52 protein-coding genes, 3 pseudogenes and 1 riboswitch (1 of these 56 only partly in view) are annotated in these 57,671 nt (G+C 42.9%); of the genes and pseudogenes, 21 read left to right on the forward strand and 34 right to left on the reverse strand.

The window, feature by feature from the left end; all coding sequences use genetic code 11:
* A protein-coding gene (locus NX845_RS14220) for a sensor histidine kinase (protein WP_260256960.1) crosses the window boundary here: on the reverse strand, positions 1-571 show its beginning. Its footprint begins 1,037 nt before the window's first position; the window shows 571 of its 1,608 coding nt (coding positions 1-571); the start codon lies at positions 569-571; the stop codon falls past the left edge of the window.
* Between the two features lie 661 nt (positions 572-1,232).
* On the opposite strand from NX845_RS14220, the gene NX845_RS14225 reads away from it, so the two are divergent.
* From NX845_RS14225 to NX845_RS14250, 6 genes are all read left to right on the forward strand, one after another.
* Entirely contained in the window at positions 1,233-1,460 is a 228-nt protein-coding gene (locus NX845_RS14225) for a hypothetical protein (protein ID WP_004733582.1), read from the forward strand.
* A gap of 215 nt (positions 1,461-1,675) precedes the next feature.
* The gene (locus tag NX845_RS14230; protein ID WP_054542149.1) at positions 1,676-3,133 is read left to right on the forward strand and encodes a TolC family protein; all 1,458 of its coding nucleotides are present in this window, start codon (positions 1,676-1,678) and stop codon (positions 3,131-3,133) included.
* Positions 3,134-3,136: 3 nt separating this feature from the next.
* Positions 3,137-4,111, forward strand: a complete 975-nt coding sequence (locus NX845_RS14235; protein ID WP_054547676.1) for an HlyD family secretion protein — start codon at positions 3,137-3,139, stop codon at positions 4,109-4,111.
* A 7-nt stretch (positions 4,112-4,118) separates the two neighbouring features.
* Positions 4,119-5,504 carry an ABC transporter permease gene (locus tag NX845_RS14240; RefSeq protein WP_065682194.1) on the forward strand — a complete coding sequence of 462 codons (1,386 nt, stop codon included), beginning with the start codon at positions 4,119-4,121 and terminating at the stop codon, positions 5,502-5,504.
* Positions 5,501-6,655, forward strand: a complete 1,155-nt coding sequence (locus tag NX845_RS14245; RefSeq protein WP_260256937.1) for an ABC transporter permease — start codon at positions 5,501-5,503, stop codon at positions 6,653-6,655. The genes NX845_RS14240 and NX845_RS14245 overlap by 4 nt, the downstream gene beginning before the upstream one ends.
* A gap of 555 nt (positions 6,656-7,210) precedes the next feature.
* Positions 7,211-8,752: a sodium:alanine symporter family protein gene (locus NX845_RS14250; protein WP_004733576.1), complete on the forward strand. Its 1,542-nt coding sequence runs from the start codon at positions 7,211-7,213 to the stop codon at positions 8,750-8,752.
* Positions 8,753-8,895: 143 nt separating this feature from the next.
* Here NX845_RS14250 and NX845_RS14255 read toward each other — a convergent pair whose 3' ends face one another.
* The 3 genes from NX845_RS14255 to NX845_RS14265 form a co-directional block, all read right to left on the reverse strand.
* Positions 8,896-9,129 carry a hypothetical protein gene (locus tag NX845_RS14255; RefSeq protein WP_102448226.1) on the reverse strand — a complete coding sequence of 78 codons (234 nt, stop codon included), beginning with the start codon at positions 9,127-9,129 and terminating at the stop codon, positions 8,896-8,898.
* Positions 9,130-9,452: 323 nt separating this feature from the next.
* On the reverse strand, positions 9,453-10,187 hold the full coding sequence (locus tag NX845_RS14260) for a chromosome partitioning protein ParA (RefSeq protein ID WP_065682197.1): 735 nt from the start codon (positions 10,185-10,187) through the stop codon (positions 9,453-9,455).
* Between the two features lie 179 nt (positions 10,188-10,366).
* Positions 10,367-10,525, reverse strand: coding sequence for a hypothetical protein (locus tag NX845_RS14265; protein WP_004733573.1), 159 nt, complete (start codon positions 10,523-10,525; stop codon positions 10,367-10,369).
* A 301-nt stretch (positions 10,526-10,826) separates the two neighbouring features.
* Positions 10,827-10,961: riboswitch (glycine riboswitch) on the forward strand.
* Between the two features lie 128 nt (positions 10,962-11,089).
* Here NX845_RS14265 and NX845_RS14270 point away from each other — a divergent pair.
* From NX845_RS14270 to NX845_RS14285, 4 genes are all read left to right on the forward strand, one after another.
* Entirely contained in the window at positions 11,090-12,460 is a 1,371-nt protein-coding gene (locus NX845_RS14270; RefSeq protein ID WP_065682198.1) for a sodium:alanine symporter family protein, read from the forward strand.
* A 376-nt stretch (positions 12,461-12,836) separates the two neighbouring features.
* A complete protein-coding gene (locus NX845_RS14275) occupies positions 12,837-13,679 on the forward strand; it encodes a winged helix-turn-helix domain-containing protein (protein ID WP_065682199.1) in 843 nt (280 codons plus the stop codon).
* On the forward strand, positions 13,676-14,137 hold the full coding sequence (locus NX845_RS14280; protein ID WP_004733570.1) for a hypothetical protein: 462 nt from the start codon (positions 13,676-13,678) through the stop codon (positions 14,135-14,137). Before NX845_RS14275 ends, NX845_RS14280 begins: the two co-directional genes overlap by 4 nt.
* Before the next feature lie 556 nt (positions 14,138-14,693).
* On the forward strand, positions 14,694-16,169 hold the full coding sequence (locus NX845_RS14285) for an aerolysin family beta-barrel pore-forming toxin (protein WP_065682200.1): 1,476 nt from the start codon (positions 14,694-14,696) through the stop codon (positions 16,167-16,169).
* 177 nt (positions 16,170-16,346) lie between these two features.
* Here NX845_RS14285 and NX845_RS14290 read toward each other — a convergent pair whose 3' ends face one another.
* Positions 16,347-16,982, reverse strand: a complete 636-nt coding sequence (locus NX845_RS14290) for a LysE family translocator (RefSeq protein WP_017077131.1) — start codon at positions 16,980-16,982, stop codon at positions 16,347-16,349.
* Between the two features lie 297 nt (positions 16,983-17,279).
* Here NX845_RS14290 and NX845_RS14295 point away from each other — a divergent pair, with 297 nt between their 5' ends.
* Entirely contained in the window at positions 17,280-18,752 is a 1,473-nt protein-coding gene (locus NX845_RS14295; protein WP_260256938.1) for a carboxypeptidase M32, read from the forward strand.
* Between the two features lie 102 nt (positions 18,753-18,854).
* On the opposite strand, the gene NX845_RS14300 is transcribed toward NX845_RS14295, so the two are convergent.
* Positions 18,855-19,859 carry a metal-dependent hydrolase gene (locus NX845_RS14300; RefSeq protein ID WP_260256939.1) on the reverse strand — a complete coding sequence of 335 codons (1,005 nt, stop codon included), beginning with the start codon at positions 19,857-19,859 and terminating at the stop codon, positions 18,855-18,857.
* A gap of 226 nt (positions 19,860-20,085) precedes the next feature.
* A complete protein-coding gene (locus NX845_RS14305) occupies positions 20,086-20,895 on the reverse strand; it encodes a sulfite exporter TauE/SafE family protein (RefSeq protein ID WP_054542162.1) in 810 nt (269 codons plus the stop codon).
* Positions 20,896-21,238: 343 nt separating this feature from the next.
* Between NX845_RS14305 and NX845_RS14310 the strand changes: the two genes are divergently transcribed.
* A complete protein-coding gene (locus NX845_RS14310) occupies positions 21,239-22,216 on the forward strand; it encodes a DUF1852 domain-containing protein (protein WP_029222390.1) in 978 nt (325 codons plus the stop codon).
* A gap of 45 nt (positions 22,217-22,261) precedes the next feature.
* Entirely contained in the window at positions 22,262-23,290 is a 1,029-nt protein-coding gene (locus NX845_RS14315) for a methionine synthase (protein WP_065682203.1), read from the forward strand.
* A 127-nt stretch (positions 23,291-23,417) separates the two neighbouring features.
* Here NX845_RS14315 and NX845_RS14320 read toward each other — a convergent pair whose 3' ends face one another.
* Entirely contained in the window at positions 23,418-23,855 is a 438-nt protein-coding gene (locus tag NX845_RS14320; protein WP_017072718.1) for a MarR family winged helix-turn-helix transcriptional regulator, read from the reverse strand.
* Positions 23,856-23,939: 84 nt separating this feature from the next.
* Between NX845_RS14320 and NX845_RS14325 the strand changes: the two genes are divergently transcribed.
* Positions 23,940-24,386, forward strand: coding sequence for a hypothetical protein (locus NX845_RS14325; RefSeq protein ID WP_065682204.1), 447 nt, complete (start codon positions 23,940-23,942; stop codon positions 24,384-24,386).
* 43 nt (positions 24,387-24,429) lie between these two features.
* On the opposite strand, the gene NX845_RS14330 is transcribed toward NX845_RS14325, so the two are convergent.
* The 14 genes and pseudogenes from NX845_RS14330 to NX845_RS14395 form a co-directional block, all read right to left on the reverse strand.
* A complete protein-coding gene (locus NX845_RS14330; protein WP_065682205.1) occupies positions 24,430-24,912 on the reverse strand; it encodes a tetratricopeptide repeat protein in 483 nt (160 codons plus the stop codon).
* A gap of 27 nt (positions 24,913-24,939) precedes the next feature.
* On the reverse strand, positions 24,940-25,491 hold the full coding sequence (gene cyaB, locus NX845_RS14335) for a class IV adenylate cyclase (RefSeq protein WP_065682206.1): 552 nt from the start codon (positions 25,489-25,491) through the stop codon (positions 24,940-24,942).
* Between the two features lie 89 nt (positions 25,492-25,580).
* On the reverse strand, positions 25,581-25,973 hold the full coding sequence (locus tag NX845_RS14340; protein ID WP_017087839.1) for a hypothetical protein: 393 nt from the start codon (positions 25,971-25,973) through the stop codon (positions 25,581-25,583).
* Positions 25,966-26,403: a GNAT family N-acetyltransferase gene (locus NX845_RS14345; RefSeq protein ID WP_065682207.1), complete on the reverse strand. Its 438-nt coding sequence runs from the start codon at positions 26,401-26,403 to the stop codon at positions 25,966-25,968. Before NX845_RS14345 ends, NX845_RS14340 begins: the two co-directional genes overlap by 8 nt.
* A gap of 85 nt (positions 26,404-26,488) precedes the next feature.
* Entirely contained in the window at positions 26,489-26,995 is a 507-nt protein-coding gene (locus tag NX845_RS14350) for a GNAT family N-acetyltransferase (protein ID WP_065682208.1), read from the reverse strand.
* 99 nt (positions 26,996-27,094) lie between these two features.
* Positions 27,095-27,660, reverse strand: a pseudogene (locus tag NX845_RS14355) (DJ-1/PfpI family protein).
* 106 nt (positions 27,661-27,766) lie between these two features.
* Positions 27,767-28,192, reverse strand: coding sequence for a hypothetical protein (locus tag NX845_RS14360; protein WP_065682209.1), 426 nt, complete (start codon positions 28,190-28,192; stop codon positions 27,767-27,769).
* Positions 28,193-28,378: 186 nt separating this feature from the next.
* Positions 28,379-28,786 carry a GFA family protein gene (locus NX845_RS14365; RefSeq protein WP_065682210.1) on the reverse strand — a complete coding sequence of 136 codons (408 nt, stop codon included), beginning with the start codon at positions 28,784-28,786 and terminating at the stop codon, positions 28,379-28,381.
* Between the two features lie 226 nt (positions 28,787-29,012).
* Entirely contained in the window at positions 29,013-29,876 is an 864-nt protein-coding gene (locus NX845_RS14370) for an MBL fold metallo-hydrolase (protein WP_102514624.1), read from the reverse strand.
* 428 nt (positions 29,877-30,304) lie between these two features.
* Positions 30,305-30,778 (reverse strand): response regulator, encoded by a 474-nt coding sequence (locus NX845_RS14375; protein ID WP_260256940.1) that lies wholly within the window; start codon positions 30,776-30,778, stop codon positions 30,305-30,307.
* Positions 30,765-32,120: an ATP-binding protein gene (locus NX845_RS14380; RefSeq protein ID WP_260256941.1), complete on the reverse strand. Its 1,356-nt coding sequence runs from the start codon at positions 32,118-32,120 to the stop codon at positions 30,765-30,767. The genes NX845_RS14375 and NX845_RS14380 overlap by 14 nt, the downstream gene beginning before the upstream one ends.
* A gap of 6 nt (positions 32,121-32,126) precedes the next feature.
* Positions 32,127-33,545 carry a DASS family sodium-coupled anion symporter gene (locus NX845_RS14385; RefSeq protein ID WP_004733551.1) on the reverse strand — a complete coding sequence of 473 codons (1,419 nt, stop codon included), beginning with the start codon at positions 33,543-33,545 and terminating at the stop codon, positions 32,127-32,129.
* Between the two features lie 413 nt (positions 33,546-33,958).
* Positions 33,959-34,849 carry a hypothetical protein gene (locus NX845_RS14390; RefSeq protein ID WP_260256942.1) on the reverse strand — a complete coding sequence of 297 codons (891 nt, stop codon included), beginning with the start codon at positions 34,847-34,849 and terminating at the stop codon, positions 33,959-33,961.
* A gap of 119 nt (positions 34,850-34,968) precedes the next feature.
* Positions 34,969-35,508, reverse strand: a complete 540-nt coding sequence (locus NX845_RS14395) for a hypothetical protein (RefSeq protein ID WP_260256943.1) — start codon at positions 35,506-35,508, stop codon at positions 34,969-34,971.
* A 100-nt stretch (positions 35,509-35,608) separates the two neighbouring features.
* Here NX845_RS14395 and NX845_RS14400 point away from each other — a divergent pair.
* Positions 35,609-35,776 (forward strand): annotated as a pseudogene (locus NX845_RS14400) (IS110 family transposase); the annotation flags it as partial.
* Between the two features lie 413 nt (positions 35,777-36,189).
* On the opposite strand, the gene NX845_RS14410 reads toward NX845_RS14400, so the two are convergent.
* From NX845_RS14410 to NX845_RS14420, 3 genes are read right to left on the reverse strand one after another with little or no spacing between them, the layout of a single operon-like run.
* Complete coding sequence (locus tag NX845_RS14410) at positions 36,190-36,594, reverse strand: hypothetical protein (RefSeq protein ID WP_260256944.1); 405 nt, start codon at positions 36,592-36,594, stop codon at positions 36,190-36,192.
* 39 nt (positions 36,595-36,633) lie between these two features.
* Positions 36,634-37,125, reverse strand: a complete 492-nt coding sequence (locus NX845_RS14415) for a hypothetical protein (protein WP_017081759.1) — start codon at positions 37,123-37,125, stop codon at positions 36,634-36,636.
* A complete protein-coding gene (locus NX845_RS14420) occupies positions 37,115-37,435 on the reverse strand; it encodes a hypothetical protein (RefSeq protein WP_017081758.1) in 321 nt (106 codons plus the stop codon). Before NX845_RS14420 ends, NX845_RS14415 begins: the two co-directional genes overlap by 11 nt.
* Positions 37,436-37,579: 144 nt before the next feature.
* Between NX845_RS14420 and NX845_RS14425 the strand changes: the two are divergent.
* Positions 37,580-38,778 (forward strand): annotated as a pseudogene (locus tag NX845_RS14425) (IS4 family transposase).
* Between the two features lie 103 nt (positions 38,779-38,881).
* Here the strand turns inward: NX845_RS14425 and NX845_RS14430 are convergent.
* Positions 38,882-39,832 carry an endonuclease domain-containing protein gene (locus tag NX845_RS14430; RefSeq protein WP_260256945.1) on the reverse strand — a complete coding sequence of 317 codons (951 nt, stop codon included), beginning with the start codon at positions 39,830-39,832 and terminating at the stop codon, positions 38,882-38,884.
* A 116-nt stretch (positions 39,833-39,948) separates the two neighbouring features.
* Positions 39,949-40,881, reverse strand: coding sequence for a hypothetical protein (locus tag NX845_RS14435; protein ID WP_260256947.1), 933 nt, complete (start codon positions 40,879-40,881; stop codon positions 39,949-39,951).
* Positions 40,882-41,505: 624 nt separating this feature from the next.
* Between NX845_RS14435 and NX845_RS14440 the strand changes: the two genes are divergently transcribed.
* Entirely contained in the window at positions 41,506-43,329 is a 1,824-nt protein-coding gene (locus NX845_RS14440; RefSeq protein ID WP_260256948.1) for a M4 family metallopeptidase, read from the forward strand.
* A 324-nt stretch (positions 43,330-43,653) separates the two neighbouring features.
* Positions 43,654-44,865, forward strand: a complete 1,212-nt coding sequence (locus NX845_RS14445; RefSeq protein WP_260256949.1) for a DUF3103 domain-containing protein — start codon at positions 43,654-43,656, stop codon at positions 44,863-44,865.
* A gap of 92 nt (positions 44,866-44,957) precedes the next feature.
* Here the strand turns inward: NX845_RS14445 and NX845_RS14450 are convergent, their stop codons facing one another.
* Together NX845_RS14450 and NX845_RS14455 are read right to left on the reverse strand one after the other, a co-directional pair.
* Complete coding sequence (locus NX845_RS14450; protein WP_009846539.1) at positions 44,958-45,275, reverse strand: Dabb family protein; 318 nt, start codon at positions 45,273-45,275, stop codon at positions 44,958-44,960.
* A 215-nt stretch (positions 45,276-45,490) separates the two neighbouring features.
* The gene (locus NX845_RS14455; protein WP_017081013.1) at positions 45,491-45,730 is read right to left on the reverse strand and encodes a hypothetical protein; all 240 of its coding nucleotides are present in this window, start codon (positions 45,728-45,730) and stop codon (positions 45,491-45,493) included.
* A 256-nt stretch (positions 45,731-45,986) separates the two neighbouring features.
* Here NX845_RS14455 and NX845_RS14460 point away from each other — a divergent pair, with 256 nt between their 5' ends.
* Positions 45,987-46,871, forward strand: coding sequence for a LysR family transcriptional regulator (locus tag NX845_RS14460; protein WP_260256950.1), 885 nt, complete (start codon positions 45,987-45,989; stop codon positions 46,869-46,871).
* A 182-nt stretch (positions 46,872-47,053) separates the two neighbouring features.
* Here the strand turns inward: NX845_RS14460 and tnaA are convergent, their stop codons facing one another.
* From tnaA to NX845_RS14475, 3 genes are all read right to left on the reverse strand, one after another.
* The gene (gene tnaA, locus NX845_RS14465) at positions 47,054-48,526 is read right to left on the reverse strand and encodes a tryptophanase (protein ID WP_260256951.1); all 1,473 of its coding nucleotides are present in this window, start codon (positions 48,524-48,526) and stop codon (positions 47,054-47,056) included.
* Between the two features lie 747 nt (positions 48,527-49,273).
* A complete protein-coding gene (locus NX845_RS14470; protein WP_260256952.1) occupies positions 49,274-50,962 on the reverse strand; it encodes a GTPase family protein in 1,689 nt (562 codons plus the stop codon).
* Entirely contained in the window at positions 50,949-52,061 is a 1,113-nt protein-coding gene (locus NX845_RS14475) for a YcjF family protein (protein WP_260256954.1), read from the reverse strand. The genes NX845_RS14470 and NX845_RS14475 overlap by 14 nt, the downstream gene beginning before the upstream one ends.
* A gap of 239 nt (positions 52,062-52,300) precedes the next feature.
* On the opposite strand from NX845_RS14475, the gene NX845_RS14480 reads away from it, so the two are divergent.
* On the forward strand, positions 52,301-52,828 hold the full coding sequence (locus NX845_RS14480; protein WP_243583492.1) for a peptide-methionine (S)-S-oxide reductase: 528 nt from the start codon (positions 52,301-52,303) through the stop codon (positions 52,826-52,828).
* Positions 52,829-53,002: 174 nt separating this feature from the next.
* Here the strand turns inward: NX845_RS14480 and NX845_RS14485 are convergent, their stop codons facing one another.
* Both NX845_RS14485 and NX845_RS14490 read right to left on the reverse strand, forming a co-directional pair.
* Entirely contained in the window at positions 53,003-54,619 is a 1,617-nt protein-coding gene (locus tag NX845_RS14485) for a polysaccharide lyase 6 family protein (RefSeq protein ID WP_260256955.1), read from the reverse strand.
* 85 nt (positions 54,620-54,704) lie between these two features.
* Complete coding sequence (locus tag NX845_RS14490) at positions 54,705-56,477, reverse strand: sodium:solute symporter family transporter (RefSeq protein ID WP_017077159.1); 1,773 nt, start codon at positions 56,475-56,477, stop codon at positions 54,705-54,707.
* Between the two features lie 509 nt (positions 56,478-56,986).
* Here NX845_RS14490 and NX845_RS14495 point away from each other — a divergent pair.
* Complete coding sequence (locus NX845_RS14495) at positions 56,987-57,595, forward strand: toxin-antitoxin system YwqK family antitoxin (RefSeq protein WP_004733536.1); 609 nt, start codon at positions 56,987-56,989, stop codon at positions 57,593-57,595.
* The last annotated feature ends 76 nt before the right edge of the window (positions 57,596-57,671 follow it).

Raw genomic sequence — 57,671 nt, forward strand, 5'->3', positions numbered from 1 at the left:
GACGAGACACATAACTTGAAATCAAAGCGTTGACCGCAACCACCAGCAACGCCATCACAATCAAAAAGGCTAAATAAGGTTCGATTCGGTCTTGTAACGAGTCCAACAAGTAGCCAACCGACACCACGCCAATGACAGTGCCTTGTAGGTCTTTAACCGCGGATTTACCACGGACAGAGAAGCCAAGTGATCCTTTGGCCGTCGACACATAAGATTCACCCAACACCAATGCTTTTTGGTTATCACCACCGCGCATTGGTTTACCAAGCCTGTCATCATAAGGGTGAATCAGGCGGATACCTTTATCATCTCCCACAACGATAAACGCCGCGCCAATGAGTTGGGTAAGGTTTCGAAATTTAACTTGAGTTTCTTCAGACAGAACGTAGGGAGCGCCATTAGGGCCCATCGTTCCATTTTCTTGAATAATGCTGGTGACAAGTGGCGATTCAGACAGAAATTCAGCAACACCTAACGCTTTCAAACCCATCTCTTGTTCTTGAGATTGTTTGATATAATAAAACCCAGCCGCTGAAAGTATCAAAAGTTCAACAAGACCAGTGACCGTCATGATAATCAGCAGCCTTTTACGGAAGCTGATACTACTCCATTTCATATTCCACCGTCCCTAGTGTTAGACGAGCAATGTTAACACCAAGTTAATTAGATGACCTTTCTACGTACGCGAATTTGTGACTGTTACTCAACTAAATAATTGAGCAGATTATTAATTGATAATCCTTTACGTTGTTCACCTCGATTAATCGTTCGCTTTTAGAACGGATTAGCTTAAAAATCAAAATAAACGAATAAATATTGAGCTAGATCACTAAGCTTTTAGGTGTTTTTTAGGTTGTTTAAAATAAATACAATTATAATAGTTGCATATGAAGAAGTTTATTGTTGCCAAGCCATAAGTCATGATTTTCAGACTCTGCTTTAAATCGAAATTTCGATTAACAAAAAGACAACAACTCTTCGCTCACTGGACGTATCTATAACGAAACGTTGCACGCTCGCCGCTAGGATTGTTGAACAAATAGGTATCAACCTAACCTCATTCATACATCTCTATTTACACTATAGGCCAGCATGACAACTCAGAGGTGCCTGATAAAGCAGCGCCCAATAATAAAACATTGATGAGCAGGAAGTATCGATCAGTGGCAACGTCCAATAGAAACAGGATTAAAAACATAACGTATAAACATTGTTGAAAAGGAAACCAGGCAATGAAACGCGATAATTTTGGAATTTGTCTTACTAAGACCATGCTGTTCAAACACTTGCAATCGACTTTTACTCACGTAAGAGCCTATGAGAAAGACGGTACCTCCCCTCTCGATCTCAAGGTATTGTTAGCGTTCCCGCAAATGTCGGGCAGAGATTTATTACAAACAATGCAAGGTTCAAGACAATTGGTGTGGCGCGCCGATCACCATTGTCCTGGCTTTAAATAAGCCGCTTCATTTTGTAAAAACGCTTCTATACTGAACTTAAAAAGCACGCTTATGCGTGCTTTTTAAGTTTCATTTATCTCTGATATCTTCATCACTCAATCCTATTTACACTTGGTTAACGAGTTATGAGACTTTCTCTAAGTGTGAGAGAATCTAATCAAGACAAATGACTATTGCCCTGTTAACATTAGAGTTAATACTCTAATTGGTATTTAATGCAGATGACCAAACCAAAATTTCGATACCTTGCGATCGCCAGTATGCTTCTCGGCACCATGACTTCGCCAGGCTATGCTGCCCCGCTCACTTTTTCTGAAGCGTGGCAAATATTACAAGAAAACAACAACTCACTTGCGGCTCAACAAGCCAACGTTGAACGTTATCAACACCTTCAGAACTCAACGAGTAGCCTCAACTTGCCTTCTATCACCTTAGGGGCTAACTACACGCACCTTGATAGTGACGTGACGATTAATGGTGAACAGTTTGCCGATAGCTTGAGTGGCGTACCGGCTGGTTTGTCTGGTATTGGAGCCATTGCCCCTGGACTGGTTTCATCTCTTGGAGGCATCACCTCAACCATCACCGAACAAGACATCTTTAGCTCTTCTATTCGCGCGGTTTGGCCTATCTTCACTGGTGGTCGAATTACCGCTGCGCAAAATGCAGCTGAAGGTAAAAGCGAAGAAGCGCAAAGCCAGCTGTTGATGGAAAGACAAGCTCGCTACGAAGACTTAAGTAAATATTACTTCTCGGTGATCTTAGCGGAAGACGTCGTGAAAACGCGTCAAGCCGTTGAAGCTGGCTTAACTCAGCATCGTGATTTCGCCATCAAGCTTGAACAACAAGGGCAAATCGCACGAGTAGAGCGCTTGCAAGCGGATGCTTCACTAGACAAAGCGGTTGTCGAGCGAACTAAAGCTCAAAACGATCTTAAGATTGCTCAATTAGCGCTGACTCAAATCCTTGGCCAGAGCCAAAGTGTAGAACCTTCAGAGCAACTGTTTATCAATAAGAACCTGCCTCATATGGATGTGTTCATTGACCAAACACTCATGACCTACCCCGGCCTTAAGATTCTTGATGCAAAAGAGAAACAAGCAAGCAGCTTAATTAAGGCTGAGAAAGGTAAATACTATCCAGAGGTATACCTTTACGGTGACTACAGCCTGTATGAAGATGACTCTCTCGCCAGTGAAATGAAACCTGATTGGTTAGTTGGCATTGGTGTGAATGTGCCGCTGCTTGATACTTCTGGCCGTTCAGACAAAGTAGCCGCCGCTCACAGTGCGGTATCACAGGTTCAATTCCTGAAGTCGCAAGCTAAGCAAGACTTAACCGTGTTGGTACAGAAGACTTACCTTGAAGCAAACCAAGCAATTGAAGAGGTTCAAGGCCTGAACTCAAGCTTGGCTTTGGCTCAAGAAAACCTATTACTCCGTAAAAAAGCCTTCACTCAAGGACTTTCGAACTCGCTAGAAGTGGTTGATGCAGAGCTCTACCTTGCGAGCATCAAAACCCAACAATCTGCTGCGCGATTCAAATACCTAATCTCTCTGAACAAGCTATTAGCGCTAACTAGCGAAATGAATGCTTACTCGAGTTACTTAACCTCTTCTGTTCCGTCTGACTTCGACTCAAAAACAGACACCGATAGCCAGTCAAAAGGATAATTCATGAAACCTATTAAGCCCCTTCTTCTATCTTTAGTTGGTATCGGCGTTATTGGCTGGGTCGGATACAGTTTCTACCAAGCTTACCAACCTCAGCCGGTTAAGCTTCAAGGTCAAATCGATGCGCAGCAATACAGTATCTCATCGAAAGTACCTGGCAGAATTGATGAAATATTCGTGCGTAAAGGCGATTCAGTTGAAAAAGGCGAATTGATCTTTTCTCTTCTTAGCCCTGAGATTGACGCGAAGCTAGAACAAGCAAAAGCAGGTCAAAAAGCGGCTGGCGCATTAGCAAAACAAGCAGAGAATGGTGCCCGTACTCAGCAAATCCAAGCCGCTAAAGACCAATGGTTGAAAGCAAAAGCGGCAGCCGATCTTATGGACAAAACCTACCAACGTGTAAACAACCTTTACAACGATGGTGTGGTTGCCGAGCAAAAACGCGATGAAGCCAAAACACAGTGGCAAGCGGCGAAGTACACCGAAAGTGCTGCGTTCCAAATGTATCAATTAGCACGAGAAGGCGCTCGTGACGAAACCAAAGTGGCAGCCGCTCAAAAAGCATTAATGGCGGCAGGCGCGGTGGCGGAAGTTGAAGCTTACGCAAAAGACACGCAGATCCACAGTTGGTTTAATGGCGAAGTGTCTCAGGTACTATTGAGCAGCGGTGAGCTCGCACCACAAGGTTTCCCTGTTGTGACTGTTATCGACACCAAGGATGCATGGGCAGTACTTAATGTGCGTGAAGATATGCTTAAGCATTTCGAGAAAGGCAGCCAGTTTGAAGCGTACCTACCGGCTCTGGATAAATCATTAACTTTCCAAGTGACTCACATCGCCGTAATGGGTGATTTCGCGACTTGGCGTTCAACAGACGCAGCACAAGGCTTCGACTTACGTACTTTTGAAGTAGAAGCGCACCCTGTCGATACGAGCGAAACACTGCGTATGGGCATGAGCCTTGTGGTTGAGCTTTAGGTGACGTATGTCTGCTAACTTTCGATCTACAGGCTCGCAATCTAAAAGCTCGCAATCTAAAAGCTCACAATCTAAAAGCTCACAATCTAAAAGCTCACAATCTAAAGGCTCGCAATCTACAGCCTCGCAATCAACTGAGCATCATAGAGCGAAGAATACCTTGCTTAGGCAGTGGGCGATTGTCCGCAAAGACAAATGGTTGTTGTCTTGCCTAACTTGGATACCTTTGCTTCTTGCTGCCAGTATTTGGCTGATTTTTTCGCAAGGGATCGCTCGTGACTTACCGGTTGCAGTTGTTGACTTGGAACACAGTCAAATTTCGCAGCAGTTCACACGCCTTGTTGATGCGTCACCAACGCTGCAAGTCACTCAGAAGTACAGCTCGGCGAGTGAAGCGGCGAAAGCGATGATTGAACGCGATATCTACGGTTATGTTGTGATACCAAGGCATTTTGACCGAGACCTTCTGCTCGGATTGAATCCGCAAGTGTCTGTGTTCTACAACAGCCAATTTATCTTGATAGGTAAGCTAGTGAATTCCGCGTTGTTGCAGGCTCAGGGGACTTTTAACGCGCAACTTGAGGTCGTTAAGCAGTTATCACACGGTGATACCACGGTGCAATCCGCATTAGGCCAAGCAGTAACAGTGCAAAGCCAGATCACGCCATTGTTCAACAAGAACACCAGTTATGCTCAGTTCTTGGTGTCTGCGGTTATTCCAGCGCTATGGCAGATCATGATTGTGGTGGGCACGATATTGGTTTTGACGGCGAACGTTAGAGCACGTGGTCTTCATGCTTGGTTATCCAACGCCCCTATGAAGTCACTAACATCAACATTAACGCCCTACCTTGTCTTGTTCTTGATGTTTGGTATCGCGTTTAGCTTTTGGTTCTATGTCCTCTTAGACTGGCCGTTTAACGGCAGTTTTGTGGCACTGACCGTCGCCCAACTGCTTACCGTCATCAGTTGTATCATCATGGGTTGCTTGTTTTTCTTCTTAACGCTTGATCCTGCAAGGGCGATGAGTTTCGCCGGCGCCTTCACAGCACCAAGCTTTGCGTTCATGGGCATTACCTTTCCAGTAACCGACATGAACACTGCAGCGCAAATCTGGAGAAGCTTATTGCCCGTGAGTCACTACATCGAAGTACAAACAGCACAATCAAGTTATGGCGCGAGCGCGGCACAGTCTTTGATCAGCCTTTCTTCTATGTTGTGGTACGCGGTTCCTGCTTTCGTGGTGATGTTGTTGATTAAGAAACACTTGGCGAAATCGAATCTGTCTGCACAAACGGATCTAACAGCCCAAGCTGCTCTATCTGCAAAAGCGACGCCTTCAACACAGCAAGAGAAATCTGAACAATCAGCACAACAAGGAGTAAAACGATGAGCTTTACTCAACTGCTCAAGCAAGAACTCTTAGCGGTATTGCGTAACCCTGTTGTACTTCTTACGGTATTTGGTGGTGTGGTCTTCTATTCATTCTTGTATCCATTGCCTTACGCGCACCAAGTTCCTCAACAGCTTAAAGCTTCGGTAGTAAACTTGGACAAGAGTCAAAGCAGCTACCAATTAGAACGAATGGTGGATGCCACTTCTCAAATCGAGTTGGTACGTCGAGACTCCAGCATCGCTGATGCAAAACAAGCCGTGCTTAACCAAGAGATCGGTGGGTTCCTCGTCATCCCAGAGAACTTCTATAAAGACTTACTGCTCGGTAAGAGCCCGACGCTTTCTTACGCTGGCGATGCTTCTTACTTCTTAGTGTACGGAACCATAGTTGAAGGGCTTGCCAAGGCAGGTGGCACGTTAGCTGCGCAAGTTAAGGTCAGTCACTTGTTAGTCGAAGGAGTGCCTTTAGAATCCGCAGCCAAAGGCTACAGCGCGTTTAGCTTGAACCTAAAACCAACGTTCAATAGCCGCATGGGATACATCGATTACGTAGTTCCAGCCGTCTTTGTGTTGATCTTGCAACAAACCTTAGCCATGGCTTCTGGTTTAGTTGGGGCAACCCAAAACGCTCAATCTACGTTTGGCTATTGGAGTAAGACCTCTCCAGCAAAACTGATGCTTGCTCGCTGTTGTACCTTGGTCGGCATTTATTACTTGTTGTCGATGTACTACTTCGGCGCGAGCTTTTCGATGTATGGAATAAATTTGCTCGCCTCAACGACACAAATTTTGACCTTACTGTTGCCCTTCTTATTGGCCAGTTGTTTGATCGGGATTTTTATTGGTGAGCTAGTGCCAAGAAGAGAGTTAGTCACGGTTGTGGTGTTAATCAGTTCAATGCCGCTGATTTTCTCTTCAGGTTTTATCTGGCCTGTTGAAATGATGCCTGAATGGTTAGTACTGCTGTCACAGTTATTCCCAAGCACACCAGCTATCCAAGGTTTCTTAGCGCTTAATCAGATGGGTGCATCTTGGCAAGAAGTGGCGTCTCAATGGACATTGCTGTGGGGACAAGTCGCTTTATGGGGTTCGTTATTAGCACTTAAGCTTTACCACAAGTCGAGTAAACGTACCACTGGCTCGGTTTAACTCTAGTCTCTAAACGCTAAACCTCATGTTCATCGTAAATCATTAAAAATGGCTCTGATAAAGGGCCTTTTTAATGCCCCCTAGCCTGATTCCATCTTCAGCTATCAATTGTTTAAACACTTCACAAGCACATATCGAATATTCAAATTCGCCGACTTCCCTGTGATCCCACACTATACTTCACCTTAGCCCGTCGCTATAACCGCTACTGCATATGCCTTTTGCAACCTAAAAAGCATCGACTTATTCCAAAACAATGACAAAACCCGAACAATTGTAAATTTATTGTAAAAATTTCTTTGAGGGTATTATTTTTATGTATAGGATTATCAGTAGGACTTGGTAAGCCGAATACCATAGTCTTATTGGTTCACATACCAAAAGGATATCCATACAAAGCAAGATCAGTACTTATATTTATTTCGTTTTTCGACCTAGCTACAGCCGTTTATGTTGCCGTCGAATGAAGTAGATAAAACACTGAAATGTAAAAAATCAAATAAAAAACAAACACAACAGCAGCAAACATAATTTAATAAAAAGACAGGGAAAACCATGAAAAACTTACGTGAATTATTTTTTGGGTTTATATTATTGTTTAGTTCCAGTGCATTTGCAGAAGAAGGATCATTTAGTCAAAGTATCAGTAACTTGAGCCAAAGTGTTGATGGTTTTTTCAATGACTACACAGGTTGGTTCGTTGGATTAATATTTAAAAGTGTTCCACTTGGTGAAGCAAACTTCCCAATCATTGTTGGCTGGCTATTGCTCGCCGCGATTATCTTTACTGTTTATTTTGGCTTTGTTCAATTTAAACGTGTTGGCATGGCCATAGACATTATCAAAGGAAAGTATACCGACCCTAACTCCAAAGAGGATGGCGAAGTTTCTCACTTTCAAGCGTTAACAACCGCGCTTTCTGGTACTGTCGGACTTGGTAATATTGCCGGGGTTGGTGCTGCACTTGCGATTGGTGGCCCTGGTGCGACATTCTGGATGATCTTGTGTGGTCTTCTGGGTATGGCGTCTAAATTTTGTGAGTGTACTTTAGGTGTAAAATACCGAACTATCTTACCTTCAGGTGTCGTTTCGGGTGGTCCAATGTACTACCTAAGCCAAGGTCTGAGCGAAAGAGGACTCGGTGGACTAGGTAAAGCCCTTGCAATTGGTTTTGCGTTAATGTGTATTTTGGGTGCGTTGGGCGGCGGTAACATGTTCCAAGCTAACCAAGCACATGCCATGTTAACTTACGCATTCGATGTACCAAGTGAATACGGTGTCATCACAGGGCTTGTACTCGCTACCTTAGTGTTTTCCGTTATCGTTGGCGGTATGCCTTCTATTGCGTCCGTAACAGAAAAAGTTGTTCCTTGGATGGCTGCTCTGTATATCGGTATGGCTCTGATTGTTATCGGTTCTAATCTTGATCAAGTTGGCCCTGCGTTCAGTGCAATCTTTACAGGTGCATTTACCGGTGAAGGTGTGGTTGGTGGATTCATTGGAGCCCTAATTCAAGGTCTAAAACGTGCAACATTCTCAAACGAAGCAGGTGTAGGTTCAGCAGCAATTGCTCACTCAGCAGTAAAAACAAAAGAACCAATCACTGAAGGTCTTGTATCACTACTAGAACCATTCGTTGATACGGTAATCATTTGTACAATGACGGCATTGGTCATCACTATCGCTGGCTTAAACGTAGGTCCATATGATGGAACAGGTTTAACGGGTGTAACGCTTACTGCTGCATCATTTACTGAAACGGCAGAAGTATTTAAATACACACTTGCTCTCGCGGTAATCATGTTTGCGTTCTCGACGATGATTTCTTGGTCGTACTACGGTCTTAAGGCTTGGACTTACCTATTTGGTGAAGGCAAAACAACGGAACTGATTTTTAAAGTGATGTTCTGTGTGTTTGTTGTTATTGGTGCGACGATTCAGTTTGGCGCGGTAATCGACTTCTCTGATGCGGCTATCTTTGCGATGTCTATCTTCAACATTCTTGGCCTGTACTTCCTAATGCCTGTTGTGAAGAAAGAACTGCAATCATTTGTTGCTCGTGTGAAATCAGGTGAAATCAAAACTTACGACAAATAACGTTTAGTGGAATGATGTTGATCTAATAACTAATTTAGGTCTCATAACGATACAGTTCTAATAAACGAGACTGTTCTAAAAATTTTTGTAAGACCCTTTGCTTGAGAAAGCGAGAACAGGACTGCAACTTATCCAAATCCCTACTAGCTTTGCTTGTGGGGATTTTTTATGCCTGAATGATTAGGCGAGTTGCTATCCTCAATGCCTTGCTCACTCTTTTCACTCTTTTCACTCTTTTCACTCTTTTCATCATCGTGTTCAACGTCGAAACGACGAACTAATTCTTCTACTTCGATCATATCTTTTTGCGCTAATGGCGAACAACAATCATCGAAACAATAAGCTATGGTGCAGTTCTCACAAAGATACTCTGGCATCACTTCATCCCTTGTCCTCAAAGCAGCCAAATGCGAGCTAGCATTCGACTGCGTGTTCATCCTGAACAACACTATTATGCAGCGACTCTGATCTGAAAATATGTATGCAAAGTCATTTAATAGACAACAAGTAACATATCATTATGGATATACGTAACTAGTCACAAATATCTAAGCAAACAATGAAAACACTCAAATAATCAATAATGAGAAAGCGCCGGATCTATGCTCCCGAGAGAACGCAAAACGCCCACATCACGTGTGTGATGTGGGCGTTTCAATATTTACCGTAAACTATCTTTGGGTTGATTAAAGCCTGTGGCTTATAGACCCATTTCTTCAGTGAGCGTTTTGATCTGCTTAAGATCCATGGTGTGGACTTCAATCATTTGTCTGATATCACTCAGACGAGAGTTGGCGTTATCCTGCTTCTCACACGCGTCAGATTTAGCATCCCATGATGTGCCATCTAAGAAAACGTCGCACGCTTTCTTTAGAGAACCAAGGTTCTGTTCAAGTTCATTTTTTTCTTTCTCAAGCTTTTCAAGTTCTTGAGAGATCTGTAATTCTTTTCGGAAAACTTCACGCGAACGCTCAAACAAGGTCGATTGCATGTCAGCCTGACGATTAAGTTTCTGGTTGTCTTGCTGAGTTTGCTCTAACGTTTGCTTCTGTTCGTTTAGCTGCTGCTCTAACGAGTAGTTCGCTTTCTCTAAAACCGAAGACTGCTTCGCTAGGTCTTGGAGCTCTTTTTGATGCTCTTCTGTTTGTTTTACTAGAGCGGCTTCTACTTTTGCATCGATCTCGGTATCGACTTTTGCCACCTTAGCTTCAACAGACGTCATCAATTCGGTTTTGCTGTCGCGCAGTTCTTGATAACGAGTTTCGAGTACCTGATAAGTAGACTCCCACTTGGAAGCCGTCACTGTAGAACCGATTAAGCCACCAAGAGCTAAACCTATAACCGCAGTAATGCCGATATAAAGCTGACTGCGCTTATCGCGTTCTTCAATAACAACCACTTCATCTTGTTCGCTTTGTCCAGATTGCTGGTTCACTAGCGGGTACTCCCAAAAATTTGTTTAACGTTACACGGTCACTGATACTGATACTGATACTGATACTGATACTGATACTGATACTGATACTGATACTTTAAGCTCAGCTAAACCTATTGCCCAAGCCAGAAGCACTTGAGCTTTGCTAACACGTTTATCCTATCTGCTCACAGACAGATTTAACGAGTTAACTCCGAAATCATCAGGCTGGCAGTATACAAAAGGAAGCTGCTAACGATAACAATCACTACCCATTTTTGCAGTTTTTCGTTTGTCCGGTAACGAAACAGCACAAATGCCAAAGCCAATAAAAAAACAATCGCTATTAATCGAGTCATAACTCCTCCTTGTTTCTCTATTTTATACCATTTAAATAAGCAAGTTACGTCAGAGACTCGTTGTTTGATCATTTAGTTGAACAACATTTGAGCAAACAGATATTTTGTAGCTGACATCACATTTTATATGATCTAGGATACGCCTACAGATTACCTAATTATTTAGGTAATTGTTCCGATGAAGACTGCAGGAGAGTGGCTTTTAACTAAATATTAACATTTAGTTAGATAAACCCGCCGAAGAAGTAAATCTTTCAGGCGCTTTGTGCTGGAGAAATCCAGAAAAGTGAGGACTGTCGTTGGAGGAACCTCTGGAGAGAACCGTACTACTTTTTTTGTAGCAAGCGGTCGCCGAAGGAGCAAGCTTAGTGCCCGTTACTTATCTATAAGTGATTCGCTAAGTGAAACTCTCAGGCAAAAGGACAGAGGAGTGGAAAGCAACAGCCTTAATTAACAAAAGAATTCTATCTAGAAATCCGTATGTATTAAGTAGTGCTATCGATCCCTGTGATCTGCACTGCCTTCCCTCTTCTCCTTAAATTTTTAATTTATTAAGGGGAAACTATGAACCATCTACAAGCTACACTTCAAACCATCAACCAATTCGTTTGGGGACCACCACTGCTTATTCTGCTAGTGGGTACAGGTATCTACTTTACTTTTCGCTTAGGCTTACTCCAGTTTAGATATCTCCCAACCGCACTAAAAATGGTGTTCAGCAAAGAGAAATCAGGTACGGGTGACGTATCGAGTTTCGCCGCTTTGTGTACAGCACTTTCCGCAACTATTGGTACAGGTAATATCGTAGGTGTAGCGACCGCAATCAAGATTGGTGGCCCTGGTGCCCTATTCTGGATGTGGCTTGCCGCTGTATTTGGTATGGCGACCAAATATGCAGAATGTCTACTTGCCGTTAAATACCGCAGAACCGATAGCAATGGCGAAATGGTTGGCGGCCCAATGTACTACCTGCAATACGGTGTCGGCTCACGAATCTTAGCGGTAATGTTCGCTGTCTTCGCGTTAGGTGTTGCCTGCTTCGGTATTGGTACCTTCCCACAAGTCAACGCTATCTTAGACGCAACTCAAATTTCATTCGGTGCTTCTCGTGAGATGTCTGCTGTCGTTCTTACGATATTGGTGGCAGTTGTAACCCTTGGTGGTATTCAATCTATCGCGAAGGTGGCAGGAAAAGTGGTTCCAACCATGGCAATTATGTACATCGTCGCGTGTTTGAGCGTGCTGGTTTCAAATGCCGACCAACTACTGAATGCCATTACCCTTGTGGTTACCTCTGCGTTTACCAACACCGCTGCAACCGGTGGTTTCTTTGGTGCAAGCATCATGCTTGCTATCCAATCAGGTATCGCTCGTGGTGTATTCTCGAACGAATCTGGTCTTGGTAGCGCGCCTATGGCAGCAGCCGCGGCTAAAACGGACTCGTGTGTGAAGCAAGGCCTTATCTCGATGACAGGTACCTTCTTTGACACTATCATCATCTGTACGATGACAGGCTTGGCGCTAATCTTAACGGGTGCTTGGCAAACCGACCTCTCTGGTGCAGCGATGACCACTCATGCATTCGCTGTGGGTTTAAACGCCGATACTTTAGGTCCAATGTTAGTTTCGATTGGCTTAATCTTCTTTGCGTTTACAACGATTTTAGGCTGGAACTACTACGGTGAGCGCTGTGTTGTTTTCTTACTAGGTACCAAAGCTGTACTGCCTTACAAAATCATCTTCATTGCGTTGGTTGCTTCTGGTGCATTCCTAAAGCTCGACATGATCTGGCTGATGGCAGATATCGTGAACGGCCTAATGGCTATTCCTAACCTAATCGGTCTTATCTTGTTACGCCACGTTGTCATCGAAGAAACAAAGCTATTCTTCAAACCTTTAACTTCTTCAAATGATTGTGAAGCCGTTAAAGCATAACTTGAATTGATTGAATACAAAGCCCGCAATAAATGCGGGCTTTTTTATTGATTCAACACTTAAAGTGACTACATTATTACTTGTCCTATATACCCACAAATATAATAAGATATTTATTCGGCGACTGTTCTAATTAAAATAATGCAAAGACTAATAAAAAGGCCACTAATAAAACCAACGCTTAATTAGATGTTACTTATATTTAACAGATTGTGTCTAAATAGCGTCATTTTTATCATAAACGAATAAGAAACATTTTGTTCCAACCACACAAAAAGACACCATAATAAAATATGTGACTTTAATTCACATATGAGTCAGTTTATAGTCATCTACACTCTTGAGAGAATTATAATAAAAATAAAATGTTGGCTATATGATCAGATTTGACCCAATTAAAAACCGTATTTATAACGACGAACGTTCTATTAAAATAGGATATCGTGAGACTCGCGTTTTAGAGTTATTACTTAAAAAATCGCCCGAAATTGTGCGTAAACAAGATATTATTAGTTTCGCATGGGGAAGCGAATTCATTGGTGATACGTCACTAGCGAAATGTATCAGCTTGCTTCGCCAAGGATTCGTTAAGCTCGGTATCAAAGAGACGCCAATCGTGACTGTGCCAAAGGTTGGTTACCGCCTTATCGATGGTTGTGTCTTGATCGAATCGCAACCACAAATTGGAGCCACTACACCTCTTACTCCAGTGAGCGACCACATATCACTAAGTCATACCAGTACACTAGGTAATCGCTGTTCACAAGGTCAAAGCAGTATTGCGCTCTCTCTTGCAAGTAGCCATGAATCTAAATCTAAACAGACAACACCTGTTTATCATCAAGTCGGCTCATACCGAAATAGACTGTGTTACTTCACTACTGGATGTTTGCTACTGGCATCCGCGTTATTGGCTTTTGCTAAAGTTAATGAGAGAAACCTCAGTGATATCAACCCTGTTAATCGACTCAACGAGCAGTGGATTGGTCAAGTACAAGTTTTCCAAGATCCTGAAATGGCGATGACTCCTGAGCTAGAAAGCATCCTCTATCAGTATCAATGTGATTGTGTGGCGTACGTTAGCGAAGAGCCCGGCTATTCAGAACTCTCCGTACTCAACAAAGCAACACGCCAGTCTGTCAATATCTTTTACACGTCAACACAATTGGATCAAGCCAGCACCGAGCTGGCGCTATTCTTAGAGAGAGGCCAACTATGATGCCATTCGTTGCACTCATTTCTGCATTCGCTTTATTAGTTGGTATATGGAATATCCCTTCGCCCCAACCAAAAGAAGAGCATCGCTATCAACATAGCGTGGTGGACTTCATAGTGGATGACAATGTATTACGTACCGATGGATTAACAAAAATAAGTAACAACGAAGTCCTGCATCTTATGTCAGTCCAGGACGACAACATGCCCAACCCGATTGTCCTGAGATTCAAAGGAAAAGCTAACCCTTCTCAATCATTTTTCTTTTCTATATCTGGCACCATCGACTTAGTCTCTGTACAGAAAATAAATAAAACAATGAATGACAGCCTATTGTCGCCTTATCTTTTAATCAACAATGACCCATTAACGGTAAAGATTGATATCTTAAGTTCAAATGATTTATTTGCCATAATAAAAACGTGTAATACAGGCCGAACACAACTTCTGGCTAAGCGATAATTAGGAACAGTTTGGCCACCAGCAACCGCTACTTTATTATCAAATGACGATCCTTGTCGATATTACACATAGAAAACGGATGGTTATTTTTATTCATCTATCAGTAATACAATGACGACTTAATCCTGACTTAAAGTGTTTCAATGTTAAAAAGGTCGCACATCAAGATATCCAATCTAGATTTAGACTCCTTATGGTTAAATAACCGCCTTAAAGTTACGAACATTGTGAATGGTTATATCTAGCTTTCTACTTAACCATTCACATCAAGCGTAACGAAATAACATCAAAGCGTTTTGACGTTTATGCCCAAATAATAACACTCTATTTTTCTAAAAACGGTTTGAGCCCCATCAAATAATTTCCTTTAAGTTGCATACACTTTCACCCTATAAACACATTCAACAATACAACCCGATGAATTTAAAGGGTAAATTAATTCAAGCCTTTTCAGTATCTATCTATTTATCAACATGAAAAAGTGAACTTGTCTTGTTAACTACACGGCACACAAAACATTATCAAAATAGAAAAATTACAAACGAGGGAATTGTTAATGATTAGTATAAACAGAAGTCTCTTAGCAACCGCAGTGTTGTCTGTTCTATCAACCGGTGTAAACGCAAAGGTGTACCCGGACCAAATAGTGTTTGACCAACTTGGTGAAGATGTATGTCGCTCTGGTTATCGTCCTTTAGACCGCTATGAAGCCGAAGAGCAGAAGAGTGCTTTGGTCGCTCGTATGGGCACTTGGCAGATTACTGGGTTAAAAGGAAACTGGGTAATCATGGGGCCGGGTTATCATGGCGAAATTAAACAATCAAATAGCGGGTCGACGTTCTGTTATCCGAACAATGACCAATCTGAAATACCAAATTACTCTGCTAAAGCCGTCACAGAAGGCAGCGAGATAGACGTTGAATATGACTTAGTGAACAACCGCAATGATTTTGTACGCCCTCTTAGCTATCTAGCTCACAACCTAGGTTATGCGTGGGTTGGCGGTAACAACAGTCAGTATGTTGGTGAGGACATGACGATTAAACGCTCAGGTGACTCTTGGGTAATACAAGGTAACAACAGTGGCTCTTGTGATGGTTATCGCTGTAACGAAAAGACTAAGATCACCGTCGACAACTTCACCTACACCGTTAATGACAATAACTTTTGGCACGGCGATGTAATCGAATCCGATCGTGAACTGGTTAAAACAGTTTACGCTACCGCGAGAAACAGAAGCGACATCGCGCAGCAAGTCGTTGTCGACCTAAAAGTCGATGAGTCTACAAATTGGTCGAAAACGAATAGCTATGGGTTCTCCGAAAGTGTTCAAACAGAGAATACATTTAAATGGCCTTTGGTTGGCGAGACTAAGCTTACGATTAAATTAGAAGCGAATCAGAGCTTCGCTGAAACCAATGGTAACTCTACGAGCGAGCAAGTCACACTACAAGCTCGTCCTATGGTTCCAGCGAATTCAGAGCTTCCGATTCGAGTTGAGCTATATCGTTCAACCATTTCTTATCCGTACCGATTCAACGCCGACATCAGTTACGATGTTGAATTTAACGGCTTCCTACGTTGGGGTGGTAACGCATGGCACACCCATCCAGACAACCGCCCGTACAAAGCTCACACCTTCACTATGGGCCGCAGCAGCAATGAATCAGCCGATATTCGTTACCAATGGGATCACAGATACATTCCAGGCGAAACGAAATGGTGGGACTGGGGCTGGGCGATCAAAGAAGCCGGTTTATCAAGCATGCAGTACGCGACTGGAGGAAGCTTACGCCCATTCCACTCCTACGTATCCGGTGATTTCAACGCTGAATCTCAATTTGCAGGCACCATTGAGATTGGCCAAGCAACACCAATTACTAACAGTTTACGCAGCAAAAGAAGTGTTGATTCAGTCAACGAAACCACTGAGCACATTGGCGATATCGAAGTTACCACCAACTTTAATGCAGATGAGTTGAGTGACTTAGGTTTTGAAGGTGCTGAGATGAACATTAGCGTTGTTGAATAACCAAGTCGCGACCATGATTCAGATGGTTATTAACTAATCTATGCGACCAAATGGCACACAACAAAAAGCCCACGGCAGTGTTTATATACAAACCTGACGTGGGCTTTCTTCTTTTTAATTCAATTGTGTAGAGCCTTTAGGACGACTCTCAATAACCTATACCCAAAACGGTTCAGGTTATACTGGCTCTTCCATCAGAAGCTTAACACCCAGCCCCACCAGCACCATCCCCGTCACACCTTCCATCCATTTCATGAAACTCGCGTTCTTGAGCAAGTTTTTAGCTGAGTTAAGTGCCCCAGCCAAGCCGCATTGCCACACCATCGCAATCATAAAGTGGACCGAAGCCATCAACATAGATTGTAATAAAGGCGAACCTTCAGGGTTTACAAATTGAGGTAAAAAGGCCAAATAGAAAACCGCTGTTTTGGGGTTAAGAACGTTAGACAAGAAGCCTTCACGCAAAGAACGCTTTGCACTGTATGCTTGCTGAGCTTGTTCACCAACCTTTAAACCGCCACCGTTTTTCATCAACGCTCGCAAACTGCTTAAGCCAAGCCAGATGAGGTAAACTGCACCTACCATCTTAACGGCTTGAAAGAGTTCAGCAGACTGGGCAAGAATTGCAGAAATACCCACAGCAGAGAAAAAGGCGTGTACATAAAGGCCGCTACAAATACCAAAGCTCGTCATAACACCGTCAGATAAACCCGAGCGGCTCGTGTTGCGAATCACCAAAGCTGTATCTAAGCCCGGCGTTAGCGTTAAAATAGTGATGGCAATTAGAAATGCCTCAAAGTTCAAAATATCCATATTATTGTCATTGTTGTTCAGCGATCTATCATCAATACCGTGTATCTGAACAATTCGCAAGCAACAATTGCCGTCGGCTATACAAGTCACTGATTTTGTGCACAATGGAACAGTTTGATTTGTTAAGAAATAGTAAATTCTAGGCATCGTACTGCCTCATGCTTTTATCGCTATATCTTCAACTCCGAAGGTCAGCGTCTTTTAAAAGTGAGCCATAATCAAAGTACATGAGAGATGAACCTTAACGCTGACGCTGTCCTAAGGATCATTTAAAGAAACCAAATTAAGAGTAGTCAAATGAGCGCATTCAAAAAACTAGTCGAGCACTCTCAAAAATGTTCACGCTTTCAACATCTAGCCTCTATTTGTGGTTGGGACCAAGCTTCAATGATGCCTGCCGGTGGTAACCAAGCGCGTAGTGAAGCGATGGCCGAGCTTTCGGTTCATATTCACGGGTTGATGACGCAACCACAACTTGGAGATTGGATTACAGACGCTGAAAACGAAGCGCTGAGCAACGAACAACAATCATCTCTGCGTGAAATTAAACGCCAATGGCAACAAGCTAACCTACTTCCAGAAAAATTGGTGGAAGCGAAATCTCTAGCAGGTTCAAAGTGTGAACATGCATGGCGTAGCCAACGTGGTAACAACGACTGGGTTGGATTCGAAAAGAACTGGCGTGAAGTGGTTGAACTGTCTCGTGAAGAAGCGCAGATCCGCGCCGATGCGGCGAACCTAACACCTTATGATGCCATGCTTGATATCTATGAACCAGGCACCAGCTCTGCTTCACTTGATGTCTTGTTTGCAGACGTTAAAACTTGGCTTCCAGGCTTGATTGATGAAGTGATCGAAAAGCAGTCGAGCGAGCAATTTAATGCGCCATCTGGCATCTATTCGACCGAGAAACAGAAAGCACTTGGTTTAGAAGTCATGAAGCTGCTTCAGTTCGATTTTGAACACGGCCGATTGGATGAAAGTGTTCACCCATTCTGTGGCGGCGTGCCTTCAGACGTGCGTATCACAACCCGATACGACGAAGCGGAGTTCGTTCAAAGCTTAATGGGTATAGTGCATGAAACAGGGCACGCGCGTTATGAGCAAGGCTTACCAAAACATCTAGCAGGTCAACCGGCGGGCGAAGCTCGTTCGATGGGTATCCATGAGTCTCAATCTTTGTTCTTCGAGATGCAAGTTGGCCGCAGCGACCCGTTCATCGGGCACTTAGCAAACTTAGCTGGTCAGCAATTCTCAGGCTCAGAATTTGAGAAAGAGAACTTCCAGAAGATCTACACGCGCGTGAAGAAAGACTTCATCCGTGTCGACGCCGATGAGCTGACCTACCCTGCACACGTTATCTTGCGCTACGAAATTGAACGTGACTTGATCAACGGTAAGATCAAACACACCGATGTGCCAGAACTATGGAATACTAAGATGCAGTCATACCTTGGATTAAGCACTCAAGGTAATTTCACTAACGGCTGTATGCAGGATATTCACTGGACGGACGGCGCATTCGGTTACTTCCCATCTTACACACTAGGGGCGATGTACGCGGCTCAGTTCATGGCTTCAATGAAGAAAACAGTGGATGTGAACGCTGTGATTGAAAGTGGCGACCTATCACCTATCTTCACTTGGTTAGAATCGAATATTTGGAGTAAAGGCAGCCTGCTTAACACCGATGACTTGGTGAAAGGCGCAACCGGTGAAACCTTGAATGCGCAATACTTCAAAGACCACCTAAGAAGCCGTTACCTTTAATGTTTTATTAAAGAGTTTTCGAACAAAGAAAACTAGGTAATAGACGAATAAAAAAGGCTGAGCAGATTATCTGACTCAGCCTTTTTACTGTTTAAAACTAGCTCATTTATCGCCAGTAAGCATATCGAAGAAGATCTGTCTCGACTCAGGTGTGTTGTCTCTATGAGTTTCATATCTTACATGCGTGTTTGCATCAACTGCTTTTGATAGCTTGATGCTCCAAAGTGCTTTCATTTGATTCGGTACAATTGAATATCGGACATCGATAATACGCAGCTCGTCTGTTGGGTCCTGAGCAATATAACCATTTGAAAACCAGCGGAAGCGCTCAATGTCTTTGGCTTGTTGAGAGTCAGGGTCAAGCCAAGGTAAATCCCTGCCAACGTTCAGCTTAACGATCGACTCTCCGGGATACGTGCTTACCGATGAACCAACCCGCACTGCGTCTACATGATAATGAGCCTCTGTTTCGTACACCACTTTCCAAACCAAGATATTAGCGAAGCTCGGTTTTGCCTCTAATCGAATCGGCGTGTGTTGTCTTTCTTCCGCTAATTGCCACCCAACCGCCTCTGCCCTGTCTCGCTGAATCATCCCTAATGTTGGATAGATTAGAGCCCAAGCAAATGCGACACGCGCCAGCCAAGGCGCTCGTTTCAACGTTGTAAACACAAGTAAAATTAAGATGGGAAGCGTATAAACAGGGTCGATGATTGATATGGTATTCCAAGCAAAACGCGCGTTGGTGAAAGGCCAAAGTAACTGCGTGCCATAAGTGGTACAAGCGTCTAACAGTGCATGAGTGCCATAACCCAGAGCGCAAAACAGCCAACTTTGTTTGAAAGTAAGCCCACGTCTTTTTGCAATCAGGTGATGCAGAACCAAGGCACAGATCAAACTGCCAATGGGGATAAAGAAGAGTGAATGGGTAAATTGTCGATGAAACTCCAAAGCCAACAAAGGGTCACTTTGAGACTTAATCAGTGCATCTAAATCTGGAGCCAACCCGGAGAGCAGCCCTAATACCCCAGCAACAACCAAATGCTGTTTTTTGCTTGCCGATTGTGACAAAGAAGCGCCTAACACGCCCTGCGTTAAAGGATCCATAAACCACTCATTGATAGCATTCCGTTGAATCAAACAAGATACATTTAGCTATAGCAGTGAATTGTTCATAACTAAACGGTTTTATCAATATACTCATGTACATAGCTGTATAAGCATAGACCGATAAACAAAAAAAGAGCAGTTATGAAACTGCCCCTTTCTAATTATTGGTGGTTGATCAATTTATTCGTTTTTGTTTTATATATTCACACTGAACGATCTTTAATTAACGCGCCACCATGCTTGCCGCGATAACAACCAACAGTACTGAGAAGATTTTCTTAATCGTTGGAACCGGTAAATGGTTGGTCGCTTTTGCGCCTAAAGGAGCCGTAAACCAAGACGTGCACACAATACCCAGCAGCGCAGGCAGATAAACAAAGCCAGCAAAGCCGTCTGATAGAGCAAAGTGGCTGCTGCCTGAGCTGATGTAACCTATCGAGCCAAACAACGCGATCACAATGCCACAAGCTGAGGCGCAGCCAATTGCCTTTTTCATATCGACAGAGAAGAACGTTAATAGCGGAACCAGCAATGCACCACCACCAATGCCTATCATGGCAGACAAGCCACCCGTAATGGTTGTCAGCACCGTTAGCACGCCCTTGTTTGGCAGTTTTCGTTCCTTAGGTGCATCATTTTTACTGCTTAAGAACATCTTGATCGCAATAAGAACCACACTCACGGCGAACACAATACGAACGACTTTTTCCGGCAACAGAGCCGCCATAAAGCCACTAACCAGTGCACCTAGAGCAACACCGAGCATGATCCAAGGCGCCAGATCCCAAGGCACGTTTCCATTCTTGTGGTGAGCAAGTGCAGAAGAAGTTGAGGTGAACAGTATCGATGCCAACGAAGTAGCGATGGCCGCAACAACCACTTGATCCGCAGGTAGAATCTCTAAGTGAAGTAAAATGCTGCTTAGCACCGGAACAATGATCAGCCCTCCGCCAATCCCCAAAAGCCCGGCAAGAAAACCAACACCACTGCCTAATAATGCACAGTATAAAATCAACAACAGCAATTCACTCATTTCATCCATCTCTTAATTAAATTAATCGTCTTAAATAACACACTAATAATGTGGTTATATTTCCATCAAGCTAATTAATATAACTGACACCGGCTTAAATATTCAAACAGAATAGATCATGAATATTCCTCATGTTCAATGTGAAGTAATACCATTGTTAATGGTCAACCTATCAACGTATAAAAACCTTAAGCGATTAACTTTATACGACATTAATTCTGCTAAGCATTAATGTCAGACAGCATAGCCTTCGATTCTTAATCCGGTCACAAGCAAAAAATAAAAGCCGTTTTAATACTAAAGACCGAGAGAATCAGAAAACAAATTGGGATACCAAATCAGCATGAATAAAGAATTTAATTTTACGATTAAGAGCATTAGCCTCGACGAAAACTACCAGCCTGCAGACAGCACGCGTATCACAACCAACTTTGCTAACCTGGCTCGCGGTGACAGTCGTCAAGCGAACTTGCGTAATGCGCTACAAATGATCGATAACAGTTTCAACGCGTTAGCACACTGGGACAACCCTAAGGGCGACCGTTACTCTGTTGAGCTTGAAATCATTTCTGTTGATATGGATATTGAAAGCAACGGCGAAGCATTCCCTTCAATTGAAGTGCTGAAAACCAATATTCTGGACCGTAAAACCAACGAGCGTATTGAAGGCATTATCGGAAATAACTTCTCTTCTTATGTTCGAGATTATGACTTTAGCGTACGTCTATTGGATCATAATAAAGGCCAAGATAAATTCAGCATTCCAGAAGATTTTGGTGATTTACACGGCAAGCTTTTTAAATATTTCGTTAACTCTGACGCTTACAAAAAGAACTTTAATAAGCCACCTGTTATTTGCTTAAGCGTGTCAGATAATAAAACCTATTACCGCACTGAAAACCAACACCCAGTATTAGGTTTTGAATACCAACCGAATGAGTCTTCTTTAACTGAGCAATATTTCAAGAAGATGGGCTTACAGGTTCGTTATTTCATGCCGCCAAACAGTGTTGCACCTTTGGCTTTCTATTTCTTTGGTGATCTACTGAACGACTACTCGAACCTAGAGCTTATCAGCACCATCAGCACAATGGGTACGTTCCAGAAAATCTACCGACCTGAGATTTACAACGCGAACGCGGTTGCGGGCAACTGTTACCAACCAAACTTGAAAAACTTGGATCACTCGCTGACTCAAATTGTGTATGACCGTGAAGAGCGAAGCCAGCTAGCGGTTGAACAAGGTAAATTCGCAGAAGAGAAATTCATTAAGCCGTACCAATCAGTTCTAGAGAACTGGTCGGCAAATTACGCACTTTAATCGTCTATTGCGCTCTCAAACCACCCAAGGATAGGCAGTATTATTATGAAAACACTATTACCGACTTCAACAGCGGGCAGCTTGCCGAAACCGTCTTGGCTTGCAAAACCAGAGACGCTTTGGTCGCCATGGAAACTTCAAGGCGATGAACTCACAGATGGCAAACAAGATGCGCTGCGTGTCTCTCTGCACGAGCAGCAGCAAGCAGGCATTGATATTGTGAGTGACGGTGAGCAAACACGTCAGCACTTTGTAACGACCTTCATTGAACACTTGAATGGCGTTGATTTTGAAAAGCGTGAAACCGTTAAAATCCGCGACCGTTACGATGCAAGTGTCCCTACAGTCGTTGGCCCTGTTTCTCGTCAGAAATCCGTGTTTGTCGAAGATGCTAAATTCTTACGCCAGCAAACTGATCAACCGATTAAATGGGCCCTGCCGGGGCCTATGACCATGATTGATACACTTTACGATGCGCATTACCAAAGCCGTGAAAAGCTCGCGTGGGAATTTGCGAAGATCCTCAACGAAGAAGCGAAAGAGTTAGAAGCAGCAGGTGTTGATATTATTCAGTTCGATGAACCTGCGTTTAACGTGTTTTTTGATGAAGTGAACGAATGGGGCATCGCTTGTTTGGAAAGAGCCATTGAAGGGCTTAAGTGTGAAACAGCAGTGCATATTTGTTATGGCTACGGCATTAAAGCGAATACGGATTGGAAAAAAACGTTAGGCACCGAGTGGCGCCAATACGAAGAAGTATTTCCTAAGCTGCAGCAATCGAATATCGATATTATCTCTTTAGAGTGTCACAACTCTCATGTACCTCTTGAGCTACTTGAACTAGTGCGAGGCAAGAAAGTGATGGTCGGTGCGATCGATGTTGCTACCGATTCAATTGAAACACCAGAAGAAGTGGCTAACACTCTACGAGAAACACTTAAGTACGTTGATGCAGACAAGCTCTACCCTTGCACCAACTGTGGCATGGCTCCCCTGCCTCGCGAAATTGCCTCAGCGAAGCTTAATGCGCTCAGTGCAGGAGCAGAGATCGTTCGTAAAGAACTTTCAGCGTAACGCTTTCCTTAAGAACAAAAGCTATCCCCTGAAGCCTAAGTATCACATCGATGCTTAGGCTTCCGTACTCTTCTCAACTTCCACTCTCTATTTATCTATTTATCTATTTATCTATCTATTTATCTATTCATTTATCTAAGAAAGTAGCCATCTTCTTCAGAGTGATTAGCGCCTTATCAAGCTCGTCTCTTTCAATGCCTTCAGCGCCACTTTCCGCCCATACTTCCTGTTTTTTATCTAACAGCGAATACGCTTCCTTGCCCTTTTCAGTCATGTTAACCAACTTTGCTTTTTTGTGATTCGGGTTATCAAGCCAAGTTAGCAGGCCATCTTTCACCATGATGTCGGTAACACGCTGAGTCGCTTGTCTGCTTTGCCCCATAATACGAGCAATTTGAGAAACCGTGACCAGATCATCGGACTTTTCGATCGCACCCATCACCTTCCATCTGGCACTGCTTAACCCTAACTCTTCGGTTAATTTGTCACCCTCAGCATTCAATAGACCACTGACCTTAAAGATCTCTAGTGCGATCTTTGTGAAAACTTCTCCATTCGTATCCATAACACTCACTTTGACAACATGCTGTCATTAAATTAGACTTAAACCAAATTGACAACATGTTACCAAATTAAAGGCACAAATGATATGAAACCAATAATCCACAAAACAGCGGCATTAACAGCAACACTGTGTGTCGCAACATTCTTTACCAGCACATTGCTTGTAGAACTGTTTGGTACTTTGGAATCAGTGAAGCTGGTCAAGTCGATGATCGTTTTTCCGGGCTTGTTTATTCTTGTCCCAGCCATTGCTATCACTGGTGCGACCGGCGCAGCTATGGCAAAACAACGAAAAGGGAAAATAGTTGAGCGTAAGAGTAAACGCATGCCAATTATCGCGTTCAACGGGATCGTTATTTTGATTCCGGCCGCTTACTTTTTAAATCAGTGGGCAAGTTTAGGAGAGTTCGACTCAGTGTTTTATGGCGTTCAGGTTTTAGAACTGATAGCAGGCGCGACCAACCTAACACTGATGTCTTTGAATATCATGGACGGCAGAAAGTTTCGTCCTAAGAAGGCAACACTAGGCTAAGCTCATCGTGTTTAAGCAAACAGATGAGCTTTATACGCGGCTGTTACCAGGTTTTATCTAAGTCTTGAGCATATAAAGAGATCGCTCGTTGGTACTCTTTGATCGCTTCGCTATTCGTCGTGGAAACTAAAAGCTCAAGTAACAGCGATGTCGCCTCTTTATGGCGACCTAAATTGTACAAACACATTGCGTAGAAAGGTTTCACTTCTATCGAGTCAGGATACTCAACCATAGTCTGTTCGAAATAGCCTAAAGCCTCTGCATAAAGGCCAAGGCTTCGATAAGTACTCGCCAAACCGAACAGCGCATCAAAACGCTCTACTGAAGAAAGCACGCCAGACAGAGACAGCACATAGTGATCAATCGCCTGTTGCTCTTTGCCTTGGTTGTCGTAAGACCACGCAATCTGCAAATGAGCTTTCGCCGCATAGTTTTCATCAGTGAGTAACGTTGCCAGTAAGTCACGCGACTCTTGATACTTCTCTTCTTTTCGCAGTTCGATTGCTTGTTTGATAATGGTGTCCATAAGTCTCCCTGACGCTTAAGCGCTGTACTATGCGTTCATTTTCTCGAACATCTGTTTATAAGACTGAGTTTGTAGTGCCGATTGAGTCAACCCGAACTTACTGGCTAACAACTCAAGCTCACTTTTATACACAGACAACTTAGACTCATCGTCCGTCATGATAGCAAACTCAGCAAAATCGCCGATACCCGCAAGAGAATCGACCGTGATATGGAACTCTCCAACAAAGTAAATACTGCGAGTTTTCTGCGCTTTAAGAGTCACTTCGTATCCCAAGTTCTCTAGCATACTCTTAGCATTCGACGCATTGGTGATGTTTGTCGCTTCACATCGATCAGACTCAGGGCCTTTTACGATCCATAGTTTGATGCCCGACGGCTCCATAGTGCGAATACACAAGCTTTTGTTCTGAGCTTGTAAGCTTCTATCAGGGCTATCAAAATACCAATCACATTCTTGATTGTCTTGCAGCATTACTTCATGAGCAATTAGGTTCAACGTTTTCAAGAACTCAGACTTAGAGCTAAGTCGGTACTTCAGCTCAACCTCATATTTGCCTTTGAAATGATCGTTAGTCATAGATTAGCTCGATGCAAAAAAAGCGATACTAGCACACGAACCAAATCCGAAATACAAACTGACGCACAACACAAACGAAAGCAGTGGAACTATGTTCGACACGCTAACATACGGTTCCATTCTTCTTTGTTCATGGCTCCTTTCGGAAGGTAAATATTGCGTTTTTGCATCGCACCTTTCGTGTAGGAAAGCTTGATAACTGACCCGATCCCAAAAGGAAGAATATTTCCCTGTAACTTGATATCGCAAGCGTGACCATCGAAACAAACATGGTTGTTCGATATTTCAAAAGAGCGATTGCGGAACTGCCACCATAACGTGACGACTTTTAATACCGCAACAGCACTGAACATCAACCCAATAGTAGGTAGTGATTGAGGGTTATCACCAAATAGCAAATAAATAGACACTAATAAGAACGCAGCAAGTACGAACTCAAGCAGTGTAAATTTAACAAAATTTAATCGGATACGGTTATCCATGACACCCTCTCAATGATGATCCTAAAAGCAGCTCCATTTCAACAAGCCCTTTCACTTCAGACAACTGAGTAAAACCTTTTGATTGATAAAGCTTAATGGCGGGGTTCTCACTGAACACTCGCAACACTAACTGAGCCGATGATTGATTGTTCGCATAATCGAGACACTTAGAGCCAAAGCCTCTACCTTGATATTCAGCTAATATCTGCAAGTCCCGAAGAAACGTTGTATCACTGGTGTAACTGAAGCGGATAACACCAATACGGCTATCCCCTACATAAATTTCATAGTTATCCAGTTCATCCCAGTTACGTAAAAACTGACTATGACCCCAAGCGATGCCACGAGTTTGGTAGTAACTCGCCATATTCGTTTTAGTGATCGATTCAGCGAACTTAGGATCTGAACCTTTGACCAACCTTACTTCCATATTGTGTCCTTTGTTTCTAAATCAAACATTGAGCAATACGTAATTTAAGTACCAAGAGTATTGCATCGTGTTTGAACCATCCTAATCAATCTGGTTCCTTGTTTAACGCCTTCTCTAACCACATTGAACTGATGTATTGATCGTTTTTCTTCGCATATTCATTGAACACTCCAACTTCTCGAAATCCAAAACTTTTATGAAGTGCTATTGAAGCCTCATTAGGTAAAGCAACACCTGAGAGTACGCGGTGAACACCATAATCACTAATCGATGCAAATAGCTGAGAATAAAGCTTAGATCCTAAACCTTTACCTTGAGCTTCTGCCGCAAGATAAATAGTGACCTCTGCGGTATCTTCAAATGCCGACATAGCCCTGTATTGCTGAGAACACGCGAAGCCTAATAACGCATCACCTTCTGTCGCAACATACAGTTGATATTTGCTTTGGCTCGAAAATTGAGAAAACCACTGCTGGCGATTTTCCAACGACAACTGCTCTTCTTCAAAGCGCGCATTGGTATATTCAATATAAAAGTTGAAGATATCGGTGATGCCTGCAATATCAGGTAATGCCCCTACTCTGATTTCCATGTAATGTCCTTTTAAATTGGTGCACTAAACTCTAAAACCAATACATAGAAAATTGCCAAATATGTTGAGTTATCTTTGGAGTATTAGTTTTGCGTATTCCTACCAGTTGTACTCCATTTGCCGAGCAACTACCTTGGCAAATTCTAAACCATAGCGCTCGGATATCAGATGTAAGCTCATATCTATACCAGCAGAAATACCACCTGAAGTTGTGAATTTACCTGATGTCACCCAGCGCTGATCGGCAGTCACATTTAAATCAGGGAACTGTAATGCTAAGTCGGAAATATCTTCCCAATGGGTAGTGACAGTGAGCCCCTTGAGTAAACCAGCTTTAGCCAATAGAAACACGCCAGTACAAACTGACACAACTAGTTCAGCATTTGGCTCAACAGATACCAACCAATCCAGTACATTCGACTTGTTCATCTCTTCAGTATGCACACCGCCAACTACCATTAACAAATCTATCTCCGGATGATTTTGTAGTGAGTAGTCAGCCAAAACTTTAAACCCACCACGGGCTACAACTGGATCGGAGTGCTCAGAAACCTGAATACATTTAGATCTTCAGCACCTAAACGCTTTGCCGTACTAAAGACTTCAAATGGGCCAGAGAAGTCGAGAACTTCTGCTTGATCGTAAATATAGATACCGATGTTCATTGTACCTCCATGTACAAATTGATGAATATTTAGACTTACCTTCGCATCTTATTTAACTAATTAACACATCTATTTGAGAACTCGTACATATAGATAATTGGCTTATTTATAGCTGCCTATTTTCAACTGCGATAGAAAGGAGATGTGCCTGTATAACAGATATCGTGAACACGATTAACGGCACGACTATTGAAAATAATGACACCAAAATTATAAAGCCAGACATAAACAATTTCTCAATGTAACCATTGCTATGAGCCCAACCCGCAACGTGGCCGTCGGCAAAAAGACCGAATGCACCATAATAATAAAATGCATAAATCACAGCAGACTTATGCCATGAACCTCGCTGAAGGTCATCTATTGTATAAATCGATGCGAAGCCAGCTAAAACAACGCCCAACCATAAGAACACAAAGTCGGTCGGGTAAACGGATGCTGTGGCTAGATAGTCTCCTCGAGAACTTAGCCATACAATTACAAACCCTATAGTCAGCGTAATTAATGCATTTTTAATTATTAACCATCTCATACTTTCCTCCTGGATTTAGTATGGATAGGTGCCAATATAGGATTGTGTGAAAACCCGATCTTTTCGAGCTGCCTCAATAAAATTGGGTAGAGAAGTCAACGGGTGTTAAGAGTTGGGCAACACCACGCACGTTAACCATAGTCACTGTGCCGTCAGTATTTGTAATTCAAAAAACTGAAAGCTCGACTAGCTTGCTCGTCCTTCTGAATGCGTTGGTAAGTCTGGCTGCAATTCACACCAGTTCGCTTTGTAGTTGGTGTAGATCTGAGCATCGATTTTGACTGGAATATCCACGTCGAATGTCGATATCGCTAGTTCGATATTTTCTAAAGGTTCACCTTGTACTCTGAAGCCTAAACTTGAACCACAGTTGGAGCAGAATGTTCGTGTTGTGCCGTTTGATGCGACAAACTCTTTGAGTCGTTCTTTACCAGAAAGCCAGCTAAAGCCTTGTACGCCAACTAACGTCCCGAAAGCGGCACCATGAAATTTTCGGCACATTGAACAATGGCAGTTTGCTGCTTTTTCGCTGAATCCATCAACAGAAAAACGAACACTGCCACACAAACACGAACCTTTAAAAACTGCACTCATCCTGAGTCTCCTTCCCTTTCATACAGTGTGTTAACCCACTGGCTATTGCGGACTTCTAAACAATTAACGCATTACGCCAATATTGCACTGTTTTATCAAAGATAGAACCCGTTTCATTGGCTGCTGCGATTAAGAAGTCACATAAGTTAGTCGCTACTTCTTCATTGCCTATCAAGCATAAACTGCGAATTGCTCGCGTTGGCCGTATCTATACTTAAGCGAGCGTCTACTGTGAACTTTCCGATTTATTCCGCTGTTGTGCTTCACTGAGTTTTTCTTTCGCTAGGGCTTCTTGCTGGTCTAAAAAGCTAAAGAAGTTACTTTCGCTAATGAACGGATTGTTCGAACCATCGGCATTTCGTTTCTCACGATTAGCGAATAGATGATTCTTATGGGGATGGTTAGACAAATTCACGCTCACCACAGGTGGCTGCAAAGCGATCTCTCTCACTCTGTCCATACTTTCGAAGAACTGCTTCGCTAGCTTTGGATCTCGTGCATTAATACTGTGACCGCCAACTACAAATGCGCGATGTGATGTGCCGTTGTCTTTCACCATAAGATCTATTGAATAATCCCCTTCTGTGTGGCCGGGCGTAAGGTAGAACTTAAACTCGTCCGCACCGACAATAAGACTACTACTATCTTGCACAAAGAAGTCTACCTTGGGCGGTAAAAACGTATTCTTACCACTGCTTTTGTTAGCTTGAGCTACGGCTAACTCATAACCCTTTTGTGTCATCACGACCTTTGAACCATATTCAGACTGGAGAAATTGCGCTCCACCAGCATGATCAGAATGGCCGTGAGTCACCAAAATATGAGTGATGGCCTTATCTTGCAACCCAAGCTTTTTTAGATTGATGGGTATCCACATCGAATAAGGGAAATCGAGTGTATCAATCAGAACTAATCCCTTTGCAGTCTCTACCGCATAAGACGACACCCATCTATCACCAACGTAATAAACGTTATCGAACATTTGGAACGGTTCAACATAGCCGTTTTTAATCGACATTTCCGGTACGTCTTTAGATGCCATTGCACTGGTCGAAACCAATAACAACAAAGCCAAAACCAATTTTTTCATTTTACTTCCTAGACTGATAACGACGCATAAGTTAGCTGCAACGTCCTAATTAAATTTACAGTTCTAACATACGACACTAGTACTCTGCGACACATTTTAGATCTGCTGCATGTTCAGGGAATCGTTCGTGAAGAAAACACAATGCATCTGCTTGCGTTACTTGGAGGCAGGCACGGCACTAATTGGGTGTATAAAGACTATGCATTAACTTCAATTTTGGTTGGCGTTGCGTATGAGTTTTAGACTTAAGCCAGCAACCAGTGTGTTAATAACTGAGTACTAAAACCTAAACTACTAAAAGAGATAGGTAATATATGCACCGAAAGATTACGTCTTTCACAGACAAGATCCTTCAGAAAGCGTCCTTCGGTGCATATAATTTCAAGCGACTGACATTAGTGACTCATGTAAGTCGCTAACATAAGTGACTAACGCAAGCGTCTCAACACAACCTGCTGGTCAAGCTCATTCTGATAGTCCGTGTAATCAAGCCCTTGATCAAATATGTACTCAGTGACAAGAGTACGAATGCACTCAACTAACGTGCTTGCTTGCCACGGCTTCTCAAAGTAACGGTCGATGCCTGCTGCATTAATCGCATTAATGGTATCAGTATGAGTAGCCTGCCCCGTAAGAAGAATTTTCTTTGTATTCGGAAAGCGGCTGTCATGGAACACTTCAGTGAGTAACTCCACACCCGTTTTCCCTGGCATTACATGATCAGACACGATGACGGTAATGTGTTCGCCTTCTGCGTCAAGTTCATCAATGAGATCAAGCACTTCTTGCGCTGATTCACAATCTTCAATATTCAGCCAACCCGCCAGCGGCTCTAAATCTTGTACCACTGCGCTCAGTACTTCTCTCTGGTCATCGACACAGATTAAATTAAGCTTCTCCATGTTCACCCTCTATTGGTAACTTGATTCTAAATACAGTTTTAGAAGCATCACTTTTCACAATGATACTTCCGCCATAACCCGCCACAATCCGCTTAACTATTGATAAACCCAAGCCCAATCCAAACGATAAACCACCTTTTTTAGTGGTGAAGTTGGGCTGAAATACCTTTCTACGAGTCACCTCGTCTATCTCAGGGCCGTTATTCGTGATCGTAACTAATATTCTTTTCTTACTTAATCTGGTTTGAATTTCTATTGCGGCATCGTCTGAATTCGACATTGCATCACAAGCATTCTTTACAATGTTGACCCAAATCTGAACGAGCTCTGTTTTCGAGCCTTTAAAAGTCGGCAAATCTGCAGGGCTCAATCGCACAGAGACTCTACGTAACTCACTTTGTAACAACGATAAGGCATGGTTAATGGAGTCGTTAATATCAACCGCTTCTTCGGTGTCAATATCAACTCTGCCAAGTTGTTTAACCGATTTTACGATGCCAACGGTGTGTCTAGATGCCAAACGTAAATCATGTAAGTCACAGCCCATCTGCCAAAAACGAATCGCTTCTTCTGGGTTTTTCAGCCAATGTTTTGAAATAACGTCTGTTGCATATGAAGCGTCAATTGGAATCGCCTTTGCAAGAGAGCGAGCAATGTTCTTGTCTAAACCATACTTTTTTTCAAATTGTCGCCCACGTGTTCGCGCTTCTGACGACGACGTTTTCTGACCATGCATTAACCCAAAATCGAAAAATTGACTGGCTTCTGGATGCACTTCTTCAAGTAGATCCATGATGACCGTTTCAAGTCGGCCAGATTTACTATTTACTACACCAATAGCGTTGTTAAGCTCATGGGCAATCCCTGCAGCCAATTGACCCAAGGTTGTCATTTGCTCAGCAGTATGTAACTTCTCTAGCGCTTTTTGTTTCGCTATCGCTTCTTGTGTTGCACGGCGTTGACGACGCGACAACTCATTGACAATCACAGGTGTGAACTGTGCGGTAAGAGGGCCAAAGTTACGTTCATCTTCTGCAGGCGTGTCTTTATCGATCCACGCTAACTCAACATCGGTTTTAGCAACAACCGTTGAAGATGCTGTCCAATTACCTGAAAAGAAGCTATGAACGCCTATAAAAGCCCCACTACCCGCGCTAAATACTCGCACTTGCGGTGTATTCGCTTCGGAATAAAACCCTTCCAGTTCTCCACTAAACACATAATATAAACGAGTGTTTAACGCTGATTGTTCAATAATTGTGTTACCGGCACGGCACGTCACCCGACGCTCTGTCTGATTAAAATAACGATCGATAAGTGCTTCTAGCTTTTGTTGATACACGTATCGTTATCCTATGTGACCAATTGAATGTAGCACCCACACCATAACAAAACTCAGTAGCACACCAACCACACCCAAAATAATACCGATTCTGGCCATTTGATTACTTTGCACATGACCCGTGGCATGAGCCAACGCATTCGGTGGCGTACTGATTGGCAGCGACATACCTAATGAAGCGGCAAAAGTCACAACCAGAATTAACGTTAACTCACCGCCTAGTGGCGTGAGTGAAGCCATAGACGAACCTAATGCAGCCATAATTGGCATTAACAAGTTAGCCGTTGCGGTATGAGACATAAAGTTTGCCATTACCAAACACAAGAACGCCGCTCCGAACAACACCACATATGGTGAGTAAGCATCAAACGGAATGCTGTGTACCACGAGCCTTGCTAAGCCAGTTTTATCGAGAGCTAAACCAAGCGCAATACCACCAGATACAAGCCACAGTACGTCCCAAGAAATCTTTTTCAGATCTTCTTTATTGATGATCCCTGTGAGTGAGAACACAGCGACAGGAATCAGAGCGACGGTATAAGAGTTCATGCCATGGCTTGAGCCCATTAACCAAAGAATGATGGTCAGCGCAAAAGTGACGTATACCGCAATGGCTTTGGGTGTTTTAAGGAATTTACCTTTGATGCTTAACTCGATTTTCTTTTGGTCAGCTTTGTACATAAAGCCTATTAAAAACCACGCTAACGCCATCATAATAACGACAAACGGCACACCAAATGCCATCCATTCGCCGAACGTAATGAGGTTATCGCCAACTAAATATTTAAGGGCGATAGCGTTCGGCGGGGTACCGATCGGGGTACCAATGCCACCGATGTTAGCGGCAACAGGGATACAAAGCGCAAACGCTATACGACCGGGGTCTTTCGGACCAAACACAGCCAGTACCGGCGTTAAAATAGAGAGCATCATTGCTGTTGTTGCCGTATTAGACATAAACATCGAAAAGATACCAGTGATCAACATTAAGCCGAGCATCACAAACTTTGGGTCTTGTCCAAATGGCTTCAACAACACGCGAGCTAAGTTTACGTCTAATCGATACTTAGTGGCGGCCATCGCTAAGAAAAAACCGCCCAAAAACAGCATGATGATTGGGCTGGCGAATGTCGCCATGATGTCGCTGTATTTTAACAACTCACCAAAATGTTCCTGCCCATGCTCAAACCTTAAAAAGATCAGCCCTTTATCCGACAACATCAACAATTGCAGAACGATAATAACAACAGACGTCGCGTAGATTGGGATAGGCTCGAACACCCAGCACAATGCCGCTAATAAAAAGATCGCGATAACGCGTTGTTGAATAATCGTAAGGCCTTCAAATGGGAACGCTGATAGCGGCATTACGAGGATAATGAAAGGAATTAAAATAGGGATAATGTATTTAATATAGGGGCGCATAGCACAAAAACTCTTCCTGAGATAACAACTACTTAGAAATTAGATTTAAAGTTCTAATTTAGTCCGACAACGAATTATCGACCTCTTATCACTATCTCACTATCGGCTAGATCAATGATTCCGTAATCGCGATATCCCCTTTTTCGATTCTGTGCGCTACCTCTACGTTTGTGTGTCATTTACTGTTGCAATTAGATTCCGAGAAACAAAAGGCAAACGTTCGCCTTTGCGTGGGAGATCCGCAATATGTGAGCTATATTTGACACCTGACTGGTTTTCAGAATTAAAGAGCATAGCTGCATTATCGAGTAGCTCTTTTTTTCAATTCGAGATCTGATTAGCGTGTAAGTCGTACTTCTGCGCTAACTAGACTGATAACGTTGCATAAGTTAAATGCAACGTCCTAATTAAACTCACTGTTCTAACAGACGACACTGATACTCGGCAATGTGCTTTAGCTCCGATGTATGTGCAGGGAATCGTTCGTGAAGAAAGCACAATGCATCCGCTAGGGTTATCTGGTGCAGATTCAATGTATAACCAAAAACCAATCGGTGAACATTGTCATAGAGCTCATCTGAATTATCTAAGCTTTGACACTGCGCCAAGGTAGCTTGATCAATCTCATCGTCAGGATCTTCCAAAGGGCTACTGGCCTGTCGATAGAGATTAAAAAGCATTACGTCATATTGCTCTTTCGACAACTCTTCCTTACAACGCATTATCCACGCAAGCGTAATTAGGTTATGCCCAAAGAAACCAAACTGTTTTAGGCATACTTGTAATACGCTATTGAGCTCTACGACTTCGCTTGTGTCTGTGTTTCGGTCGCCATCAGAACGGGTCGATGTGACAAATTCAGTGAAGCGGTTAAGGAATGCTGGAACTTGAGACGGCTCTAGCTCACGGTAAACACGGTTCAGCGCCAATAAGATAGTCACATTGTGGGAAAGGTATTCGCTTGTTTTAGAAGCCTGCGAAACGTAATACGAGAAGATATCTTGAAAGCCCTTATTCTCATGCCACTGCGTTAAAGCAGCATACGCCGCTGGGTATACCCCGTTATCCAATATCCTTTGAATACGAAAATCTGAGAACTTGGGCGCTTTTAGCGTTGTAGAGTACTCACCTAAAACTTCAATCTCAGTTTGGTCTATCAACTCACTCGTTTTAAGCCGCACATTGCCTGTTTTAGCGAAATAGTTATTAAGGTGATTCGAAGCCAAATAGGCTTTTAAAGAATGAGGTTGATGGATGCTGGCACTACTATAAAGTGCCTTTTCCAGTAATTGGTCGCTTGTCATGTTTCCTCCGTGAAACGTGCCTCTGACTCTATGATGAGAAATGGTGCCATGTGCGATGAGAACACAGCCCAAAATGAATCATTGACGCCATAGTCGTTTGTTATACGATTCTATGCATCCTATTTTTCGATGTGTTCTTTAGTTAGTAGCGGAATAATCTTGGGCTCCAGATCTTTACGTAAAGTTGCTACATGAGAGAGCAGTTTCAAAGACATACTTTCAAAAATATCCAATTGTTCAAGACTCAAACACCTTGAACTTCTATTCCTTACCGGCTGAAGCATTTGAAAACTCCCGTAAGTATGGACACTAAACTTCATTTCAATAGCCTGAGAATCTGAATGTGCAATAAGCTGGTTCCTGAGCTGGATTAAAAACTTATGTAAGGAAAGTTCGTCAGGTGATAGAACTTTTAATGCGGTATTAGGTAGATCGGGCACCCTAATTTTATTTCGAGAGTCATTTCCAGAAAATGGCTTACAATAAGATAAAATCATCGCATTAGTTAATGCAGAAAGAACAAGAAAATTGCCTTCGAAATCAGCGTAAAGTTTATTGTTCTTAATATAGCTAACAATATCGTGAGCTTCTTTAAAGTCTGCAAATGAGATAGCAACTCGCTTGAATTGCCTAAACAAACCGTCACTTTTTCTATCCACAACAACCTCTAGTTTATTCGAATCGTATAACGAATAACATGGATTCCCCCTACCGAGGATCTGCCACACTTATGTGGTACTTAAATGCATCGGAGGCACCATGTCTGATTATTCTTATTTCTGCAGTATCGACTTAGCTAAAAACCACTTTAGTCTTCATGCCGTAGAGCAAAATAGTAAGGTCATACTTCATAAATCAGCAACCCACTCTAAGCTACTGACCACAATAACAAACATGCCACTAATTCGTATAGGTGTTGAAGCGTGTTGTTGTGCAAAACAGAATATGAAAACTATGCTACTTAAGTAGAACCTAACCAGCATAAAGAATTAAACCCACTGGCTCATTGCAGACGCTAATGATGGAGATAGGTTAAGACCACTTGCGGAGAGCCTGTTAATGCGACGGACACACTAGATGTCATCTAACGAATAAGGCAGCGCAGTCGCGCAAGTCATCAGGGCCACGACATATGTGAATCATCGATAAGCAGGCCAAATGTAGAGCGGCAGTCCAAAACCCATCAACATAAGTTTAGCGGATGTTTGACAACCGGGGGAATCCATGTAGCCCTGTTAGGGGTGAGCAACGCAATACTGAAGCTCCCGGATAACACCTTAAACACTAAACGCAACGCTTAGTAAAAATACCACGCGTTACGAATCACCCTTAACAGATTGTTAGGCATGTGTTTCCATAAGTGCCTTGAACTTATTATATGGGTCACGAAGAAAACCATTTATACCAGGTTTATCGTTCCGCTCTAGAGGCGAAAATTGGTCATGAAAATCTCGGTTAGGTGATATAAAAATACCTTCAATACCGTCCTCAAACTGATCACCTGTTATATCAATGATCAGACCTTCAATTTCTAACCAACCATGTGAACCAGAATCTCTTTCACCATAAACATATTCGATATTTTGAACACCTTTGCTAAGGAGATACTCTGCTAATAAGTCGGCTGAAGATCCACATGAAGCTGATGGAAATTCATCAAAAAATATCTTGCTGATGTGATTGTGGTGTTCTTCAAAAACTCCTCGAGCTTTGATTACTTCTTTTTTAATTTCTTCAATATCCATAGTTTCTTCCAAATGCCTAACGCCTTGTCATATAAATAATTAGTCGTACACTGCCTCAGCTTTTTCTGCGCTACTAAAAATAATTGCCTCCCAAGCAGCACGAGTACAAGACCAAAGTGAATAACCTAATAAAAATAAACATACAACTAGCATTGAATAAATGTCTAGGGATTCAAAATGGTTGAAATACACAACATCGCCAAAAAACTGTTGAACGTAAACACCTTTTAAAATTGACGCGGATGTTGTCATCGCCAAACCATAAGTGATTGCAGCAAAAGCTGAATCAGCAAAAATACCAAACTGCTTATATATAAGCCCTGCATATTCGGAATTTGAGCTCTTAGCTGACAGATAATGTAATACAAAACAGATGAAGCAACCGAACCAAATACTTATATTCAAATGCTTCCATTCCAAGACTGAGCGTATCGTCTCATTATAATATTTCTGATCAGTTATATAGGTAACAGCTATTATGACTAAGGTGATGAGGACACCGACTAGTCGAAGGTTGAATTTAGGAAACATTATGACTCCTATTAAATTCGTTTACCTTTTTAGTATCTTCATCATCGTTACTTTTCCCAAGCAAACCGCCAATTAACCCGCCAAGTAATACTCCAGGAACACCCCCCATGACTCCAATAACTCCACCAATAGCCATAGCTGGAGCCGTCTTATTGTCAGACTCCGCCGTAACCGAATTAACAGAATAGACCTTGTCATTTACCTTTAAACGATTAGAACCTAACCTTTGAGCTAGTTCATTTCGAGAATTAGCCGTATTCTGAATGTATGTTTTCTTCCCTGTTTGACGATCTTTTACATAAAGCCGCATCGAATTACCTCCTTTTATTTGTATAACGCCTTACTCTTGCGAATCCCTTCATAATCAGGCGTAAAAACAATGAGGTAGACGCGCACCGCCGTCTTTGATCTAATGAATATCGCTGAACACACATTTCGAACAAGTGAACTAACGATGCGCGATATTCAGATTTTACAACAAACCATACAAAACCAATGCCCCTCCATTCACAAAAAACGCGTGATTTCTCTGATACTTGCTACAAAAAGTGTACTTGACGGCTCAGACTTAACGCTGACTAAACTAGGTCGCAAACTGGAAACTAATACCACGGTAAAACATGCGATCAAACGCGTTGATAGACTGCTTGGAAATCGCCAACTACATCGTGAAAAAGACCTTATTTATAAATGGCATGCCTACTTAATAACGGGCGCTAACCCACGCCCTGTGATCCTTGTGGATTGGTCTGATGTTCGTGAACAACTTCGTTATATGACGTTAAGAGCATCCGTTGCACTTGATGGTCGAGCCATCACAATCTTTGAACAAGTTTTTGAGTATGGTCAATACAATTCACCGAAAAGTCACCAAACATTCCTCGATAAATTACAGAGTATTTTGCCGAATAAAATCAGTCCGATCATCGTTTCTGATGCGGGTTTTAGAAATACTTGGTTCCGCCAAGTTCAGGAAAAAGGTTGGTTTTAGTTAGGTCGTGTCCGAGCTGAAGTATCAATCAAACAACCTCATAAACCTTGGGTCTCAAATAAAACCTTTTATCCAAACGCTGTCCATAAACCCGAATATCTTGGCCACTGCTTATTAGCAAAGAGATCACCGATATCTTGTGAAGCCTATGTTTATAAGGGATTAGAAAAAGGCCGAAAAGCCCAGCGCCATAGCAGAACCAGCCAAAAACACTCCGCTACACATCTCTATCAACGCAGTACAAGGAGCCGTGGTTACTCGCGACCAATGTCCCTAGACATATCTTAAATGAAGTACAAATTACCAACCTGTACACCAAGCGCATGCAAATAGAAGAAGCCTTCCGCGATCTAAAGAGTATCGCCTATGGGATCGCACTTCGTCACAACAGAACTCGTTGTACTAAGCGATTGGATATCCTGCTTCTTATTGCGTTGCTCGCTGAAATCTTGATGTGGTGGAATGGCCTCATTGCAGTACAAGCCAAATGGCATTTTGACTTCCAAGCCAACAGCATTAAACACCGCCGAGTTCTATCCATACCTCGTCTAGGGAGAGAGGTACGAAATCATCGGCGATATAAAATTAACGAATCCCAATATCAATGGGGAATGTTCGAATATCAAAGGCTCACACACAACGCAGGACTAGGGAAATTATGAGGGGATCCGTCAGCAACCTGTTAAGCGGCGTGGAATAGTTGGCTAAAATGTGCGACGAGCGCGAGTCAACTTTTACACGTCCGTTTAAGCAACTTGTTAGGCTCTACATTTCGTATAAGCTTAATCCCATTGATGCACCAATAATGTACCAAACTCTCTGCCAGAAAACATGAACAAGCTCACTGCCAACATATGAAGTTTCTTCATTACCATGACGTAGCAACTTACCGTTAGCCAAGTATTTGAAGCTATGAGAGCCATGCTCACTATCACTTAGGTCATCAGGAAGAACAGCGCGAAGCGGCTTTACATATACTGGATCATCAGCGATTAAAATAAACTCATCGAACAAGTGTGAGAAGCTTTCCATATGTTCACCTAATTCGAGCGTATACCATTTTTTTGAAACAGTATTAATTCTTACTTCACCTTTTTCATACTCTTTAATTGAACCATCTAAATGTTTTATTTCATGTTCATCTTCTGGTGGGTGGAAGACAAATGCTGTGATGAATGATTTTTCATGCAACCATTCAATCGCATGAGGAATGAGTTCGTCAATGTTTACAGGCTTTAATGTTTTATTAGGATTTATCTCTTTAAAAAAAGAAAGTGCCTTAGCTGTTTCTCTATAGAGAAATGGGTAATCGATATACATTACACGGTATTTAGCAGGAGCTCTTTGCATTCGCTCTTTATATATTTCTCTAACTTCCGCAACACATGACTGAGGGTTTCGATTTATTTCACGTCCAGTAAACCTAATTACTGTGTAGCCCGCTCTAGAAAGGTACCTCTGTCTTAACGCATCTTTTTCTAATTGTTCTTTTGTTGAGTGGTATTCATGCCCATCTAATTCGATTATTAGCCGAGCATCTTTTAAAACAAAATCGACACGGAATCGCCCATGTTTTTCTTTATCGCCAAACCAATGCTCAGCTTCTATAGCATTTGCTAAGTCACCCAACTCCTTACTAAACTCTTTCTCAATATATGATTGCCCTCTGTCTTTATACCAACTAGGCGGAGTTTTGGGTTGACCGGGATACTTCATGATAACCTCGATTGATGAGTGGAGCCTAGCGCCTCGTTAAGCGGCGAAAAATAGTTGGCTATAATTTGTGAGGCACGAACAAAAGCCAACTATTTTTTGTCCGTTTAAACGACTTGTTAAATGTTGTCACCTTGATTCTGAGCGCTTATTTCACCTCTGTTTTTTGAAGAATTTGATACCCTATACCTCTTTCCGGAAATTGCAGTCCCCCACATCGCACCAATATTTTGAGTCTGACTAGGCTCAAAATCTTCATCGATTGGGTAGGTCTTGGGGTTTCCACGCCTTTTTCCTAGAATAGATACGTAATACATTATAATAAGCAATGGTAAAACCATGGCATAGGTTAGTAAGCTCCTTAATAGGTGAGGAAGGCTATCAAAGTCATCTATCACTTGATGGAAACTAAAGTCTGAATAAACCCAATATATCGAATAAGCGCTAGCAAATGGCCAACACACAACAAATAAAACCATAAATGCAGTTGCAAGTCTCTCTGCAATACTTGCTCTTCCGTCATCGACGGTGACATTAAAATCATGATCTTGACCAAATACTCGCCCTGTAGCGCTTACTTTCGCATCACTTTTTTCTTCAACAAAAATGCCTATTTCAGACCACTCATCAGGGTTTACACACTCAAAACCAAGTTGATAAGTATTTTTACTAATTAAATCGAGTTTAAGGCCAATTTGATCACTACCTCTAAATATTATTGGCTCGCCAAGTATATTAGTTTCTTCATCTAAACTAATTGTTAGAGGGCAGTCTTTGCTTATCTCACTACCAAGTACATGTTCTTTCCCTTTGTTCCAAATTCGGATATTGATCAAATAAACGTTATCTAGTGTTTTTCCACTTAAATCGGAGATCTTAAACGGACAGTTATCCGCTGACTCAATAATAATACGCCGCCCAGTTGTTTCCACAACTAAGCCTCTTTTTTTTTCTGTGATTTTTGCAACTACCCAACTGGCTAAACCACCTAATAGTGTGCCTAAGATAAGAAATATTAATTCTTTTGTTGTGACCATTTGAGTTATATCCATAAAGTTACAATGTTCCATTACATTTAACAGCTATTAGACAGAAAAAATCTGTATCTAAATGCAGCGTTTTTCTGTCTAGTTTCTTATGCAACCTATCTTAAACGACTCACTCCATTCATAACAATGACTTATCGTTCTTGATTTGTGATTGAACAAGAAAATGTAGAATTTAGTTCTTCCTAACAAAACCAAATGAAGAAAACTTGATAACTTCTATGGATCGTATTGTTAAAACAAGTTTAATATTGATAATAAAGACAATATTACCACTTCCAAAACTCGGTTATTTACTCATTTGTAATTAAGATAAAAACAGAGAAATATCGAAGTTAGTTTAGATAAATGAATTCTATCGATTAAAACAAAACAGATTTTAATAACCCCCTACCCTTCATATGTTTACGATAAATAATAAAATCAAATTTTATAAAAACAATTTGATCAATAAGAATTTTTGTAAACTTTGAATTACATACTCTAAAATTCAATCTCCCTGATAAACTTGTCATAAATCCAAATGCTCTTCCAATCTTGATTCGCAACACATGGCATAAACGTGTTGCATATAGACTTCCTATAAAGCCGTTGGGAAGAAGGAGTTTATATTAAAATCAGGAACGAAAAATGAACCAACAACGTCAACTAAGCTGGAAAATAGCAGCTATTCTAGGTACATCTTTTGGCTTTAATGCACACGCTGCAGAAATGGTCAGAGTCGATAACGATACACTGCTACAACAAAGCCTCGTCGCTCAGTCGAAGAGTATTGCTCCACTTGAATTAGGTTTTTCTGAAGTAAAACGGGTGGTACTGCCCAATGGAAAAACCAAAGTCCGCTATCAACAAACTCACTTAGGTTTACCCGTCTTTGATACTTCGGTCGTGGCCACCCTTTCCAAGAACCAACCCACTCAGGTGTTCGGCTCCATGGCACAAGGGATCAGTGGTGACCTATCCAGCATCGCGCCAAAACTGAATCGAGAACAAGCGATTGAAGCCGCACTGTCCGCTCATCGCACGTTTACCGTCGGCAAAAAGTCGATTGAAAATAAAAATGCGAAACTGATGGTGAGACTGGACGAGAACCAAGTCGCCCAAGTGGTGTATCTGGTCGATTTCTTTATCGCGTCCTCAATGCCAGAGCGCCCTTTCTACTTTATTGATGCCACGACTGGCGATGTCCTCCAAAAATGGAATGGGCTAAACCACGCTAAAGCATTAGGTACTGGCCCAGGTGGCAACCTCAAAACCACTCGATATGAATATGGCAATGACTTCCCTAGCTTTCCCATCGACAAAACAGGCACGACTTGTACGTTAGAAAATGAATCAGTTAAGACAGTCGATTTGAGGAACGGAACCTCTGGCAGCGCAGCCTACAGCTACAACTGTGCCGACGGAACCAACTACACCGATCATAAATACATCAACGGGGCTTACTCGCCTCTCAACGATGCGCACTACTTTGGTAATGTCGTGTTCGATATGTACAAAGATTGGATGAATACGTCGCCTTTAACTTTCCAACTGACAATGCGCGTTCATTACGGTTCCGATTATGAAAACGCCTTTTGGAATGGCTCATCCATGACATTTGGAGATGGCAAAAACACCTTTTACCCATTGGTCGATATCAACGTGAGTGCTCACGAAGTCAGCCACGGCTTCACTGAGCAAAACTCCGGCCTTGTGTACCAAAACATGTCGGGCGGTATCAATGAAGCCTTCTCCGATATTGCAGGCGAAGCGGCTGAATACTACCTGCGTGGTAATGTCGATTGGGTGGTCGGAAGCGATATATTCAAATCAGAAGGCGGCTTGCGTTACTTTGATCAACCTTCAAAAGATGGCCGCTCGATTGATCACGCCTCTCAATACTACGATGGTTTGAACGTTCACTTATCTAGCGGTGTTTATAACCGCGCCTTTTATCTTTTAGCGAACAAATCGGGTTGGAATGTACGTAAGGGCTTTGAAATATTCACGGTTGCCAACCAGTTGTATTGGACGGCAAACAGTACCTTTGACGCAGGAGCTTGTGGCGTAGCGAAAGCCGCAGCAGACATGGGTTATGTGGTTGCCGATGTTGAAGATGCTTTTAATACAGTAGGCGTTAATGCAAGTTGTGGTTCAACGCCGCCAACTGGCAATGTGCTGATGAAAGGAACGCCAATTTCGAACTTGAGCGGGAATCAATCCTCAGAGAGCTTCTACACGTTCACCGTTGATTCTGCATCCAGCGTGACGGTTTCAATGTCTGGTGGTTCAGGTGATGCCGACCTTTACGTGAAATCGGGCAGCAAGCCAACGACATCGAGTTACGATTGTCGCCCTTATCGCGCTGGAAACAATGAGCAGTGCAGTGTGAGCGCGCAACCGGGCGTAACCTACCATGTGTTACTGCGTGGATACTCGAACTACTCTGGCCTAACGTTGCGTTTAGATTGAGTTAGAGCGAGCCTCTCAAACAAGTTGTAAATCGAGAACTAGCGGTTAACCGAGAAATAAAAACCTACTCACTTTGAGTAGGTTTTTTTATGACACACCCTAGTAGTTAATAATATTGTAAGTTATTTACTGATACGTTTATTAATTTATAAATATCAAGGTTACTTAGGCATTGTTTTATAAAAACAGTTTAAATTGAGATCCTGTGCTGCACAACGAAACAAAAATAACTGACTAACTTTTGAACACATTCACGTTACTGATAGGTTAATCCTTATAGGGCAAATGCTCTATTAATGATAAAAACTAAAATAAGGATTATTTATGAGACCATCTTTTCCTATCAGTATGGTGCTTGCAACGACAGTGGTTGGCTTCCAGTCTTTTGCGCAAAATATTGAGACAACTGATTCATTAGGTATTGCAGAAAGTAGCGCAGCGCAAAAGCAATCTCTGGCGTTGCAAATCAGCGAGCGTTATTCCGATCTTGAGCTTTCATTGAAGGCTCAGATCTCAGAAAAGAACTTATCCGCGCCTGTAGATAAATTGAGCTCTACTCAGCCCTACTCTGCATTTTCAAGCCGGATGCAGAAAGCGGATCTTGGTTATCGCAAGATGAAAGGGATCAACGACTTCAGCGACTCTGTGTTAGAGGTTCGCATGGCTGATGAAGCGATGATCGAAGCTTGGAAGAATGGTGAAAACCCGCTGTTTGCATTTGAACCATCAGGCGACGATTCGAATTGGCAATACATTGAAGCGTATGACGTGTACGGACAGGTTCATGAATTAGATGTGTACCAAATGCCAGACGTCCCAGTGTTTGTGGTTGATAGTAACGGTGCTGAAGAGCTCAAAGCAGGCTTAATGGCAATGCAGGCAGAGATGCAAAAGCTGGGTACTACAACGCAAATCAATACCGTTAGCGATACCAATGCCGACGAGAGTAAACCTCAAAAATCGTCTTTGATGAACAGGGCTCGTCGCTCGATGGCCTTGTCGGAACCTGAGCCGTTGAATACCACACAATTAACCAAAATCCGTTTAGCCGTCGACCAAGAACCTTGGATCTCTGGTAAAGCGGAAATCTACGCTATCGTGACGGGTGTCGATTCAAGTCGTTTAGAGCCCCAAATCGACCTCGTTGAGATGCCTTATCTGGACTACGACAAACAGACGTACTACCCGAACCAGACCGTTATCTTCTGGCCTCGCTACCGCTGGGGCGCTGCTGATATGATCTTAATGGAGCACGATGATGGCACAGACTACAAAGCGCTAGCAAAACTCTTGGTTCAAGCCGCAGAAGAGATACTGAAGATGATTCCTGATCCAGAAGTTCAAGGTTATGCGATCATCCCTCAGATCACAGGCAAGATTATCGATGTGATTCCTGATGGTGTATTAGTGAATGATGATGACTTCGTGGATGTATACTACACCTTAATGCAGAACACGCCTTATGTAGACCGTCCGGGCGCTGGCGGAAATGCTGTCGCGTCGTTTGCACCAATCACGATTTCGCCAACAGAGTAAGTCGTTTCTTATTTAGTTAGGGCTTAAACGCTAGGCCCTAACTTTTCATTATCAAAGGTAAGTCAAACACAAGAAACCTACTCAGAACCTAATTACAGGGAGTAATCAAACACAATGATGTCTTCTAAAAGCGGACGAAACACATCTTTCAGCGCATCATGCTCAGGGTGCGGAAGGTAATTCTGGCGGCCTTCTTCATCGGCGAACGTCATTAACACCGAGTGGGTATAACCTTGATTCTTGTTTTCAGGGCTGTCATTTAATCCCCATTCTACTGAAGTGACCCCTTCAACCTTGTTTGGCATCGCTTCAAACAGCATCTTTAGTTTTTGAACCTCTGAAGCTTCAGCGTTTTCTTTAAACTTAATCAGTAGAATATGACGAATCATTCCCGTTTCTTTTTGAGTCATTCCTTGTCCTTTCGAGTCGTTCGCTTACTGGTTTGTAATGCTTAACCAACACCCAATAGCGATCTAAAGTTAGAGAACAACAAAATGCCACACGTTACACAACATGCCAAGGCTAGATCGCTAGAGTTTATAAAATACTCCACAACCCAATAACGAAAAATGCTGCACCCGAGGGCGCAGCATTTCTCATGACAATGGTAAGCACATCTTTAACGTTAATCACGACGACCTGTAAGCTGGATCGTTTGGTCTTGATCTACGTTCTTTTGGAATTGGATTCCGCCGTTAGACGCTTCATTTCTTCCTTCCAGTGTTAAGTCAGATTCAACACGCTCAGCCTTTACTTGATTACCTTCGCTTCTTGTCATGTCGATAGTCCCTGTATACGTACCGTCGGCAGCAAAAGCAGTATTCATTGAAAGAGCCATTAAGCCTAGTGCGATTAACTTTTTCATACATCACCTCATATTATTTTTAATTATTTGTTCGTTTGGTATCTGTGTTTCTTTGTTGAGGTAACTTTAGCGCTTGAGTGAAAGCCATTCGAGGAAAAGCAAGATTTACCAAATGGAAAATCAAGGGATTAGCGAAGTTCTGACGCTGTTCTGTCTTATCTGTTTTGTACTACCACTATGATATTAGAGTCACATAATTTCTGTACGCCTACCGCACCGAAATTACTGCCTATAAAAGGATTCATTTGGAGAGCCTGTGGACATCAATCTAGACATTCAAAATATCCTCGTCATCAAGCGTATGTATGAACTTCGCAATGTTGGACTGGTTGCGGAGTCGCTAGGAAAAACCTCTGGGGCGATCAGCAAGAACCTCTCGAAGTTAAAGTTGCAGCTCGACGATCCACTGTTCATTCAAACCAAACACGGGTTTGAACCCACGACTTTTGTTGAAACCAACATCGAAAATTTTGAGCAGATCTTGAGCAGCGTTGAAGCCATTAAACACCAAGTATTTTCGCCAGAAACTTACCAAGGTGATATCAAAATCTACGCAAATACCTTGTTCTGGGAGCGCTTTGGCTCGAAGCTCTACTTTGCTCTGAGTAAAGAAGCCCCGCATGCTCACTACTCATTCGTTCGGTGGGGAAGCAATGTGAGGAACAGGCTCATCGACGGCGAAGAATCCATAGCGGTTCATTACTTTGATGAAACCTTGCCACAGTCAATTTCTCAAATGGAATTCGGCAAAGGAAAAGTGGTGTTCTTCGTGAGAGAGGATCATCCAGCGAAAGACTTTGAGTCGCTCGCCAACTACCCAATCATTCTATTTAAAACCCCGGGATGGAATGACAATAAATACCCGATCCTTGATCGCCTTAGAAATATCGGATTTCACGTCAACCCAAGAGTGGAAGTCGATCACCCTGCGATGATTCACGATGTTGTGCTCAAATCCGACTATTTTGGTATCACCCTCAATGGCAGCGTACCAGAAGGCTGTCGTAGTATTGATTTACACGAAAAACTGACGATCGATGTGGGTCATGTGATGAGCTGCCGTCGTTCACAGAAAGACGCGCCTTTGAATCAATGGCTATTCCAAATGCTAAAGTCTACGCTAAAAAACAAACAATCGTAGTTCAACATCTAAAGGCCTAAATGATTACCGGGTTAACTGCTTAAAGGCTTAACCGCTTAGCTGCTTAGCTGCTTAGCTGCTTAGCTGTTTAACGACATAACTCCCCTATCATCCAATAAAGAAAAGGCTCTCGAGGGAGCCTTTGATTATGTTTCTAGTGACTATTCGCTTATGTTTTTATTTTAAAATGCTTCTTCGAGCGTTTGTTCGTTCTTTTTTTCGGTTTGTTTTTCAACGGTTTCAACCTCTTTCAAGCGCGCAGTGAAATGTCTTAACACCGGCGGTTCGTAAGTAAAATCGAGCCCTTTCACTTGTCCTGCATTCTCTTTCACTTTTTCGAATGCTTCGATGATGAAGTCCATGTGAGTTTGTGTGTAGGTCGCGCGAGGAATGGTAAGGCGCAATAACTCTGCAGGGCATGGATGTTGCTCGCCCGTGGCAGGGTCGCGACCTTGCAGCAATGAGCCAATCTCAACCGCTCTGATACCCGCGACTTTATAGAGTTCACACGCCAAAGCATGTGCTGGGAACTGACCTGCTGGAATATGAGGAAGCAGTTTACCCGCATCCACAAACGCAGCATGACCGCCTGCTTGCTGGCACACGATGCCCATCGCTTCTAAGCCATCAACTAAGTATTGAACCTGACCAATACGGTACTCTAACCAATCTTGGCGCATGCCGTCATAAAGGCCAACCGCAAGACGCTCCATCGCGCCACCTTCTAAGCCACCATAGGTTGGGAAGCCTTCTTGCACGACACACAAGGTTCGACACTCTGTGTACACATCCATGAAAGAGTCGTCTTTAAAGCACAACAAGCCGCCCATTTGTACCATGGCATCTTTCTTAGCAGACATGGCTAAGCCATCCGCGTATTTGTAAGACTCACGCGTGATCTGTTCGATTGTCCAATCTTGATAACCCGCTTCTCGTTGTTGAATGAAGTAGGCATTTTCAGCGTAGCGTGCAGAGTCCATGATCACAGGGATGTCGTACTTCTGAGCCACTTGATACACGGCTTTTAGATTGGCGATAGACACTGGCTGCCCACCAGCAGAGTTACAAGTAATGGTACTCACAATGTAAGGAACATTAGCCGCGCCCGCTTCTAAGATCGCTTCTTCCAGCTTCACCACATCGAAGTTGCCTTTGAAGTCCGCATTCACTGAGGTATCGAACGCTTCTTTGGTATAAACGTTCTTCGCCACACAGCAATTCACTTGGGTGTGGCCTTGCGTGGTATCGAAGAAGTAGTTCGACAGAGCGACCATTTTTCTGCGATCGAGCCCTTTCTCCATTTCACGCTTCTTGATAAGAACAGGAATGTAGATCTGCTCTGCGCCGCGCCCTTGGTGGGTTGGAATCGTCAACTCGTAACCGAAGATATCCTTAACCGCATTCGACAATGCGTAGTAACTGCGGCTACCACTGTACGCTTCATCACCCATTAGCATCGCGGCTTGCATACGCTGAGTGATAGAACCTGTACCGCTGTCTGTCAGTAAGTCGATAAACACATCATCACTATCCAGTAAGAATGGGTTCATGCCCGCGTCAACAATGGCTTGTTCACGATATGCAGAGGTTGTTCTTTTTACTGGCTCTACAACACGAATACGAAACGGTTCTGGTAGATGTTTGAAGTTTTCCATAATAGTACCTTTCTATACATTCCGATCAGGTCGAAATCTATTTTCTTTAGATGTCACGAATCCTCACCATTAATTTAATAGCTCCGTATAAAGATAGACGGAAATTAACAATGAAAATAAACAAGTTAAATAATGACTTATTAATCAAACCTAAACAGAGGCTGAGATAATTATCGAGAACGACAAAACAACGAATATTCTGCACGAAATAATAAGTGCGACATTCATGCGTTCAAAGGTTATCAAAGCTGCTGATAGGTAAACAAAGCACGCTGCTTTGCTGGCGCGTGACGCCTAGAGGGTACTACTCTGAAGAAAGGCGGAACGAGAGCTGGTGATCTAAGGTATACCAAGCTAACAAGGTTAGCCATGTTGTTGATTGCCATTTCAGATACATGTTCACAATATATCCCTACGTTGAAATCAAGATGATCCGAAATTTAAATATAGTGCAATTGTTTTATAAATACAGCTTAGAAAAGTATAAATGTGATCAACATTTAGAATGATAATTAAATACGATAGCATGTTATATAAACTGTGAATCACAGCCGTTTATATACTATTAAACTAGTTCAGCGAGAGGCTTAATAATAGCAGCTATTTTAAAATTCAATACTTATCCAATATAGGGTTAAGGTGGCTGTTTTCTGGAAAAGCTACTTTCTAAAAAGCCAAGCTCTAGAAAAGATAAGCTCTGATGAGGCTCAAGACTCATCAGAACCGTTTTGCAGCCGCAGTCGTGGACTACTTTTTCTTCACGACTTGCTTGATGGCCATTTCAGCCAGTTTTGGCGTCGCTGCTTTCAATGCACTGGGTGCCACCTTCTTACCCGCCTTGACCGCTTTATTCAGTTGGCCTTTAACCGACGTCCCTCTTTTCATGGCTTCTAAACGTTGGCGATTTCTCTGAACGTTATTTGCGTCAGCGATACGCTCAATCAACGTCTGCCTTAAAGTATCTAAACCAAACTGTACCTTTTCTGGCGCAATCGCGAGCGGTAACACGATATCGGTTTGCAGCAATATATGATTGTATTCGAGCGCTTGAGCAATGATCTTTGCTTTGGTTGATGTTGGATTCTCTAAGTCATACGGCGGTTGCCAATCGTCTACAGGCTTTAATCGGTCTACCTGATTCACAACCGACACCACAATCGGTTTCTTGCGTGAGATGTTCTTAGGATCGTCATAGAAAGCATCAAATCTATCTTTCAATTGCTTATCCAAATCACGCGCAGATTGATTGGCTTTAAGCACCCATAACACCACATCGGCTTGGGTCATCTCTTTCAGCATTAAGGCTTCGGTTTTAGGATTGCCATCAAGCCCTTGAAGATCAACCACGCGAACATCATTGTCGTCGACAAATGCGTTGTATACGGTTGAAGTGTCGGTTGATGGCAGTACATCGACCTCGGCAACCAACTCTTGCTTAAGCGCATTGATAAGTGAAGATTTACCAGAACTGGTTTGCCCCACCAGCACGATTCGCACAGGCTCTAATTCAGGAGCAAAGCGTTGTTCGTCGAGTTCAGAAACATCGGACGCTTTAAGTGCTTCATCTTCAATGCTGAAACGTCCGCTATAGAGATCAATCGCCACCGCCGCAACTTCATCTAATAAGGCTTGTTTGGCGGCGTATTGCATGTCATCAACCACACCTCTTGTCATTGAAGATGTCGCTTGCTCTCTACCTAAATCAGAAACAACTTTTAACGGGTTCAAATAGAGGTTTTTGAGGTGATTCCCCCAAATAGCGGCCTTAACGATCTTTTGCCCTAGTTCGCCATATTTATCATAGGCTTCGTAGCCCGCCTTAATGTAAGAAACCTTGAGATACTCAATGCCCGGTATATGCTCTCGCACTACCAGTTTGTAGCGTCGGCTTACCTCTTCGAACAGCTTTAGCCCTTCAGGAATCGAGAAATCGAGCGATTTCTTATCAAACTTTTTCGCCACAAACTCAAGTACTTCTAAACCGGTTTGGTCTAGGTTGCCCCACTCTATGTCGACCATTAATTGTTGGCGTACATGATGTTTTGAATCATTCCAGATCGACAGTTCTTTTTGAGACCAATCAGTCGAAGCCTTAACCAATGCATCGTTGATATCAGCTTTGTTATGTTGTGATTCAGCTTCAGCAGTATCCTCGCCAAGGCCGTCGCTCTCTTTATTTGAGAAGGGCTCCGTACTTGAAGATCGGCGTGAAGAGCGGCTTGAAGAACGACTAGAAATGAACAAGGGAATGGTGAATACCAAGGTACTCACGGCAATGGCAATCGACATTTCGAGTAGGTAACCGTATTTGACCGCCAAGAACACACCAAAGCCCATCATGATAATGCTTGGGAAGATGGCCGAAATCAGGGCAATGCCCCAACGGCCGCTCGATAACACCGCCAGTAATCGAAATAGGTTTCTAATTTTCTTCATAACCCGACGCCGCCTTTCCTTTTTTCAGGGATTCTTTGTAGATCTTCAGCATCTCTTGCTCAGACACTTCTTCGCCTTTGTTCTTATGATAGAAGTAAAAACAAGCCGCGCGACCTAAACCATAAGAGGTGCCGAAACTCATTGCCGCTGCAGCCACCGCCCCTACCGTTTGACCATAAACTGGAATCAGCTTTATCAACTGTCGAGTGCCCAGCTTCATTCCGTATTGCAACGCAAAGCTGCTTCCCAGAGTGCCTATGAGCTCACTGAAGACTCTCTTGTTCCATTCGACCCCATATTGATTCGCCAAGCTATGAAGCATTTTGGCTTGAATCGCAGGTACCGACACCAACCCAACACCCGGAATCAGGTCGCTCGCTGCCGCACTTCCCGCATACCAAAGCACTTCGTTTTCTACTTGATCAAAGTTGGCTTCTTCTTGAGTGGAGTGCTCTTTGTCTTGCACCATCATTCCAATAACAGGAAGAATACTGGTCAGCTTTTCTAACAAGATGTCATAGTTGTAAATTGAACCACTGTTATTGCTCGAGTCATCCGTTTCGAAATCGACCGATACCGATTCAAACTCTTTACCCCAAGCCTTCTCTACTTGGTTGGTGTTGAACTGAACCTGCCTTGCTCGATCTGTTTCACTGGAAGACAACACTGCAGTATGAACAAGCAGCAAGTGTTTAATTTTCTTCTGTTTCTTAATCTGCTTTAGAGCCGCAAGCACTGAGGATTGTTCAGGTTCGTCGGCTTTAATCACAACGACTAACGCATTACCTGCCTGACCAATCTCTTCCAGATCCTCTTTCGCATCATAATTCGCTTCGCTTAGTCCTCTGGTATCGAGAAAGCGCATCACGGGTTTGTCTTGTGGGAATTCGTAAGACATCGCCGTCATGGTACAAGGCGCAAAACCATTGCCCACTTCTACAGAAGAGTCACCAGTCACCGCTTGAATAAACGATGACTTGCCCGCCCCCGTTTTTCCCAATAGCCACAATGTCGGCAGATGCTGACGCTGGTATTCATGGGCCAGAGTAAGATCTGGGTTCTTGCTCGGATTAATGAAGTCTTTTATTTGGTCAAACATGTTTAGAGTAACGCTCACTTGATGTTGAGATTCGGGTGATGACAAAGCAATACTGACTTATATAATCACAAATCATATTAAACTTATGTTTGTTCAGTCGCACAGGTTTACAATACCTAAACGCTTGTTTTTATTTGCGCGCTCATTCTTTATAGGCGCTTTTTTATACGTGCGGGTATCATCGTATTGATTCACCCATCGAACGAACATCAACAAACACAGAGAAGTAAAAGGTAAGTATGGAACAAATTTATTTAGCTGGCGGTTGCTTATGGGGCGTACAGGAATTTATTAAATACGTTCCTGGTGTTATCAGCACAGAAGCAGGCCGTGCCAATGGAAGCGCCCAGCTAACAGAAAACGGGGCGACGCAATGCGATAGCACGCAATGCAATGGCACACAAAGCGATTACGATGGCTATGCAGAATGCGTACAAATTGAATTTGATCCAAGCGTCACGTCTGTAATGATTTTGATGAAACACTTGTTTGAGATTATCGACCCTTACAGCGTCAATAAACAAGGTGTCGATGTCGGAGAAAAATACCGCACAGGCGTTTACAGTACTAACGCAGAACACTTAACCGAAGCTAAGCACTATATTGCCTCTCGTGACGACGCCGACCGTATCGCACTTGAGATATTGCCGTTAACTCACTATGTCGCGAGTGATGATATCCACCAGCATCATTTGAGCCTATTTCCTGAAGATCATCACTTATGCCATATCCCTTGGGATCTGCTACATAAGTATAAATCACAGTAGTCACGACGTAAGATTGAGATGGTCACGACCTAAGATCGATAAAGCCTCAACAGATATTACCCGTTGAGGCTTGTTAAGTGTTAATGACCAAGACAGCTATCTGAATTTATTCGATAGCTCTAACCATTAAGCATTAGCCATTAAGCCATTAGCAATTAAGTAATAACCAATAAGTTACTTAGTCGTATTCTCAAGCACGTAGTCCGGACCCGCTGTTTCAGCGGTTACCACTGCAAGTTTAGATACATCTGCACCTTCACCTTGGTAAGCGTTAATGCCGTTAGTAACGGTCATTGCGGGCAACTCAACAGAGAAGCTCGAGATCTGCTCAGATGCTGTCACTTGGCCAACATATGTTTCATTGTCATACGTTGCGCCCATTAGCGGGTAATCTTGCGTTGCACGCACACTGACAAACTCAGGAGATTGCGAGTTATCAACCACGTTGTGTTTGAACGCCACATCAACACCTGCATAAATCTTTTCAACTTCCGCATTATTGAACAGGCTAACACGGTGAGTTTGGTTGCCATAGATAATGCCCCACTCAGTGTCGACTAGAGAGTTGTTCTCGATGGTGATATTTTTCGGCGTCCACTGCTTGTTCAGCTCTTTGCCCTTCACTGATTGATCTAGCTGCTCACCATTCGCTACGTCGATGATACCTGTGTTAATAACAATGCCGCCACGTAGGTCAGCATTGCCTTCAATCACACCGTCACGTCCACGAGTATTCGCAATGTAGTTATTACGGATAACATGGTCTTCGTCGTAGATTCGAATACCACCCGTTAAGTTCTTTTTATTACCTAGAATAATGTTATTTTCAACACTACTTCCTTTACCATGACGCAAAGAAATCAAAGCAGAACTTTCAAAAATTGTATTACCAGAAATTGTGTTGCCACCCGACTTAACTGAGACAAGCTCGCGCTCGCCATCCATGTCGATCATCAAGTTATTAACGAATTTTGAATTAGAGTCCCACTGAGAAGATTTTGAATCACCAATACGAAGTGCTTCCCAGCTGTTGCCGTTGTAACGAATCGCCTCTTTGATATCGAATTCGTTAAACTGGTTCGGCTTTTGATCCATGAAGATATTATTTGCGATTAGATGGTTGTCTGGCGTGTCATCTTTTTGCACACCAATCAACGTGCCGCGTTTTTGCTTACCTTCGAAACGGTTGTTGATGACTTTACCGTCTTTACCCCACAAAGAAACCCAAAGGTATCTTGGGTATTCAGAACGACGCTCATCTGGTTGATATTCATAAGCGTGGTTAAAGTAATAAAATGTTGAATTCTTTAAAGTGTTGTTGTCGCCCATCATTCGTACGCCGCCAAACCTTTCGTTTGGACCGCCTTCGGTAAACACTAGGCCATCAAGCGTGATGTCATCGCCTTTCAGTTCAAATTGAACTAGGCCAGTTAACCACGCAGAACCTGCTTGTTCGGCTTTAATGGTGATGTCACTCGCCGTGATCGTCACTTGACCTAAGTTCGCGTATTTACCGGCAGGGATCACCACTTCGTCGCCATCTTTTAGGTTTTCAAATTGTGCTTTAAGCGCAGCCACTTGTTCTTCTGAAGCAACGGCTAATGTGTTGCCATCGACCTCAGTTAAGCGATCACTGTTCAATAGGTAACTACGGTCGATTTCGCTAATAGCTGGCGCAGCTTGTTCAGCGACACTGACTACGGGTGCTGTTTTCTCTTGTGTCGTACAGCCTGTTGCAAAAGCGAGCGTGAACGCGCTAATAATACTTACCGATAATAGTTTTTTGTTCATCGTACATCTCACGTTAAAGTTTGGATTATAAAAATGACGGCCACCCATTTAGGTGGCCGTGATGTTATTAAGGATGCGTATTAAATTAGCCTTCGGCTGGAGTCACTTCGTCTTGTTGCTCGACTTTGTCATCGACCGCTTTAACAAGTAACAGACCAACAGAGAACACAATCAAACCACACAGAACGAATACCATGCGTCCCCACATAGGGTTTGGCAGTACAAACATAGTCATTACGCCCACACCCGCTACCGCGATAAGTGAACCCAACATACGACGTTGCTTGTTATCCAGTTTCTTCTGTTCATTACTCTCAGCAACTAACGGTGTCGCTAGGTTATTGAAGAACTTGTCGACATCTTTCTCACGGTGTTCCGGTAATGGCTTGTAGAACAATGTTGAAAGAACGAAGAAGCCAGCAGTAAATACGATGTGACCGATAAGGCCGATAGCCACTTTCAGGTCAGCCCACTCACGGCCAGTTAGTTCGTTTAGACCGAACCAGTTTTGAATCATGTCCGCTGTGATAACGAAACCAACGAAGTAAGAAACCACACCACCTACAACTAGCGTGCCCCAACCTGCCCAATCTGGTGTTTTACGGATGAAGAAGCCACAGAATGCAGGAATCGTCATTGGGAAGCCGATCAATGCGCCCACGTACATCATGGTGTCGAAAAGGCTCAGACCTTTAAGAGAGTTAATGAACAGAGCAACCAAGATGATCGCGATGCCAAAGAAAGTAGACGTTATTTTAGAAACGACCATTAGCTCTTTCTCTGTCGCTTTAGGGCGAAGAATCGGCTCGTAGAAGTTCTTAACAAAAATACCTGAGTTACGGTTTAGACCAGAGTCCATTGAAGACATTGTTGCTGCGAACATCGCGGCAATCAGAAGGCCAACCATACCAACCGGCATGTACTCTTGAACGAAATATAGGTAAGCGAAGTCAGCGGCTTTGCTGCCAGCTTCTGGGTAAGCTGCTGCTAAATCAACACCTTGACCTGCCATGAACCATGAAGGCATGAACCAAATGATTGGACCCAGTGTCATTAGTACACAAGCAAGCAGTGCTGCTTTACGTGCGTTGTTTGAGTCTTTCGCTGCAAGGTAACGGTAAGAGTTCAGCATGTTATTGGTGATACTGAACTGCTTCAAGAAGATGAACACCGCCCAGATGCTGAAGATGCTTAGGTAGTTAAGGTTATCACCCGTGATAAATGAATCGGTTGGGAAATCATTGATGATTTGCGTAACACCGCCACCGTGGTAGACCGCTACTACAGCACACGTTACTGTCACTGCCATAATGATAACCATCTGCATAAAGTCAGATGCGATTACCGCCCAAGAGCCGCCCGTTACTGACATCACCAGTACAACCAGACCCGTTAGGACAATCGTCGTTGTCATATCAAAGCCGAAGATACCCGATGCGATGATCGCAAGGCCATTCAACCAAATACCTGCAGAGATAACGCTGTTTGGCATACCAGACCAAGTGAATACTTGCTCATTCACCTTACCAAAACGCATACGAATCGCTTCAATAACCGTCACAACGCGCAGTTGGCGGAACTTCGGAGCGAAGTAAAGGTAGTTCATTAGGTAACCGAATGCGTTCGCGATAAAGATAATCGCTACGGCAAAACCATCGGTAAAGGCTTTACCTGCTGCACCAGTAAATGTCCACGCACTGAACTGGGTCATAAATGCGGTTGCACCTACCATCCACCACAGCATATTACCTCCCCCACGGAAGTAATCACTCGTCGTACTTGTAAACGTTCGGAACATCCACCCTATTGCAATTAAGAATAGGAAGTAGATGCCAACTATCAGGGTATTGAGTTCCATCTTGAGACCTTTATTTATGTTTTTTGTTGAGGTCACTATAGATAGATGGCAAGCATATTTGTACTACAATAATCTAAATACGTGACAGTGATCTTACAGTCTGACACTCAATTAATCATACAAGTGATCGAGTTCAAAGTTGCACCACCTGCGAGCATAATTCCTCAAGTGAGTGCAGCCATCCGTAGTAGATTTCGACAAAAACCCCGAAAAACATGAACTAACCCTCTAAAAAACGAAGAATTATCGACAAAAACTATTATTTGTCACGATCAAAGATCAAAGAAGAACAGCAAAAATATCGTTAGATATAATTTATAAAAATGAATTAAACCAACACATTTGTAGTACAAATAGAATTGGAAATTTGCTTTTAAAAGTTCCCTATATTAGGTAGCCAATAATGAAAACTTGAAAACCACTATTAGATACTGACAGTGGTTCTCGGAAGTGAAATGCTTTTAACACACCAGTTACACTTTCCCCTCGTCCATTAAAAAGGTGTCATTATGAAGAAATACGTTCCAATCTTAATTGCTCTTAGTACGGTATCTTCTATGAGCTATGCAGCCACCAGCGATGATGCTGTTGACTACTTACAAATGCGCAAAGGTGTGGCTTATCAAGTAAACCACTCAAAACCCTTTACTGGTCAATTTGAAGAGAAGTTCGATAACGGCCAAGTCGCGACCCAAGCTCAATTTGCCGATGGCCTAGAACTTGGGTTAGAAACCAACTGGTACCCAAATGGCCAAGTTGCTTCTAAAGTGAATTACGTTAAAGGTGAACTGCAAGGTAAGGCCGAGACCTGGTATCCAAACGGACAGAAAAAAGCGGAGCTCAACTATAAAGACAATGAGCTGTCGGGTGTTGCCTCTCGCTGGTATCCGAATGGCGAACAAAGCCTAACAGCCGAATTCAGTGACGGGCAAAAAGATGGATTGGTAACGGACTACTACCCTAATGGCAATAAGGCCAGTCAAGCGAAATTTGATGAAGGCGAAGTAGCAAACGGGAAACTCACTCGCTGGAATACTAACGGAGACAAGGTTGAAGAACTGACCTTTAAAGACCACAAAGTCACGTCTAAACAGGTTTGGATGCCGACGGAAAGCTAATACTAAAAAACGGCTCTCACAGGGTTGGTCTCATACATATAAACGACTGCTGCTAACCCGTCTGCAGCTAACCGTC

The sequence above is a fragment of the Vibrio sp. NC2 genome (assembly GCF_025195005.1).
Lineage (GTDB): Bacteria > Pseudomonadota > Gammaproteobacteria > Enterobacterales > Vibrionaceae > Vibrio > Vibrio splendidus.

Bases quoted from the DNA above. Each gene is read 5' to 3' on its own strand.
- NX845_RS14225 (WP_004733582.1), top strand. From the start codon at position 1,233: ATGAAACGCGATAATTTTGGAATTTGTCTTACTAAGACCATGCTGTTC.
- NX845_RS14230 (WP_054542149.1), top strand. From the start codon at position 1,676: ATGCAGATGACCAAACCAAAATTTCGATACCTTGCGATCGCCAGTATG.
- NX845_RS14235 (WP_054547676.1), top strand. From the start codon at position 3,137: ATGAAACCTATTAAGCCCCTTCTTCTATCTTTAGTTGGTATCGGCGTT.
- NX845_RS14240 (WP_065682194.1), top strand. From the start codon at position 4,119: ATGTCTGCTAACTTTCGATCTACAGGCTCGCAATCTAAAAGCTCGCAA.
- NX845_RS14245 (WP_260256937.1), top strand. From the start codon at position 5,501: ATGAGCTTTACTCAACTGCTCAAGCAAGAACTCTTAGCGGTATTGCGT.
- NX845_RS14250 (WP_004733576.1), top strand. From the start codon at position 7,211: ATGAAAAACTTACGTGAATTATTTTTTGGGTTTATATTATTGTTTAGT.
- NX845_RS14255 (WP_102448226.1), bottom strand. From the start codon at position 9,129: ATGCCAGAGTATCTTTGTGAGAACTGCACCATAGCTTATTGTTTCGAT.
- NX845_RS14265 (WP_004733573.1), bottom strand. From the start codon at position 10,525: ATGACTCGATTAATAGCGATTGTTTTTTTATTGGCTTTGGCATTTGTG.
- NX845_RS14270 (WP_065682198.1), top strand. From the start codon at position 11,090: ATGAACCATCTACAAGCTACACTTCAAACCATCAACCAATTCGTTTGG.
- NX845_RS14275 (WP_065682199.1), top strand. From the start codon at position 12,837: ATGATCAGATTTGACCCAATTAAAAACCGTATTTATAACGACGAACGT.
- NX845_RS14280 (WP_004733570.1), top strand. From the start codon at position 13,676: ATGATGCCATTCGTTGCACTCATTTCTGCATTCGCTTTATTAGTTGGT.
- NX845_RS14285 (WP_065682200.1), top strand. From the start codon at position 14,694: ATGATTAGTATAAACAGAAGTCTCTTAGCAACCGCAGTGTTGTCTGTT.
- NX845_RS14290 (WP_017077131.1), bottom strand. From the start codon at position 16,982: ATGGATATTTTGAACTTTGAGGCATTTCTAATTGCCATCACTATTTTA.
- NX845_RS14295 (WP_260256938.1), top strand. From the start codon at position 17,280: ATGAGCGCATTCAAAAAACTAGTCGAGCACTCTCAAAAATGTTCACGC.
- NX845_RS14300 (WP_260256939.1), bottom strand. From the start codon at position 19,859: ATGGATCCTTTAACGCAGGGCGTGTTAGGCGCTTCTTTGTCACAATCG.
- NX845_RS14305 (WP_054542162.1), bottom strand. From the start codon at position 20,895: ATGAGTGAATTGCTGTTGTTGATTTTATACTGTGCATTATTAGGCAGT.
- NX845_RS14310 (WP_029222390.1), top strand. From the start codon at position 21,239: ATGAATAAAGAATTTAATTTTACGATTAAGAGCATTAGCCTCGACGAA.
- NX845_RS14315 (WP_065682203.1), top strand. From the start codon at position 22,262: ATGAAAACACTATTACCGACTTCAACAGCGGGCAGCTTGCCGAAACCG.
- NX845_RS14320 (WP_017072718.1), bottom strand. From the start codon at position 23,855: ATGGATACGAATGGAGAAGTTTTCACAAAGATCGCACTAGAGATCTTT.
- NX845_RS14325 (WP_065682204.1), top strand. From the start codon at position 23,940: ATGAAACCAATAATCCACAAAACAGCGGCATTAACAGCAACACTGTGT.
- NX845_RS14330 (WP_065682205.1), bottom strand. From the start codon at position 24,912: ATGGACACCATTATCAAACAAGCAATCGAACTGCGAAAAGAAGAGAAG.
- cyaB (WP_065682206.1), bottom strand. From the start codon at position 25,491: ATGACTAACGATCATTTCAAAGGCAAATATGAGGTTGAGCTGAAGTAC.
- NX845_RS14340 (WP_017087839.1), bottom strand. From the start codon at position 25,973: ATGGATAACCGTATCCGATTAAATTTTGTTAAATTTACACTGCTTGAG.
- NX845_RS14345 (WP_065682207.1), bottom strand. From the start codon at position 26,403: ATGGAAGTAAGGTTGGTCAAAGGTTCAGATCCTAAGTTCGCTGAATCG.
- NX845_RS14350 (WP_065682208.1), bottom strand. From the start codon at position 26,995: ATGGAAATCAGAGTAGGGGCATTACCTGATATTGCAGGCATCACCGAT.
- NX845_RS14360 (WP_065682209.1), bottom strand. From the start codon at position 28,192: ATGAGATGGTTAATAATTAAAAATGCATTAATTACGCTGACTATAGGG.
- NX845_RS14365 (WP_065682210.1), bottom strand. From the start codon at position 28,786: ATGAGTGCAGTTTTTAAAGGTTCGTGTTTGTGTGGCAGTGTTCGTTTT.
- NX845_RS14370 (WP_102514624.1), bottom strand. From the start codon at position 29,876: ATGAAAAAATTGGTTTTGGCTTTGTTGTTATTGGTTTCGACCAGTGCA.
- NX845_RS14375 (WP_260256940.1), bottom strand. From the start codon at position 30,778: ATGGAGAAGCTTAATTTAATCTGTGTCGATGACCAGAGAGAAGTACTG.
- NX845_RS14385 (WP_004733551.1), bottom strand. From the start codon at position 33,545: ATGCGCCCCTATATTAAATACATTATCCCTATTTTAATTCCTTTCATT.
- NX845_RS14390 (WP_260256942.1), bottom strand. From the start codon at position 34,849: ATGACAAGCGACCAATTACTGGAAAAGGCACTTTATAGTAGTGCCAGC.
- NX845_RS14410 (WP_260256944.1), bottom strand. From the start codon at position 36,594: ATGGATATTGAAGAAATTAAAAAAGAAGTAATCAAAGCTCGAGGAGTT.
- NX845_RS14415 (WP_017081759.1), bottom strand. From the start codon at position 37,125: ATGTTTCCTAAATTCAACCTTCGACTAGTCGGTGTCCTCATCACCTTA.
- NX845_RS14420 (WP_017081758.1), bottom strand. From the start codon at position 37,435: ATGCGGCTTTATGTAAAAGATCGTCAAACAGGGAAGAAAACATACATT.
- NX845_RS14430 (WP_260256945.1), bottom strand. From the start codon at position 39,832: ATGAAGTATCCCGGTCAACCCAAAACTCCGCCTAGTTGGTATAAAGAC.
- NX845_RS14435 (WP_260256947.1), bottom strand. From the start codon at position 40,881: ATGGATATAACTCAAATGGTCACAACAAAAGAATTAATATTTCTTATC.
- NX845_RS14440 (WP_260256948.1), top strand. From the start codon at position 41,506: ATGAACCAACAACGTCAACTAAGCTGGAAAATAGCAGCTATTCTAGGT.
- NX845_RS14445 (WP_260256949.1), top strand. From the start codon at position 43,654: ATGAGACCATCTTTTCCTATCAGTATGGTGCTTGCAACGACAGTGGTT.
- NX845_RS14450 (WP_009846539.1), bottom strand. From the start codon at position 45,275: ATGACTCAAAAAGAAACGGGAATGATTCGTCATATTCTACTGATTAAG.
- NX845_RS14455 (WP_017081013.1), bottom strand. From the start codon at position 45,730: ATGAAAAAGTTAATCGCACTAGGCTTAATGGCTCTTTCAATGAATACT.
- tnaA (WP_260256951.1), bottom strand. From the start codon at position 48,526: ATGGAAAACTTCAAACATCTACCAGAACCGTTTCGTATTCGTGTTGTA.
- NX845_RS14470 (WP_260256952.1), bottom strand. From the start codon at position 50,962: ATGAAGAAAATTAGAAACCTATTTCGATTACTGGCGGTGTTATCGAGC.
- NX845_RS14475 (WP_260256954.1), bottom strand. From the start codon at position 52,061: ATGTTTGACCAAATAAAAGACTTCATTAATCCGAGCAAGAACCCAGAT.
- NX845_RS14480 (WP_243583492.1), top strand. From the start codon at position 52,301: ATGGAACAAATTTATTTAGCTGGCGGTTGCTTATGGGGCGTACAGGAA.
- NX845_RS14485 (WP_260256955.1), bottom strand. From the start codon at position 54,619: ATGAACAAAAAACTATTATCGGTAAGTATTATTAGCGCGTTCACGCTC.
- NX845_RS14490 (WP_017077159.1), bottom strand. From the start codon at position 56,477: ATGGAACTCAATACCCTGATAGTTGGCATCTACTTCCTATTCTTAATT.
- NX845_RS14495 (WP_004733536.1), top strand. From the start codon at position 56,987: ATGAAGAAATACGTTCCAATCTTAATTGCTCTTAGTACGGTATCTTCT.